Below are 56,019 nucleotides of genomic sequence, written 5' to 3'. Positions count from 1 at the left end.
TCACGAACGGCATCGAGATGAAATAGACCGGAATTTGCGGGGTCAGCTTGTTGACCAGCCCGACCGCCATGTTGACCACCACCGTGTAGACAATGAACGGACTGCACACACGCAAGGCCAGAATGAAGGTTCGGCCCATCTGTTCGGCGAACTGCTCCAGACTGGTCACCGCCGCGAGCGGTTGCCCGGGAAGGATCGCCTCATAGGACGCCACCAGGCCACGCAGGATTTCCCAGTGCTGATTGGTAATGAACACCATCGCGGTCGCCGTCACCGTGAACAAGTTGGCGACCGGCGGCAGGGAATCGGTACCGTCGATGGGCATGCCCGGCATGTTGGAAAGACCGATCGCCATGGAGACCAGTGTCGTCAGCGTCTCCAGGGCAGCCAGAAAGATCCGGCCGAGAAAGCCGATAAACGCCCCCGTCAGCAGTTCCGTGCCGATGAACCAGGCGACCGTGCCCAGACGCTCGTCGGGCAGTGCCGCCTGTATGCCGGACGCGAGCAGCGGTGACAGGGCCAGCGATACGGACACTGCCACGAACAGACGCACGCGCATCGGTATCCGGTTGCTGCCGAAACCGGGAATGATCATCAGGCAGGCGCCGATCCGGCAGAACAGCAGGAACACCGCCAGCAGCATCGAAGCGCCGAAAGTGCCGAGGGAGAGCCCGCCGGAAATCACGAAACACTTCCGAGCGCGACGACATCGACACCTCTGGCGATCTCCAGATGCGACAGCACCGGCAGCGTCGGGAACATCCTTTCCACGATCATGCGCACGTAAGGCCGGGCGTCCGGCGCGGCAACGATGGTGAACCGGCTGCCGTCCTTCATGTGTTTCTTCACCGCATCGGACATCTGCGTGCCGAATTCCTCCACCAGTTGCGGTTCGATATCGAATTCGATCACGTCCCCCTTGCCGTCCCGCTTGAGCGCGTTGTGGAAAGCCAGATCCCAGCGGTTGCCGAGCCGGAGCACATGAAGCGGCCCGCCTTCAGACAGGTCACCGCAGATCTGCTGGGCAATGCGCATGCGCACGTGTTCAACCACCTGCTCCGACCGGCGGACATGGGGCACGATCTCTGCGACAGCTTCCAGGATCAGGTTCAGGTTGCGGATGGACACCCGCTCGGCCAGCAGCAGTTTGAGCACCGCCTGCAGTCCGGAGAAGGACGTGTGCGCCGGGCAGATGTCGTCCAGAAGCTTCTGATACTCCGGATCGAGCCGGTCCAGCAGCTTGCGCATGTCCTTGTAGGAGAGCAGTTGCGGCAGGTTGTTGCGGATCACTTCGCTCAGATGCGTCAGAATGACGGTGATGTTCTCCGCCGGCATCAGGCCGCTGCGCGTCAACTCGTCCTTGTAGGCCTGCGGCACCCAGTAGGCAGGCATGCCGAATGCCGGTTCCCGGGTCTCGTCGGCCGGCACCGGCAGGGGTGCGTCGGAATTCGGAATGACCAGAAGCTCGCCGACCTTCAGCAGTTGCGACGTGATGATGGTTCCGTGGATCCGGATCTGGTAGCTCTTGGGATCGAGGATCAGGCTGTCGGTGACCCGGATGTCCGGGACGACGAAGCCATATTGCTCGGCGAACTTGCGCCGCATCTTGGCGACCCGCCGGGCCAGTTCGCCGGTTCTTGTCATCAGTTCGGCTGACAGCTGCTTGCCGAGCACGAGTTCGACCTCGGCGGATTTCAGCGTTTCCTTGACCGAATCCTTTTCCTCCAGCTTCGCCTGCTCATCTGCGGCCCGCTGTTTTTCCACCGCAACCTTCTTCTGCGCCGCCAACCGCCTGGGAATGGTATAGCCGACGAAGCCCATCAGTCCTGCCAGCAACATGAAGGGCATCAGGGGCAACCCCGGCATCAGCGCGAAAACGGCCATCAGCACCGCGGCCACGAACAGTGCCCTTGGATACCCGCCGAGCTGTCCGAGAACAGCCTTGTCCGTCGAACCTCTCGTCCCCCCCTTGGACACCAGCAAGCCGGCGGCCAGCGACACGATCAGCGCCGGAATCTGGGAGACCAGACCGTCGCCGACGGAAAGCTTGGTGAAGACGTTGGCGGCGCTGGAGACACTCATGTCGTAGCGCGTGACGCCGATGATGATACCGCCGAGGATGTTGACGGCGGTGATGATCAGGCCGGCGATGGCATCGCCGCGCACGAATTTCGACGCCCCGTCCATCGCGCCGAAGAAGGAACTCTCCTCCTCCAGTTCCTTGCGCCGCTGCTGGGCGGCCTTCTCGTCGATGAGACCGGCGGACAGGTCCGCGTCGATGGCCATCTGCTTGCCGGGAATGGAATCCAGGGTGAACCGCGCGCCGACCTCCGCGATGCGGGTCGCACCCTTGGTGATCACCAGGAAGTTTACCGTGATCAAAATCGCGAACACGATCAGTCCGATAACGAAGTCACCGCTCATCACGAATTGCGAGAAGCCGTTGATGACATAGCCGGCCGCATTCAGCCCTTCATGGCCATTGGCCAGAATGACGCGCGTTGTGGCGATGTTGAGGGACAGCCTCAGCATGGTGGCAATCAGGAGGATTGTCGGAAAAGACGAGAAATCCAGCGGTTTCTGGATCCACAACGCCACCATGAGGATCAGGACGGAAAGGGCGATCGACATGGCAAGGCCAATGTCGATCAGAAATGCCGGTATCGGCAGGAACAGGACCGCGAGAATGACAATGATACCGAGAGCGAAGGCAATGTCCCGGCGGCTGTCCGGAACGCCGTCCGCACCCGGCGAAATGGAAGTGTCTGTCATGCCGTCCCTCTGCTGCGTGTCTGCTGACAGGCAACCTCGCGCCTGAAGCTTGCGCGAGGCTTTTTGGACGTCGGAAAATCACGGAAGCGAATGAAAAAACGGCCCGGGTCGGGCTCCGTGGAACTCCTGCAGAGCTCCGCGTATCAAGCGCGATGCAGGCCTGCCGCGACCTGCGGCGCCGCAAAAGCTGATCGCTCTTGCGGTGCTGGACATCGCCCTCTCATACAAGCGAAAGCTTGTCTAGAAACCGGTCTCGATACGGCTGTAGATCAGGGTGGTCAGGGTATAGATCTGGCCGCCGATGAACGGACCCGCGACAACGATCATGACCAGAATGGCCACGATCTTCGGAATGAAGGTCAGCGTCACTTCCTGGACCTGGGTCAGGGCCTGCATCAGCGCGATGCCGATACCGACGATCATCGCCGGCACGATCGCGGGAGCGGACCCGACCAGGATCGTCCAGATGGCGGTCCTGACCAGGTCCAGTGCGTCAATTTCGTTCATGTTGCGCTGTCCGCTCAGGAGATGGTGACACCTGGCCCAAGCAGAATGCCTTCGCCATTGTCCAGACCCAGAACCGTGCCGTCCGAATAGACCTCGACACGCTCGACAACGCCCGTCGTGCCATTGGGGTCGGTAACGGTGCGGCCGATCAGGTCGTCGACCTGGCCGAACGACATGTTGGTCAACAGGGTTTCCAGCTTGGCATTGGTCTGGATGGACTGTTCCACCTGACTGAAGCTTGCCAGCTGCGACAGCTGCTCGGACGCATCCATTGGATCCGTCGGATCCTGGTTCTGCATCTGCGCCATCATGAGCTGCAGAAACGCATCGTAATCGACCGTCAGGCTTTCCTGGGCAGCCGACGCTGTTCCCGCGGTCTGGGTTGCCGAAACACCTTCTACGCTTGTCATCTTGTCACTCCTTAGACTGCGGCCAGTTGCGGACCGCTGTGAAATCGACTGGGGGCCGCGCGGCGCGAAACCGCGCGATCCGCCGGTGTCTCCTTGTTCATTTCGGCAAGCATCAGCCGCGCCTCGACCGGGTAAAGCGCCCGCACCAGCTTCATGGCTTCGAACCAGCGTTCGGATTTTGCAAGGTCTTCGACTTCTTCCAGCCTCCCCAGGATTTCCCGGCTCGTGAAGGCCGACTTCACCGATCCGAGCACCATGTGGAACATGTCCCGGACGGCACTCGCGGAGGCCGGGTCCATGATCATCGTCTGCAGGATGAAATAGAGCTGTCGCAACGGCGTGGTCGCTTCCTCCGGCTGCAGTACATGAGCCTCGAGCAGGAACACCGCGTCGTTCATCAGCTCGATATTGGTTTTGCGTTCGGCGCGGATCACCGCTCCGTTGATGAACAGGCGTTCGCCTGCTTTCAATCCGATTTTCATGAGTTTACCCGTCCAGGCTGTCGCGGATGATGGAATTGATCTGGATGATGTCGGCAAAGTCGTTCTGTTCCCACTGGCGCAGGGACTCGACTTCCTTCAGCACCCAGATTCCGACCGAGATCAGGTTCGCCCGTGTCTCGATGGGCAATTCATTGGCATCATCCGCCAGGTGTTCGAGGAAATAGCTCCACAAGCGCCTGGTGAAGAACAGCGCGTCCACGGCTTCCGAAGACTTGATGCCGTGTTCACTGGCAACGTTCAGCTTGTCGATCACGATCGACATTGCCTCATGCTCATTGAGTCTCTGGTCGGGGCAGAGATCGTCCATAACCTCGGCGTAAGACAGGTTGTACATGGGCCCTCTCAAGGTTGGTATGGCTGCGTGCGGTCAGTCCGACCGTCACAGGTAGTTGAGGATGCTGAGACCCTGCATGCGGGCAGTCACCGCATAGCTGGTTTCAAGCTGGGTCAGCGCGGTGTTCAGCCGAACCGCCGTTTCCTCGGAATTCACGTTTTCAAGATCGTTGATGCGCCGGTTCAGGATGTCGGTCTGGACCTTGAGGCGATCGCTGGCGAGACTGACCTGTTCCTGAACATTGCCGAGTTTGCCCATCTGGCTGGTCACGCCGGCAATCCCCGAGCCGACCTTTTCGATCGCCTTGTCGACCACTGTTTTCCAGGTGCCGGGATCCAGGTTCTCGTTGCCGAGATCCGACATCATGGTGTAGGCCGCCGCAAGGTCCCGGAAGGCCTGCTCATTGGCGCTGACGGAGCTGTTCACCGTCTCGCTTGCCGAAATCCGGCTGACCATGACACTGCTGGAGGCGCTGGACCAGGAAGTGCCCCAGGCCGGATCCGTGAACATGGTTTCGAATGCGCCGTTCAGGTAGGTGTCCATGGCTGCAGGCGTGATCGCGGCGACACCCGGATCGGACTGGGTGATGCCGAATTCCGCGAAGAATGCGAGGTCGGCGGCGATCTTGTTGGCAGACCCGGGATCGGAATAGTCCGCAATCGGCTCCACGTCGGAATTGATGCCGGCAAAGACGAAGCTGCCGTTCAGCTGGCTGTTGAGCCGCGAGGTCAGCAGTTCCATGTTTCCGACGGCATCGGCCTTGACGATATCCGAGCTGCCGTCGTTCTCGCGCAGGGCGACAAGCGTCGACAGAAAGTCATTGGCATCGCTCAGGATGTCGGCCATGGCCGCCTGACTGACATCCAGGCGGGAGGCGGCCAGCGCATTGGTGTCGATGATGCCATCCAGAAAGTTGAATTCGGACCGCAGCGACACCGCTTCGCCCGTCCGGGTCCCGAGATCGAGACCGACGTCGAATTTGCGGCCGGAAGACAATTCCACACCGAGCTTCTGGACGAGGCTGGACTGGTTCTGGATCTGCCTGCGCGAGGCGTCGGCAAGGGAGATCGTCGATATGTAGGTGGTTTTCATGGCTTACCTCGCTGCGGCCAGAAGATCTTCGAGCATGGCATCGACGGCCGAGATCAGGCGGGATGCCGCCGAATAAGACCGTTCGATCTGGAGAAGCAGCGTCATTTCCTCGTCGATGTTGACGCCGGTCTTGTTGTTGAGGTTCTCCGCCGTGCGTCCGAGAATGACGCTCTGCACCTCGACATTGCTGGTCATGGTCTTGCGGCCGCTTTCCAGCCAGCTGACCGAGGACGCCGCATAACCGCTGAGCGAATCCGACGGGTCCAGTTCGGCAGAGCCGTCGAAGACGGTGTCCGCGTCGAAAGCCGAAACCAGCTCCTGCAGGCGGTCGGAATATCCGGCCGCTCCAGAAGGGTTGTAATCGTAGTCGGGATCGAGCGGATCGGAAATGCCGCCATCGCGCAGACGATCGAGATCGCCGCCCTGATCCGGATCGGCATTGGCATTGATGGAGATTTCCGCGGCCAGTCCGGGAACCAGGGTCGCCGCGGCCGGCAGGGCCGGACCGCCGGCCCAGGTGAACAGACCGGCCTGGTCAGGCCCGCCGCCGCCGCTCTGGTCGCTCTCGGCAAAGGCTTCGATGAGACCGCGGGCGATTTCGTCGAGCTGGTTCTGATAGGTCACAGCGACATCGTCGCGCAGTTCGGCAAGGCCATGCAGGCGACCGGACCTGATCTCCATGACGGCTCCCGGACCGGCGACGGGCACACCGTCGACCGTGACAGAATTGCCCGTCGTGGCCGCTCCGTAGACCACGGTCGGCTCAAAGGAGACCTCTCTGGCCGTGGTCTCGAACAGGGTCACGCCGCTGTCGGTATAGACAACGATGTCGCCGTCGCTGCGATTGAGCGTCGTGATGCCGATTTCCTCGGACAGGCTCAACAGCACCTGGTCGCGGCTGTCGAGCGCATCGCTCACGTCCGATCCTGCCTGCGTGCCGCGCACGATGACCGAATTGAGATCCTCAAGCTGCGACAGCAGCGTGTTGATTTCCCGGACCGAGGTCGCCATGTCGGCATCCGCGTCGGCCCGCACGTCCTGAACCAGCGCGGAGTTCGATTGCAGGGTGTCAACCATGGTCTTGGAAGACTGCAGGACGTCCTGCGCCTGGATGGCATTGTTTGGGTCGGAAGCGAAGTTCTGGATCGACAGCTTCAACTCGCCAAGCCGCGCCGCGGCCGACATCTGGTTCTGGGTATCCCCGGTGGTTTCCGCCAGGCGGGTCAATCCAGCGAGCACAGATTCCTGAGACGTTCCGGTCGACGTGGACTGGAGCAGCGAGGAATAGAGCGCGCTGTCGGTGACCCGCCCGATGCCGTCGACCTTGAGGCCCCCGGCCTGGCCGCTGTCGGTATAGGTCTGGCTCAGCAGAACGGACTTTCTGGAATAGCCGGGATCCTGGGCGCCCGAAACATTCCGGGCGATCACGGAGGATTCCGTTTGCCTTGCCGCCAGAGCGGACTGGGCAACCTTGAGGGCGACGGACAAACTCATGGTCTGAACTTTCCAGTTTGTGGTGTGACCGCGTTAGCGGACCAGGTTCACGAGCTGCTCCAGCAGATCGGACCCTGCCTTGAAAACTTGCGAGTTTGCGGTGTAGGTCCGCTGGGATTCGATCATGGAGGTCAGTTCGTTGCCGAGATCGACGTTGGAATCCTCCAACCCACCGACCTTGATCGTGCCCATGCCACCCTCGCCGGCGAAACTGACGCGCACATCGCCTGAATCGAAGGACGTGCTGTAGACATTGCCGGAGGTCGGCGTGAGCCTGTCGGGACTGGGGACGTTGGCAATCGGGATCTGGTAGATCGCCCGGCGGTCGCCGTTTTCGTAGATGGCGTAGAGCGTGCCGTCGTCGTCGAACTCGACGTTCTTGACCGAACTCGGCGCGTTGCCGTTGGCATCCACATTGGTCACGGTGAAGTCGGCATTGAGATAGGTCGACTGGTCGAGATCCAGGTCGAAGGTACCGCCGTTCGGGACCGTGATATTGATGTCCGTCGGGCTGGCACCGGTCAGGTTGCCTGTGGTGACGTTGAAGGTCAGGGTCTGGGTGTTCAGCGCGGGGGCGCCATAGGGAAATCCGCCGCCCGCCGCGGCATCGGCGGCGTCATAGACGGCGACTTCCCAGTCGGAATCCGCGGCTGTTTCCGTCACCTTGGAATAGTAGACGTCGAGCTTCACCTCGTTGCCGAGATTGTCGTAGACGATCATCGAGGTCTTGTGGGAAAAGGTCGATGTCGCGGCGTTCGCCGACGGCAGATCGGCCGCCGGCACGATGGCCGCGTCCTCGCTGACATTGACCCTCAGAAAGGCTTCGCTGGACGGTGTCGCTTCCAGCTGGTTCTGGGTGATGTTGATCCGCTCCAGGCCGCCCAGGCCGTTGGCGACGGTCGTCGGGGCCGTGTTGCCGTCGATCGGGTAGCCCTGCAGGTAGTAGCCGGCGGTGTTCAGAAGAAATCCGTCGCCGTCCGGCACGAAATGGCCAGCGCGTGTCAGGAAGCTTTCCCCCGTTTCATTGCCGACCACGAAGAAGCCGTTGCCGTCGACGGCAAGGTCCAGCTTGGAGGTGGTGAAGCTGATGTTGCCCTGCTTCGTCACCTGATACTGGGTCTGTGCCTCGACACCACCCGAATTGAACGAGCCCGCTCCTTGCGAAACGACCAGGGAAGAAAATTCCGACTGGGCTCTTTTGTAGCCTGTCGTGCTCGAGTTCATGATGTTTTCGGCAACGGTACCGAGCTTGCTCGATTGCGCGTTCATGCCGGAAACGCCGCTGCGCATCACTCCGAAAAGGCCCATCACAGGTCTCCTGTTTCCAAATCAACTGGACACAGTCAAACCGACATAACTTGTGCGAGGCTGTTCAATCGAAATAAGTTATCTTTATATTCAGTTTCTTTTTTGATTAAAATTTTACATATCAGGTAAAACAAAAGCATTGGCATCCGTGAATGCCAATGAAACAGGTGTTTAGACTTCGCAAAAACTCCGGGAGTTCCTGGTCCATTTGCCAAAACCGGAGGCGACCATGTTCCTGATCACCGTGCAGACGTACCGCTTTTGGGCGGGATTGTTGTTCGGGCCTGCATGATAGCGCGCCACGGCCATGGTCCATGAGCCCTGGCGGCGGCGCAGATCCTTGAGGAAACGGGCCGCGTAGCGGACATTCGCGCGCGGTTCCAGCATGTGCTCGACCGAACGGAACTTGTCGCCGTGATAGTGGTGATTGATTTGCATGCAGCCGATATCGATCAGCTTCTTGCCGTGCCGCTGTGCCTGGATCACGTCCAGCTTGGCCGCCTGTCGGCTTGGCGGAAACACGGATTTTCCCTCGATGTTCAGCGCGTAGGGATAAAGCGCGTTGCGCCGCCCTGTTTCCGTAAGGCCGACGGCGTAAAGAACGCCGAGCGGCACCTTGTAGTGCCGTGCGGCGGCAGCCATCTCGCGCTCGCAGACATTCTGCACCTCGGCGGCGACAGGCAGGCTCGCTGCCGTGCTAAAGATAGATGCCGTCAGAAAGGCTGATGCCAGTATTGTCCTCATGTCCCTTTCCTTTCACTGTCTCGGATTGCAGCAACCGGTCCTCATGCGCCTGCGGCTGGCCCTGGCGCTGGCCGTTGTTGCCGCTGCCGCCGTTCTGGGCCTGGCCGTCACTGAATGAACCGGGTCCGGATCCGTTCTGGCCCATCGACGAATTGCCGTTGGCATTCGCGCCGGATTGCACCGTGCCCCGGTCGTCAGCGGCCTGTATCGTGATGGTATCGGCCTTGAACCCGGTCGTCCTGAGCATCTGATCGAGCAACAGCCGGTCCTGTTTCAGAAGATCTGCGGTCTGTGGATTGCTTGTCTGAAGTGTCACCTCGACGCTGTCGCCAACCATCCTGAGGGACACTTTCACGGTGCCCAGTTCATGCGGGTTAAGCTGGATATCCAGCGTTTTGAGAACCGGCCCTTCGGCCTTGTGGGTCAGGCCTGTCTGCACCGGTGCATCGTCCGCCGTTATGGACTTCAATGCGGACGCGAGCTGGTCTCCCACCTGCTGGGCCGGCGACAGACGCATGTTCGGCGCGAAATGGGTCTCCTGCTGAAGGATCTTGACCGTTCCGCTGGCCTCCTCCGGCAAAAGCGATCCGCGACCGCCACCAGTCAGGGGATCGGCGACGGCTTCGGGTTCCACACCGAACTGCGCGAAGAGAGAGGACGTGCCGATGCGCCCTGCCCCGTCGCCGCCGGCCGCTTGCTGAAGTCCACCTTCCGGCGTCCCGCGCAGTGGCGCACCGGGTACGTTGGCCCGGACGAACTGGCCGCCCCCGGTATTCTGCGCTGGCTGCGCGGCAAATATCGCAGCCGACGAGAGGCCGAGAGCCGCTGCGGATGTTTCTCCACCGACCCGGGCGAGCCCTTCTGGCAGGCCTGTTGCCGCCCCCTCATTCAGCTCTCCGGCTGCCGCAAAAGGCGCCAGCACGGTGTGCGAGAAGTCGCGCAGGGCATCGACGAGATTGCTCGTGGAAAAGGCGACCTGAGCTGCGCCCGAGCCACTGCCATTTCCGCCTGCGTTTGCTGTGGCATCGGCCTCGGCCCGGTCAGGAGCATTCCCGGTCTCCGGATTGCCTTGATCGGCTCCGGCCTGAGCAGCATCCTCCTGACGCCTCCGGCCGCCGCCCTCGATCGGCGCATCACCGTCTTTCATGCCTTTCAGAACCGACTGGAAAGCCGCCGCCGCGTCCTTCGACGAGGCCTGCCTGCGATCCGTCGAGGAGGTGTCGGACGGTTTTCCGGGGGACGGCGCGGACTGAACAAGGGCGCTGGTGTTACCGGTCATCATGCTCTCCCAGTTGCAAAAGGGACTTGTCCGTCCGGCGCAAGAGGCCTTCGGCCAGGTCCATGTCCGTTGTGATCCAGTCACGATCTTCCGGTGCGGCGATTTTGCTGGCAACGTTGAACTCGCCGATCACGTTTTCGGGCGGCTCTGGAAAATGCCGGATGGTGTTGAGCACGGTGTAGACCCCGTCGAGCATCGCAAGATCCTGGCCGGTCAGCATTTGTTTATCGATGGACCACAAGAGATCCCGATTGGCGGTGATCATTTCCGGATCGAGCCTCGAGGCCGCCAGATAGATCTTCAGGATCTCGTGTTCCTTGGTTCCTTCGACCGAAAGCTCCAGCGCCTCGGCCGTCGCCTTGCGCGCGACTTCCAGGTGACCGGCCAGAAGGGCCGACCGGGACAGCCTCAGATACAGCCCGCGCCGGGAGTCCGCATCGAATTCGTGCAGCACGGGGTCAAGCAGCGCGAATTTGTCCTCGCTCTGGACAAAACCGAGCGTATCCAGGGCGAGCGCGAACCGGCGGCGGAAATCACCTGCGTAAACGGACTGCCGGAAACGGCGCAGATAACGGATGCTGAGCACGCGGAAGCGTTCGATATCGGCCATCATGCCGGCGACGAAAACCTCCCGGCGCAGCGCGGCTTCCTCCACAAGGGTTCCGGGCATCAGCAGACTGGCGATCTGCAGGAGTTCCATCGCTTTTGCCGGATCGGTGCGGATGTAGGGCGCCGCCTTGACGAGCGCAACATGTCCGCCAATGCTTGCCGGCAGCTCAAGGGGATCGATCTCCTCCAGCAGTTCCAGCATGTCCTCTTCCCGCCCCTCGACATACGCCAGGGACGCTTCCATGAGCCGCCTGTCGATCGCCGGTGCCGGGTCGACCAGCAGAAGACCCCGCATGACCCTGGGATGGCCGCCGCTCAGCAGATGCACCACTGCGGCCCGCGCATTGCGCGGCTCAAGCCAGACTTCCGGCGGCAGATCCGGAAACACCGTGTCCATCTTGCCCAGAAGCCGTCTTTGAGCGAGCATCGCGTGGCTGTTTCCCTGCGAGATCTGCTCCTGAAGCGATTGCAGCGACCGGATCATCTCGTAAGGCTGGGAACCGGCCGGAACACCGGCGGCATTCTGTGCCATGCCGGTTGCGGAGCGCAGAATCAGCACCACCAGAACCAGCGCCAGGAGAAGCCCCGTCCTTCCCGGTTTGAACATGAAGGCCATGCCGGTCATCCTGCTGTCTCCAGAAGATAGATTTCAACCCGCCGGTTGCCGGCGGCATAAGGATCGGTGGCAATTTTCAGATGACGGTCCGCGGCCCCCTCGATGCGATCGAAGCGGTCTTTGGCAACGCCGCCGCGCGCGAGCATGTAAAGCGCCATGTGAGCCCTTGCGGAGGACAGGCGCCAGTTGTCATAGGCCGCGCTCCGGAACGGCCGGGCATCCGTATGTCCCTTGATCACGATCCGGCCCGGCGTGTCGGCAATGACCGCGCCGATCCGCTCGAGCAATTTGACCAGCTCGGGACGGGGCTCGGCGGAGCCGATGGCGAACATGCCGAAGTTCTGGTCGTCCGTCAGACTGATCAGGGCGCTGTCGCCCTCGCGGGTGACGGTGATCAGGCTGGCGGTTTCCTCAAGGACCGTTCCGTCCGTCTCCTCAAGAACTTCAGAAAGACGGGAGACCACGGTGCCGATGGACGTTGCCGGGGCGCCTGCCTCGAAATCCTCGAAATATTCCCCGGCCGATTCCCAGCCGTCCTGCGGCGCGATTCCTGTTTCCGGCGCCTGCTGCTGATCCTGGCCGGTGACGTGCGCGATCATCGCCTCGGCGCCGTCACCTGTCTCGGCCTGCGGCCCGGTTCCACTGTGCTCGAAGAGGCTGGATCCCGCGTGTGCCAACGGTGCGAAGCCGTCCAACGGATCTTCCAGTGTCCCGTCCGCGCGCCGTCGCGGCTGAAGAGTGGGGCCGTCTTGTGTGGCTTCGCTGTCGCCTGGACGCGACCCGGGGGTGGCCAGATCCGCCTCGGTGTGGGCACCGTCGACACCGCGACCGGGACGGAATTGCCAGAACAGCGGATCGAACGGATCGCGGTACGCCTGACCGCCCTGCGCTCCCTCCTGCTGCTCCAGGCCCGTGCCGATACCGTTCGGGTTGTCCTCCAGAGTCTCGGCAACCCGGATCTCGTCGGCCAGTGTGTCCAGGACCGCGTATGGATCGGAGAACAGGATCGATTCAGCGTGTCTTTGGGTGAACTGGCCGGCAGCGGGAACGCCACCTTGTTCGGACACAATCTCAATGTCCTCCGGTTTGTGACCGGACCGGATGCCGGTACCGAAATTCGCATCCTGGTCGACCGGTTTCTCGGAGCCGCCCAGCATGCCCTTGAACATCTTGGTGCCACTCTGATTGGTTTCGCCGTCGACATCCGGATCGTTCAGACCCTTCCGGTTCGGTGCGGTCGACGCCAGCTTGACCGGGTTGAAATACTGGGCAACGCCGCGGCGCACGCTGTCATCCGTAACGTTGATCAGCCACATCACCAGGAAGAACGCCATCAGCGCGGTCATGAAATCCGCATATGCGATCTTCCAGACGCCATGCGGCAAATGCTCTTCATCCCAGCTGTTCTTGCGTCGGACAATGACAATTTCGTTCGGGACGCCGTCCAGCATCAGTCTGCCTCCCCTTGAAGCTCATCCACTTGGGCAAGCCATTGCCCAAGCCGGGTCTCGATCGTGGTTTCATCAAATATCGCAACAAGTTCCACCTGATCGGCGAATTGCGCATCGATCCGCTCGCGCAGATCGGGCAACAGCTCGAGAACCCGGGAAACCAGGCTTTCGGGACCGCGCAAACGAATGCACTTGTCCTCGTCGTTTTCGGTCAGCTGCCGCAGGTTGGTGCCGAAGGCGGCAACAAGCTCGTCGACGATGCGGTCCTTGAGAAAGGGCTGCAGCAGCCTGGCCACGGAGTACGACAGGCGCTGTTCCGCGATGTCGACAAAGCCTTCGATCGCCGCGCTGACATTGGCCGCCTCCCGCATGTCGAAACGGATGCGCTCTTCTTCGAGAAGTTTCGCGTGGTCGGCCCGTTCCTGCTCCAGGATCGCTTCATAATGCGCGCGTGTCCGGTCGGCACCCTCGCCTACACCCCGTTCGAATTCGGCCAGAAGCCGGTCCTCGATGGCCGGTTCGGGCATCCGGTCGTTGCTTGGTACCAGAACTTCGACCAGAGACGATTCACATGCGCCGAACGACTTGAATGTGGGAACCGACAGGACGGGAATATGGGAGGCAATGGAAGTCGACATCAGACGCGCTCCGAATCATAGAGCCACTGGCGCAGGATCGCCGCGGACTGTTCCTCGTTGAATTCCAGCAGGGACTCCAGCTTCCTGAGAGCAGACTTGTTGCGCTTGCTGTTGAGATCCTGCAGCAGGTCGGAATGGTCGGGCGGCATCAGGAAGGTCTGTTCACCTTCCATGTCCTCGGCGACGCTTTCCGAACCGTCCGGCAACATGCCCAGTTCGGCCATTTCGACCTGGGGCGCGGACACCTGCGGCACGAGCGCGGCCACGGCCGGACGCAGACCGAACCAGATCACAAGCATCGAGACGGTCAGGATGGCGAGCGCGTTGATGATGTTGCCCGACTGACGCAACAGGTATTCCGTGATGCTGACCGGAGGGATGGGTTCCAGCGCCCGGCCGCTATCGACAAAGTCGACAACAGAGACCTTCACATGATCGCCGCGGGTGCTTTCCACACCGGCGGACGATGCGACCAGTGCCTCGATTTCGGTCAGCTGTTCCTGAAGTTGGGCCTGTGTCGGTTCGCCGCCGAGAGACTGTTGGAGCCGCAGCTTGTCCACGAGCACTGCGATGGACAAACGGTCGACACGATACCCGTCCTGTAAGGTTTCGACCCGCTTTGAGGATATTTCATAGTTGACGGTTTCCTCGCGGCGCTCGTTTTCCTCACTCGAGCGTTCACCGTTCTCGGCGGAAACGTCTTCTTCGGGAAGGTTCTGCTCCACGGTCGTCGGAGCGGTAGAGCTCGAATTCTGAGCGTTCTCGTTTTCCCGTATCGTGCGGACAGAGCGCTCGGTCCGAGAATCGGGATCGAAGATCGTTTCCGCTATGGTTTTCCGGTCGGTGTTGAGTTCGGCCGCGACGCTGACCTGGAAATTTTCCAGACCGAGATAGGGCGTCAGTGTCTTTCTGATGTTTTCCTGGATCCGCTTGGCGACCGCGGTTTCAAGGCTCGCCAGCTGTCCGGCGGAGGCTTTTGTCGGGTCCTCGCCTGCGGCCAGAATGCCACCGGATGTGTCCAGAACGGTCACCTTGCCGGCTTCCATGCCGGGAACACCCGCGGCCACCAGATGCCGAATGGCATCGGCGGTGCGCACGTCGTCTGGAACATCGGAGCGGATCACCACCGAGGCGGACGGCGGCTGCTGATCGCGGCGAAAAGACCCTTTTTCCGGCAGAACAATGTGAACCCGGGCCGCACGTATGCCCTGCATCAGCTGAATGGTCCGGGCCAGTTCCCCTTCCAGGGCACGCACCCTGGTGACTTCCTGCATGAAGGAGGTCAGGCCGAGGGACCCGAGTTCGTCAAACAGCTCGTAGCCGGAATTTGCACCGCGCGGCAGACCCTTTTCGGCCAGCAGCATGCGGGCCTTCGCCGTTTGCGCGTGGCTGACCAGAACCGCGCTGCCATCCGCGTTGATGTCGAAGGGAATACCGGCATCGCGGAGCGCGGACCCGATCCGGGTGACATCCTCCCCGTCCAGGCCGGTGTAGAGGATGGTCTGTTCCGGACGGCTCAGGTAAAACGCTCCCGCGCCTACGGTCGCGATTGTAGCGAGCCCGATAAGGGCGAGCGCGATCAATCTGCGCGCGCCCAGTTCCATCAGATTTGCCCAGAGTTTCTCGGCGTGTTCACGGCCCGGCATGCGTAACCCCTTCATGCGCGTAACATTTTGTTCGGGCCACTATTCGGGTTGGAGCTTGCGCGAGCCTGTCATGCCGTCCTGCCGGCGCCCTGAAGGGCGGACCGGACAAAAAAAGACCGCGCCCCGGAGGGCGCGGTCCTCATTTCCAGAAATCCGTTGCGGATTAACGGAACAGGGACAGGATGTTCTGGCTGCCCTGGTTCGCGATCGACAGCGCCTGGATGCCGAGCTGCTGCTGTGTCTGCAGAGCCTGGAGACGGGTCGATTCCTTGTTCATGTCAGCGTCAACGAGCTGGCCGACACCACGGTCGATGGCGTCACGCAGAGCGGACACGAAGTCCATCTGCAGATCGACGCGGCTCTTGACGGAACCCAGGGTCGTTGCGGCGTCGGTGATGTCGCCAAGAGCGGCATCAATACCGGAGATCACAGTGTCCAGACCAGCAAGGTCAGCATCGGTCACAGCGGAAATGTCGAGATCCGCGATACCGTCGCCGGTGACGTTGGTAAGAGCTGCGAAACCGCGGTCCTGATCGAGGATACCGGACTGATCGGCATCATCGTAGAGTTCCGTACCTGTGGTGTCGATCGTGATGGTCTCGATGGAGATGGCACCACCGGCCCGGGAGAACGAAGCCACGATGTCCTTGGCGGCAGCGTAACCTGCTGCACCCGAGTCGACCGAGAGCCAGTTTTCGCCGTTGAAGACAGCCGAGTCAGCCGTGGAACGCAGCTGGTTCTGCAGTTCGGAGATGTCGGCCTGGATCTTGCCGCGATCGACACCCGGTGTCTTGGCGGCAACAGCCTTGGCTTTGATCTCGTTCATGACATCAACAGTGCTGTCCATTGCAGTGTACATGACGTCGACGGTCGCAGCACCCAGACCCAGGGAGTCTTCAACGGCACCGAGAGCCATGTTGTCGGAACGCATGGTGGTTGCGATGGACCAGTAGGCTGCGTTGTCTTCCGCGCCGCCAACTCGGTAGCCGGTGGAGATGCGGTTCTGCGTCTCTGCCAGGTTGGAGTTGGTGCTCCGCAGGGTCTGCAGAGCGGTCATTGCGGAAGCGTTGGTCATCAAGCTAGACATGATATGTCCCTTTCAATGTTTCAGTTTGTACTGGTATTGGTGGGACATGCCGGATTTCCACCGGCACAGCAGGAGCAGCTTCATGCTTTTGAACCCTGGTAGGTGGCGGCTCAACCTGCTGTAGATAAGACCCTAGTGGCCGGACCTTGCGTGAAGCTTACCAGGGTGGTGGCAATTTGATCTTTCTGCCTGGAACCGGTGACCTTCAAGTCGAAAACATCTCTTGCGGGCGTTTCACGGGCCGGGCTGCCGGCACGGCCGTTCCCGAACCGTCGTCCTCGCGGCCGGGCAACATGCGCCCCGGAACCTGGCATCCGAAACCCGCAGAGCTGCAGGCTTCGGTTATCGTATTTTTTTTGAAAATTTGTCCGGCTTATCGATCCCGGATCCACGCTTCGCAGCGTTCGCGATGACGGCATCAAAACCTGCTACAGCCCAGCAGACGATAATATCGGAAGCGATTGAATCTTGCGGCGGAATATCGATTGCCCTGAACGGCGTGAGTGCACGTTCAGGGCTAAATAAATGACCGGATCAGGCTTCCGACCAGAAGGTTCCAGCCGTCGATCAGAACAAAGAACAAGGCCTTGAAAGGCAGGGAAATCACCGTCGGCGGCAACATCATCATGCCCATCGACATGGTGATCGTCGCCACGATCATATCAATCACGAGAAATGGCAGCGCGATCAGAAATCCGATCTCGAAACCCCGACGCAATTCGGAAATCATGAAAGCCGGGATCAGAACACGGAGCTCGACTTCTTCCGCGGACGCAGCTTCGTTTTCCGTAATCCGGCCGGCAGCCAGATCGTCAAACAGCACCAGGTCCTCTTCGCGCACCTGGCTCAGCATGAATTCCCGGAACGGAGTGGTGATGCGAACATAAGCGACTTCCTCGGAAATCTCGTTGTTCATCAGCGGCTGTATGCCGTCTTCCCACGCCTTGTCGAAGGTTGGCGCCATCACGTAGAACGTCATGAACAGCGCCAGCGAGATAAGGATGAGGTTTCCGGGTGTTGTCTGGAGGCCGATACCCGACCTGAGAAAGGAAAAAGCGATCACGAACCGGGTGAAGCTTGTCACCATGATCAGGATCCCCGGCGCCAGCGACAGCACCGTCATCAGCGCGATCACCTGGACGATACGTCCGCTCGCGCTGCCCTCGCCCGCCGGCAGCAAGGACGACAGATCGGGCACCTGCGCGACGGCCGCGCCCGTCATCAGGAGCAACGCTGCTCCTGCAATGAAAAAACGGATCATTGAATTACCACCGACTCCAGAATGACTTCGTGGATCTGTCCCTTTGTCCGGGTCCGGGCCCGTTCGGTGAGGTCTTCCCTGAGATGCTGAAGACCGACACCCCCTTCCAGATGCGACAATGTCAGCGTCCGCAGGTAGCTCAGAAAGTCATCCTCGACCTTCTTCTTCATGACGGAGACATCGCCTTCGGTGTCCTTGTCCAAAAGCACCGAAGCCTGAAGCCTGATCCATGCCTCGCTCGGAGACGCGAGATTGGTCACCAGCGGTTCAAGCACCTGAAGCCGGGTTGAGGGTGAAAACGGCATGGTTTCCGTGAAGCTCTGCTGCTGGCGGATCCGGCCGTGAACTTCCTGTTCCGTATAGTCGGAAACATATTTGGCCAGACCGGCTCCGGCCCCACCCGCGACGAGGGTCAATAGGAACAGCGCCGCGAAATACCCGGACTTGCGGGAGGACTGGCCGGCCCGTTCGGACGGCCCCTCGATGAGATTTGTCATGTCGGTCTTTCCGCTGCTTGCCAGGATCAGAACGGCGTTACGATGTCGTAGATCTGCTGGCCCCAGCCAGGCTGCTGCACTTCGGAAATTCGGCCGCGTCCGCCATAGGAAACCCGTGCCTCCGCGATCTTGTCGTAGGGAATGGTGTTGGTGGCCTGAATGTCCCGCGGTCGCACGATCCCGGCGATCTGCAGGATGCGCATCTCGTAGTTCACACGGACCTCCTGCGACCCGGCGATCACGAGATTGCCGTTGGGAAGCCGTTCGGTGACCACAGCGGCAACGGAGAGATTGATTTCCTCCGACCTGTCGATGGAGCCCGACCCAGCGGATCCGGATCCGGAATCCACACCCATGTTAGCTTCACCGTTCGTCGTGTTGCCGTCCCAGGTCGCGCCAAGCGCCCCGCCGATGCCCAGATCGGACACCCGGCGCCGGTCGGAGCTGTTGTCGAGATTGGCGCGGTCATTGATCTGGATGGTCACCGTCAGAACATCACCGACCTTTTTCGCCCTCGGATCGGCGAAGAAATTGTCACGACCGCTGGCCCACAGGGAGTTGTAGTCTTTCACCCTGCCCTTGCCGAACGTGCTGGCCGGATACATCGTTGTAGGCTGCGCGGCGAGGCCGTAGCCGACCGGTGACATTTCGGGCGCTCTGCCCACGTCTTCCAGCTGGCCGGCACACCCGCTCAGCACAAGAGCTCCAAAAGGTATCAAAAGGACGCGCATCAGAAACTCCGTTGTGGTTCCGGCTTGGTGAGGCCCATCATCGACTGGGTAAGTTGCGCGGCCCGGGACGGCTCCATCTCATCGAGAATGCTGCTGGCAACCCGGGCCTTGAGTTTCAGGAGAACGCCCACGGCCGCCTCTTCATCCGTCGTGGACAATTGCGCCGCCGCCGCGTCCGGACGCATCCGCCCGATGATTGACACCACCTGGTCCTCGACCTCGTTGAGAAGGTCCTCGCGGCGCTTGACCCATTTCTCGAAGTCCTTTTCCGTGCGCTGCAATTCGCTGATCCGGTCCCGGAGACGTGCCTCCAGGCTGATCAGTTTCCAGGTCTGCCACTGGATGCGGGCATCAGACGCCGCCTCGGCAATGTTCTTGCAATAAAGTTCGCTGTCTCCAGGAGGCAGGACGGTCTCCACGTCGATCTCGACTGTCGGCTTCTGGCGCGGAGATTGTGCCGTGGCACCCGTCCCGCTGACGACAAGCGGAATTGCTGCAAGTGCCAGCAAGCCGATGGCCCGGAAACTGGTAAAATCTGATGGCATTGCACTTTCCCTTGTGCTGGACCCGGTTGAGCGCACTGTCGGGTATCGGGCTTGCGCGGAGCTGACGGAGAAACAAAAGACGCCGCTCAATGAGCGGCGCTGTACCCTCAGCATCGTGCTGACGTGACGAGAACTGCGAAAATCGATGGATTTTATGAGGAAACGGGCATTGCACCGTATTCGGCGCCATCCCGGCCGTGTCCCGGAGCCTCGTCCTAGCCATGCACGCCAGGTCCAGGTCCCATCTGTCCCGGCTCAAGGCCGGGACAGCAACGGTTCAAGCCAGCCTACTGCACCACCAGCTCCGCCTGGAGCGCACCTGCGGTCTTGATGGCCTGCAGGATCGCGATGATACCGGTCGGCCGCAGTCCGATGCGGTTGAGGCCGCGCACAAGTGTCGGCAGGTCCGTACCGCCGACCACAGCCAGCTGACCGCCACTCTCCTGGGCATCGACATAGGTCCGCGGCACGACAACGGTCTCGCCGTTCGGTGAGAACGGTGACGGTTGAGACACTTCGGGCGCTTCGGAAATCCGGACGGTCAGATTGCCGTGGGTGATCGCGACCGTGGATATCTGCACTTCCTTGCCGATCACCACGGTCCCCGTGCGTTCGTCGATAACGACTTTCGCCGTCTGGTCGGGATTGACCCGGATGGCTTCGATCTCGGCGATGAACCTTGTAATGCTCAGATCCTTGGGCGGCGTCAGAACCACGGACCGGTAGTCACGTTCCTTAGCCACACGCAAGCCGTAGCGTTCCCTGGAGAACCGGTTGATGGCATCCGTGATCCGGACGGCGGTTCTGAAATCCGGGTTGGAAAGTTCCAGCACCAGGGCCGGTATCTGGGAGAACCTGGCCGGCAGGTCCCGCTCGATCAGTCCTCCATTTGGAACCCGACCGACCGTCGGAATCCCCTGCGTCAGGCTTTCCGCCTGCCCTGCTTCCGCAAAACCGGATACGGCCACCGGCCCTTGAGCGACGGCGTAGATCTGACCATCCGCCCCGAGCAGCGGTGTCGCCACCAGGGTTCCACCGGCGAGCGACGTCGCATCGCCCAGCGAAGACACCGAGACATCGATGCTCGCGCCCTGGCCGATGAAGGACGGCATTTCAGCGGTGACGACGACAGCCGCGACGTTTCGCGTGCGCAGCCTTGCGTCGCGCACATTCACCCCGAGGCTGTCCAGCATCGATTGCAGGGACTGCTCGGTGAACGGCGAGTTCCGAAGCGTGTCGCCGGACCCCTTGAGGCCGATCACCAGCCCGTACCCGACGAGCTGGTTGTCTCGCACGCCCTGGAGACTGGCTATGTCCTTGATCCGGACCATGGCGGAAGCCGGTGCGGAGACCGGAAGGGCCATGACCAGCACCAGAACGAAAATGAGTATCCGGGTCATCTATCAGTTCTCCACGCGGATCGTGCCGTCTTCCTGGACCCGTCCGGACACAATCAGTCCGCTATCGATGTTGCGGACCCGCACGAAATTGCCGGCGCCGCCGTTCTGCAGGGATTCAACCTGCATGATGATGACCAGCCCCTGTTCGCGGAACTCCAGCCGGGCGGGCTCGCCGCGCCGGACCAGCATCGGTTTTTCAACCGACTTGACCGGGATGGGCTGACCGGGCAGCAGGGTACGCCGCGCAACCATCCCGACAAGCTGGGCCCGGTGGGTGCTCACGGCGAACTGCTGGGCTGTCCGGCCGGGAAACTTGCGTTCGATCAGGTGCTGGTGGGAAATTTCCGTACCGGGCGCGATGGTCTGCCGCGGGACGGGAAGTTCGATGCCTGCCGCGATTGCACCGGTTCCGGTCAGGCAAGCGGCAAGGACGAAAAGAAGGGTTCGGATCAGCATGACCTCGGGCCTGTTCTAGCGGATGCCATTGGTCACGGTATTGGCCATTTCGTCGGCCGCCTTCATGACTTTGGAATTCATCTCGTAGCCGCGCTGGGCATTGATCAATGCGGTGATTTCCTTCACCGGGTCGACATTCGAGCTTTCAAGATAACCCTGGCGAACCACGCCGAACCCCGGATCGCCCGGCACCCCGGCAACAGGCACGCCGGAGGCCTCGGTCTCGCGGAAGAGATTGCCGCCGACCGGTTCCAGACCGACGTCATTGGCGAAGTTGGCGAGCGTCAGCTGGCCAAGTTCGCGCGGTGCGATCTCGCCGTCGACCTTGGCGTAGACCTCGCCGGATTCGTTGATGACCACTTCGATGGTATCTTCCGGCACGAGGATCGCCGGTTCGACCGCATAGCCATCGATGGTCACCAGGCGCCCCTCGGCGTTCTTGTTGAACGAACCGGCCCTTGAATAGAGCGTCTCGTCGTCCGGTCCGGTGATTTCGAACCAACCGCGGCCGTCCAGGGCAACGTCGAACTGGTTGCCGGTGTTGTTCAGCGACCCCTGGACGTGAAGCTTGCGGATCCCGGCCGCCCGGACACCGAGGCCGAGCTGGGCGCCTTCGGGGACGGGATCCTCGCCGCCGCGGTTCGGCACGCCCTGAAGGCGTTCGGCCTGATAGAGAAGATCGGAAAACTCCGCCTGCGACCGCTTGAAGGAAGTCGTGTTCATATTGGCGATGTTGTTGGCGACCACTTCAACATTAAGCTGTTGCGCGCTCATGCCGGTCGCGGCGATTGCTAGGGCTTTCATGGTTCGTCTCCATTGGTTACGCAGGTTCCGGACCCCGGTCGAACGACCGGGTCAGATCGACATGCGGCTGATTTCCTGATAGGCGTGGACCACCTTGTCGCGGATGGCGATGGCGGTCTGCAGAGTGGATTCCGCGGCCATCACGGCCTCGACGACCTGCTGGACGGACGCCTGTCCGTCGACGCCGGCAATGGCCGTCGCTTCTCCCTGTTTGACCTTGTCGATCGCGTCCTGGGACACTTGCGCCATGGCCTCCGAAAAGTTGGTGTCGGCCACCGACCCGGCGCCTCCAAGATCCGGCGTCCCCGCGGTGTAGCGGCTGGTGGTCGCCGTCTTGAGAACACCGTCCGTCGACGACGTCAGCGCTGAGATTTCATTGATCATGATCAGTTCCTCAACAGGTCGATGTGGCGCATGACCATTTCGCGCGCCTGGGTCATGACCTTCAGATTGGCTTCATAGGAGCGGTTGGTTTCCCGCATGTCGGCAAGCTCGAGCAGCGTGTTGACGTTGGGCATCTTCACGTAGCCGTCCACGTCCGCCGCCGGGTGACCGGGAGCGTATTCGACCGTGAAAGGCGCCTTGTCCGAACCGACGCCCTTCACCGAAACCAGATTGGCCTGGTGAACGCGGTTGAACTCGCTTTCGAACGTGATGGTCTTGCGCCGGTAGGGATCATCTCCGGCGGCCTCCCCCGTCGAACGGGCATTGGCCAGGTTTTCAGAGACGACACGCAGGCGTTCGGATTGCGCCCGCAGGCCGGAACCGGAAATCTGGAGAGTTGCGGAGAGCGGATCGGACATGTCGGTTTCCTCAGGATTTCACGGCTGCGAGATACATGCGGTGGAAGGACTTCGCGATACTGGCGTTCAGGGAATGATCGCGCGCGACCTCCCCCGCCTTCACCAGTTCCTGCTCGATGCTGACGGAGTTGCCCGAATGACTGACGGACCAGCTGTCCGCCTTTTCCACTTCGGCGGCGCGCGCGGCCTCGGTGGCCTGACCGAGATGGCTGCCATGGGTCGCCGACATCGCCAGTTGCGTCTTGCTGATCATCGATGTGAAAGGCTCGAGATCCTGGGCGCGGAATCCCGGCGTGTTTGCATTGGCGATGTTTTCCGCGATCGTTGCCTGGCGCACGGACAGCCAGTCATTGCTGTTTGAAACAAGTTTGTTCAGGAACACAGGCTCCATCGGAGACCTCCTTCAAGCTCGGATTGCCTCAAGTCCTAAAAGATCAAGCTTGTCCGAGGCTGGCCCGCACGTGCGTTTTCGGTGAGCCGGCGCAAGCTTCGCGCAATCTTCGGAGTGCATGCATTAACGGCGCGGTGGCCTGTCTCCCGTGCGCCCATGCGGGCCTTGAAACCGGGAGAAACGGATGATCAGGCGAAACCCGTCCCTCAACGCAGCCACATCAAGTCAGCCCCTGGAGCTGGTATCAGACGCCTCCTTTTCCGGGATGCCGGGGTCTTCGGTCCGTGCGGGCCGGTTCACGCGCGCCGTTCTGCTGGCGTCGGTCCTTGCAATGCCGGCACCGCTCCACGCCCAGGCTGTCGATTGCGACAGTTATGCCAGGGCCTATGCCAATGCCCATACATCCAGCGACCCGACAGATCTCGATATCATCGACGGTGCCATGGAGGGGGCCGTCGCCGGTGGTGCCTGGCGGGGCCGCAGCGGAGCCCGCCGCGGTGCTGCGGCAGGCGGCGCACTCGCCGTTCTCGACAGCCTCGGCAACGACCCTGCGGGGTGGCGCGGGCTCTATGACATGGCTTATCGGACCTGCCGCAACAGCCGGTCGCCCGTGACCCATCGCCCGTCGACCCTCGGAGACCCGAGTTACCGCCCGGCGCGGCGTCCCGACCAGGCGCTTGAACCGCCGATGCCGGCTGTCCCAAGGGCTCCCAGAAAACCAGATCGTTAAGGCAGCGCCATGTTTTCCTTCCTCAACGCGAAAAGCAGCTCCCTCGTCGAGGCGATCCAGCGGCGCCTATACCCGCGCCAACGCACACGCCTGCGGCCGGCCAAGCTGGCGAGCCTGGACAACCAGTTCATCTGCGACTGCACAATCAGGGACATCTCCAAAGGGGGTATCCGGCTTGTGCTGAACGAAGATCTTGATTTGCCGAATGAATTTTATGTTTTCGACGCTGTGCCGAAAACCGTCGCCGAGGTTCAGCTCAGGTGGCGCAACGGCCTCGCGGCGGGGGTCATCTATCTTGTGCCTCCTGCAAGTATCCGCCATTTCAAGAACACCGGCGTGATCAGACTTGCGCAGCGGCTCTATGCCGTCGACGGCTAGTCCGTCGACACCATCCAGCCGGGTCTGCGCGAAGCGAGCCTGGACCAAGAGGCCACGACTTGCCTCACGAGGACGGCGATCGGTCCACGCGGCGCGCGTTTCTCCAGGTCACGGTCTCATGCAGTCGAATTCAGTTTCCGGTTTTCCAACCGTAACGGCTGTCAGACTGTCCGGCACCGACCGGCAGCCGTCCCGGCCATTGACGTTTTAGCACGATCAGGAACCGGTTCACCCAAGCAAGGGCTTGCGGATTTCGGAAAACGGGTCAGCATGGGTCCGCGAACCGCAGGGTACGCAGCCTTGCGTCTTTTTCTGAACGAAGTGTTCTGCGCGAGCAACAGCGCGCACAACCGCAACCGAAACAGGACCCGAGATGGGCTTTTATTCCGCTTTGGAACTTGAAACCGGAACGTTTCTCGGTCGCGTCTGGCGTCCGGACGTCATGGGACCGGCCGTTGTGACCATTCGGAACGGCCATGTTGTCGACATCACGTCAAAGGCGGCCCCGACCGTTCGGGACATCTGCGAAATGGAAGATCCCGCAGGTTTTGTCCGGGCCGCCGACGGACAGTCCGTCGGCACACTTGAATCGATATCTGCCTCTCCCGCCGGAGATCCCGGGGAAGTCCATTTCCTCGCGCCTTGCGACCTTCAGGCCGTCAAGGCCTGCGGCGTCACCTTCGCCGGGTCCATGGTGGAACGGGTGATCGAGGAACTCGCCGCAGGAGACGCGCAAAAAGCCGAAGCGATCCGCGTACGTGTCGGCCAGGCCATCGGCGACAGTCTGCGGAATATCAAGGCGGGGTCCGAAGACGCGGCGCGGGTCAAGCAGACCCTAATCGCCGAGGGCCTCTGGAGCCCCTATCTCGAGGTAGGCATCGGTCCGGACGCCGAAGTGTTCTCCAAGGCGCAGGTGCTCTCGTCTGTCGGCCATGGCGCGCAGGTCGGTCTTCATCCGATTTCCAACTGGAACAATCCGGAGCCGGAGGTCGTCCTGACGGTCTCGTCGACCGGATCGATTGTCGGGGCAACACTGGGCAACAACGTCAATCTGCGCGACATCGAAGGGCGCTCGGCCCTGCTCCTGTCGAAGGCCAAGGACAACAATGCGTCCTGCTCGATCGGTCCGATGATCCGGCTGTTCGACGCGTCCTACACGCTCGATGACGTCCGCAGCGCGGAACTGGACCTGACCGTGGAGGGACAGGACGGATTTGTCCTCAACGGGCAGTCGTCCATGAAGGAAATCAGCCGGGATCCGGCAGATCTGGTTCAGCAGACAATCGGACGCCACCACCAGTATCCGGACGGTCTCATGCTGTTCCTGGGAACCCTGTTCGCCCCGACACAGGACAGGGACGTCGCCGGAGAAGGTTTCACTCACAAACTCGGCGATACCGTCACGATCACATCCGCCGGCCTGGGACAGCTCACAAACACGGTGCAGCTTTCAACCGAATGCCCGGAATGGACCTTCGGCATCCGGCAGTTGATGCGCAACCTTGCCCAGCGCGGTTTGCTTTGAAATTGACCAGCGGGCGGCTCGCTGCCGCCCGCACGATATCAGCCGGATGAAACAGCAGCAGATCCATTCTCAGAGGGACGGGCTCAAAGGGACGGGTGGATCATTTTCGACGGATCCACCACCCGGTCGAATTCGGCTTCATCGACATACCCCAGCTCCAGGCAGGCCTGTTTCAGGGTCAGGTCCCTTTCGAAAGCATGATGGGCTGCGTGGCTGGCCTTGTCGTACCCGATCAGCGGGCTGAGCGCGGTGACCAGCATCAGGGACTGATCGAGGTACTCCTGGATCCTTTTTCTGTTCGGCTCCATGCCGTCGACTAGGAACCTGGCGAAGTTGCCGCATCCGTCTCCCATGATCAGCACCGACTGCAGGATCGCGTTGATCATGAGCGGTTTGTAGACATTCATCTCCAGATAGCCACTCGCCCCGCCGATCCCGACGGCAACGTCATTGGCCATCACCTGGGCCGCGATCATCGCCAGGGCCTCGCACTGGGTCGGATTGACCTTGCCGGGCATGATCGATGAGCCGGGCTCGTTGGACGGGATCTTGAGTTCGTAGAACCCGCAACGCGGCCCGCAGGAGAGCAGTCGGATGTCATTGGCGATCTTGAACAGGGACACGGCCAGTGTGCGCAGGGCCCCGCTGAGCATCACGAGCGCGTCGTGACTTCCCTGCACGGCGAACTTGTTCGCAGCACTGACAAAGGGAAGTCCGGTCAGTTCCGCGATCCAGGCGGCTGATTTGCGGGCGAAATCCGGATGGGCGTTGATCCCGGTTCCCACCGCGGTCCCGCCCAGCGCGAGCCCGTAAACATCGTTCAGCGCATGTTTGATCCGGTTCATGTCCTGATGCAGAAGCTCCGCATAACCGGAAAATTCCTGTCCCAGCGTCAGCGGGGTCGCATCCTGCATGTGGGTCCGGCCGATCTTTATGATATCCGCCCATTCATCCGACTTGGCCTTGAGGCTTTCATGAAGGGTTTCCACCCCCGGCAGCAGCCTGTGGGTCGTCTGAATGGCCGCGGCCATGTGCATGGCAGCGGGAAACGAGTCGTTCGACGACTGGCTCATGTTGACGTGATCGTTCGGATGGACCGGATCCTTGGTCCCCAACACGCCACCCGCCAGGGCAATGGCCCGGTTGGAGATGACTTCGTTGACGTTCATGTTGGATTGGGTCCCGCTCCCGGTCATCCACACATGCAGCGGGAAATGCGCATCCAGTTGGCCGTCCGCCACCTCTTCCGCTGCCCGCACGATCAGATCCGTCAGATCCTCCTGCAACAGGCCCAGATCGCGATTTGTCAGAGCGGCGGCTTTCTTCAGTATCCCGTAAGCATGAATGAGCTCCATCGGGATCAGATCGTTGCCGATCGAAAAATACTCCAGGGACCGCTGCGTTTGGGCACCCCAGTACTTGTCCTCGGGAACCTCGATCTCCCCGAGACTGTCACTTTCCGTACGCATGGTCGTCTCCTGTATGGTTCAGCCTCATGAAGCCAGCAATGTGCTTGTCAGCGTGCTCTCGGAATTCTTCAGCCCGTCGATGACATCAAAATGATGCCGCTCCGGGTCCTCACGATAGCTTGCGGTCGGCCAGGCATCCGCCAGCAGACGGGCCTGCCGCAGAAATTCGGGGCGTTCGGCACCGCCGACCCAGGCAATCACGGGACAGTCGGTGGCGGGTTTCTGCAAGGCCGGGCTCTCGGCCATGGCCTCCTCCTCGCTCAACCGGAACGACGCGTTCATTGCGGTGTTTCGAAGCGGGCGCAAATCATGCAGGCCACTGATCGATACCACCCGCTCGATCCGCTCAAGAACATCCGTCGGCAAGGGGCTGTCCTCACAGATCATGCGCGTCACGAGATGCCCCCCGGCCGAATGCCCCGTCAACCGGATGGGGCCGCCGACCCGTCGGGCGGCTGCCGTAATCGCAGCGGCAATTTCACGGGTGATATCGGCAATGCCAACGGCCGGGGCCAGATCGTAGGACGGCATGCAGGTGGTCCAGCCTCCGGCGAGCGCTCCACCGGAAAAATGCGACCAGAATGTCTTGTCGAAGCGCAACCAGTAGCCGCCATGGACGAAGACGACGAGGCCTTTCGAAGCCCGCTCGGGACGGAACATGTCGAATCGCTGACGGGCGCCCTCCCCGTAAACGATGTCGAGATCCTTCTCCATCCAGGACTTTCGGAATTCGGCGGCATCTTCCGCCCAGCGCTCGATATACGCTTCCGCACCGGGTATGTGCGCTGCATTCGCGTAAGCGTCGTCCCAGTCCGTGATCATCGTTTCAGTCATTCATCAACCTCGGCAAAGTCCCTCGACCCGTGGGCGCGCATCCTGCACGATTTGGAGCGAAAGCGAAATGATCCGGCTCTTGCGACACAGCTTGTCAAACCGTCCCTCGCCGACCTAACGTTTCTCCAACAACAAACGAACAAACAAACGCGGGAGATAAACGCGGATGGTGGCGCGCTGTTCCAACCGGGTGGTCAACCTGGCGCAATTCCTGTCGAAAAATGCGGCCCGCTGGCCCGACAGACCGGCCATCATACAGGATCAGCACAGCTGGAGCTGGGCGGACCTCGATACGCGTGTCAGCGCACTCGCGCATGCCCTTGCAACCGAGTTCGGCGTGTCCAAAGGGGACAGCCTGCTGGTGCAGGCCCGCAACTCGAATCAGATGACCGAGATCATGCTCGCCGCCTTCCGGCTCGGTGCGCTCTGGGTGCCCTGCAATTTCCGGCAGGCTCCCGGCGAAACCGCCTATGCCGCGGAGAAGGCCCGGGCCAAGGTCTTTCTGTGCGACGCCGACTTTGGCGCGCAGGCAGCCGCAGTCGGAACCGCCTGTCCGGACCTTGCGGGCTGCATCAGTATCGGTGCGAGCGATTTCGGCCAGGACTACGAGGATCTCGTCGCCAGTCATACGGGAAGCACGGTCGCGAACGCCGCTGTCGACTATACCACGCCCTGCTGGCTGTTTTTCACCTCGGGCTCGACCGGACGGCCCAAGGCCGTGGTGCTCAGCCACGGCCAGATCGGCTTTGTCTGCGTCAACTACATGGCCGACCTGTTGCCGGGCACCACCGAAGAGGACGCCTCCCTGGTGATCGCTCCCCTGTCCCATGGGGCCGGTCTGCACCAGATCGCGCAGCTTCCCACCGGCGCGGCCCATGTGCTGATGCCCGCAGGCGGCTTTTCCCCGGCTGTTGCCTTTGAACTGATCGAGAAACACCGGGTCAGCAATCTCTTCACCGTCCCGACCATCGTCAAGCGGCTGGTCGAGGACCCGGCGGTGGGCCGGTTCGACCATTCCAGTCTGCGCTACGTCATCTATGCCGGTGCGCCGATGTACCGCGAGGATCAGAAAAAGGCGCTTGAGAAACTCGGCAAGGTTCTGGTGCAATACTACGGTCTTGGCGAAGTGACCGGCAATATCACGGTGCTGCGCCCCCAGGACCATTGTCTGGAAGACGGCCCGCAGGCGCGTACAGGCACCTGTGGCACCGAAAGGACCGGGATCGAGATTTCCATCCAGGACGAGACCGGCACCATCCTGCCGCCACACCGGACCGGGGAGGTCTGCGTCATCGGCGCGGCTGTCTGTGCCGGTTATCTGGACGACGCCGCCGCCAATGCAGCCTCCTTCCGCAACGGCTGGTTCCGCACGGGCGATATCGGCCACATGGACGCGCAGCGGTTTCTGTATCTGACCGGCCGGGCGTCGGACATGTATATTTCCGGCGGTTCCAACGTCTACCCCAAGGAAGTGGAAGAGGTCCTGCTCGCCCATCCGGCGATTTCGGAAGTGGCCATACTCGGTATTCCAGACCCGCAATGGGGCGAAGTCGGCCTGGCGGTATGCGTGACGGCGGATGGCGCCTCTCCGGATCCCCAGCACCTCACTGCGTTCCTGCAGGACCGTGTCGCCCGATACAAACTGCCCGCCCGCTATCTCTTCATCGCGCAGATGCCGACCAGCGCCTATGGCAAGGTCACGAAGAAACTGGTGCGCGACCATCTGGACGAGAAGGGTCTGCTGTGAGACGGCCTGCCCCGGACAGCCTCGCGGACATCCGGCATCCCGGACCCGCAGCCACGGACCGCAGCCCCGGCATGACCTGCCGCGCGGACCCGGTCTCGCTTGAGCTTGACGGCGGCGCGCCCCTGATCGACGCGCTGGGCAGCTTCGCCGACCAGAAGGGGTGCGGCTCCGCGGTGCTCGACCTCGGTGGACTGGCGCTGGCGCCTTTCGATTATGTCATGCCGGACCGGGCCATCGACGACCGTCACGCCGCCTGGTACAGCGACACGAGAACCTCCGGCGGCGCCGTTCTGGACGAAGCCGTGGCCATCCTCGGCTGGAAGGACGGCCAATGGTTTGCCCATATCCACGCATGCTGGCACGAAGGCGGCACCGGCCATCTCGGCCACTTGCTGCCGCAAACGCTGGCAACGGCCGAGGCCGCGCGGATCACGGGCTACGGCATAAAGGGCGCCAAATTCGAAGCCGCGGAGGATCCGGAGACCGAATTCACCCTGTTTCGGGTCAGACCGGACGAACCGCGGGCCTCGACCAGGCCTCACAATGCCCTGATCGCCACCCTCGCGCCGTTCGCTGACCTGCATGACAGTGTGACAGCACTCGCCGCGGCTCTGGCGGAACCGGACTTTGAGGTTTTCGGCCTCGGTAGTCTCGCCGGCGCGGCGTTCCGGGAAACATCCCCGATGACCGGCCTGATATCGGAAATCCTTGTGCGGTCCGGCGCGGGAAAAACCGGCGACACGCCGCTCAGGCTTCCCATACGTGGCGTCGATCTGGAGGGAGCCCTTCACCAGGGCACCGTGCGCCCCGGAACCGCACCGACACTTGTTACCTGCGAGCTCCTGATCAGGGGCACCGCAGTGCCGGAGTGACCCCTAGGGCGGGCGAACGTGCCGCCACGACCGGCGCGCAGGTTGATCAGGAACAGTAAGAGAACATTTACCCTTGCAGAACACAATGGGAACAGGTACCATGTTCTTGATTTGTACCAGCCTATTTCGCGGCCAGGGGATACCGACATGTTGACGCGCAAGCAGTATGAACTGCTCATGTTCATTCACGAAAGACTGAAGGAAACCGGTGTTCCGCCGTCTTTCGACGAAATGAAGGACGCGCTGGATCTCAGGTCCAAATCCGGCATTCACCGCCTTATTACCGCCCTGGAGGAACGTGGCTTCATCCGGCGCCTGCCGAACAGGGCCCGGGCCATGGAAGTGGTCCGCCTGCCCGACTCGATCGCCCCGGGTCTGGGCGCGCCGCGCGCACGCGGCAGTTTCTCTCCCGAAGTGATCGAAGGCTCGCTTGGCAAACCGGAATTCACCAAACAGGTGGAAGAACCGGTGTCCGCCGGTACGGAAATCCCGGTCATGGGCCGCATTGCCGCCGGTGTTCCCATCGAGGCCATCCAGACCCACAGTCATTCGATCACCGTGCCGCAGGAATTGCTCGGCAAGGGGGAACACTATGCTCTTGAAGTGCGGGGCGATTCCATGATCGAGGCCGGCATCCTCGACGGCGACACCGTGCTGATCCGCCGGACGGACAATGCGGACAGCGGAGATATCGTCGTCGCGCTGGTGGATGACGAGGAGGCAACGCTGAAGCGGCTGCGCAAGAAGGGAGCCTCCATTGCGCTGGAGGCTGCCAACCCGGCCTATGAAACGCGTATCTTCGGCCCTGGCCGGGTCCGCGTTCAGGGACGGCTGGTCGCTCTTTTCCGCCAATATTGAGCGGCAACGCCAGATAACGCCCCGGCAATGCCGCCGGTCATTCCGTATCGGCACGCGCGGCGCGGCGCAGATATGCGCGCGTCACCGTTCCCTGCCTGTGCCATGGTCTCGGCGGATCCGGAATTGCGTAGATCACTCTGCTGATCACGGGAGCCCGGCCGTTTCGGTTTTGATCGATCGGAAGCGGTGGCGTTGGTGCCTCTGCTTTTCCATTTTCTTTGTCTTTTTCTTTTCCTTGCTGACCGGAGATGCTCGCGCGTGGTTCCTCCGCTGACAGCCAGATGGAAACAGCGCCCCTGGAGGTTCTGATTTCCGGGCCAACAACCAGTCGCGCACGGCAGTCTTCCCGCACGATCTGATCGCTCACGATAATATCCGCATACCGGCAATCGTCATCCGAAGCCTCCAGGGATTTCGGCAAGGCGATGGCAACAGACCTTTCCTTTGTCCCGGCGCGCTCACCGGCAACCGAATAAGCGTGCACAACACATCCGAGCGGGTCGCAGTGCCTTTGCTCCGAATTCATCTTGCGCGATCCAATCGCGTCCGGAGGAACCCCTTCGTACTGGAACCAGAGTTCCGTCAGGAAGGCGGACTTTCGACCGGAAAACCGCAGCAGACCGCCGTCATCACGCGCCGCGACACGACCGCCGGAGGCGGCGATCTGAATGTCCGGCGGACGCGAGCCGACGGCGATGAGGATTCCGGCCGCCAGCGGCAGCGCCGCGCACAGACGTGTGCGCCCGGGCAGCAGCAGCCCGGTGAACAGGGCGCACAGCAACAGCAGCGCCGCCGCGCCGTCCAGCCTGCCTGTTACCCCGTCGCCCGCATCGAGCCCGGCGGTGAATTCGGCAATCTTCAGGAGTACGGATACGCCGAACGACATGACGGCCAGAGGCAGTCCCGCCAGACCGAATGGCATCAGCACGAGGGCAAGCACCCCCATGGGCATGACCAGAAGCGAGAACACCGGCATTCCCAGCATGTTGCCGATCAGCCCGTAAGGGGCGACCCGTCCAAAATGATGCGCGCCGACGATCCCGGTCGCCAGACCGGCCACAAGCGCGGTGATGAACAGCCCCGCGCTCCATTTTGCCAGATGCGACATCAGCAGCTTCAGGCCTTCCGGTCGTGCGGCCCGGGCCGTTAGTTCCCGGTCGCGCCGGCGCCAGAGATCATACACCGCGACCAGGCAGATCACTGCGGCAAAGGACATCTGAAATCCGGGAAAAAACAGGCGCTCGGGCGCAATCAGCAGCAACACCAGACCCGCGATCGCGACACTGCGCAGAGTAACGCCGCGCCGGCCGACCAGGATACCCAGGAAGACAATCGCAATCATCAGGAACGACCGCTGCGTCGCCACGGCCGCACCCGAGAGCACCAGATAGACCACAGCGGCGGCCAGCGCGGCGAGAGCCGCCCACTTGTGGATCGGCCAGCGAAGGGTCAGTGCCGGGATGCTCGCCAGCAACAGCAGAACGGCGCCATAGGCGCCACCGGCAAACAGAGCCATGTGCAATCCGGAAATTGCCAGGATATGCGCCAGCCCTGCGGCGCGCAAAACCGCTTCCTGCTCCTCGGTGATGCCGGAGCGGTCTCCCACAAGCAGCGCGACGATCAGCGCGGTTTCGGGCCTGTCTGACAACAGCGAGCGTATGCGCCCGGCCAGCCCCTCGCGCAGTTGCGCGACGCGCGCCGATGCCGCCATCCGGACCGATCCGGGGTCCGTGCCGGTCACGCTTGCAGGACCGTAGCTGAAGCCGGTTGCTCCGATACCGGTGAAATAAGCGCGGAAGGAAAAGTCGTATCCGCCGGGATAGACCGGCCCCATGGGCGGAAACAGGCGCGCCCGCACGCGGATGGTTTCCCCGACCCTGCCTGCGCTTGCCGACGGCACCCGCACCCGGACCTTTTCGGGAAAATCAAGGCCGCTGGACGGGCGCTCGTTGACCGTTGCGACTGCGATCACAAGGCGCGCTCCCGAGGAACCGGCGCGGCGTTCCAGGACCTGGCCGGTCAGGGAAACATTCATCGGTTCGGATATCCGGGGGGCATCGACGGCCGCCGTCCGAAGCGAACCTGTTGTCACTCCGCAGAAAAAAGCCAGCAGCAAAAGCACACGCCACCCCGGTGCGGACCGCCGGGCTGCGACGTAAAGGGCAGCAAGTCCGGCACCTCCCAGGGCCGCTGCCAGAACGATTGGTGACGGTTCCTCCGGAAGCAGCGCATAAATGGCGATGCCGGACGCGAATGCAAAGGCGTTCCACAAGAGCCCTTGCTCGTCGCGGAAACGATCCGGACCGGCCCGCCGGGCGGCAGAGCTCCGGCCTGGCCCGTGGCGGCTGATCTCGTCGCCGGCGGAAGCGGTGGAGCCGGCAGGTTTGGCTTTCGGCCGGAGTATTACCGGTTTGCGCAAGTCGGGGGGCGCCGCCTCGACGCTGCTGTTCCAGCCATTGTCCGGAAGGCCACCGGACGCCACCGCTCCTCCTTCTGCCGGGCTCAAGAAACAGCCGACTTTCTGTTTTGCCGCGTCAAAGCCTGTGCTAAGACCGCGCCACCAAGCAGGCGCGCCCTGCACCGACATTCTGACAGAGACCTTCATAAAGCACCATGGCCCAAGATATTGTCACGCGTTTCGCCCCGTCCCCGACCGGTTTCCTGCATATCGGCGGTGCTCGTACCGCCCTGTTCAACTGGTTGTTCGCCAAACATGCCGGCGGCCGGATGCTGCTGCGTATCGAGGACACGGACCGGGCACGTTCGACGCAGGAAGCCGTCGACGCCCTGATCGACGGGCTCACCTGGCTGGGTCTTGACTGGGACGGAGACCCGATCTCGCAGTTTTCGCGGGTCGATCGGCATCGGGAAGTTGTCGAACAAATGCTTGCCGACGGGACAGCCTATCGCTGTTACTCGACCCCGGAGGAACTTGACGCCATGCGCGAGAAAGCCCGCGCGGAAGGCCGGCCGCCACGCTATGACGGCACATGGCGGGACCGGGACGCTTCCGAGGCGCCGGCAGGGGCAGCTGCCGTCATCCGCATCAAGGCCCCCCGGGAGGGAGACACCGTGGTCGATGACATGGTTCAGGGCCGCGTCGTGATCCCGAACAAGGATCTCGACGACTTCGTCCTGATGCGGTCGGACGGCACGCCCACCTACATGCATGCGGTGGTGGTCGACGATCACGACATGGGCATCACGCACATCATCCGCGGCGTCGACCATCTCACCAACGCCGCCCGCCAGACGCTGATCTTCAAGGCGCTCGGCTGGGACGTCCCGGCAATGGCGCACATTCCGCTCATCCACGGTCCGGACGGCGCCAAACTGTCCAAGCGCCACGGGGCGACCGGTGCTGAAGCCTATCGCGCGATGGGCTACCTGCCACAGGCCATGCGCAACTATCTCGCCCGGCTCGGCTGGAGCCATGGCGACGACGAAATCATGGCCCTCGACGACATGATCAGGTGGTTCGGACTGGACGCCGTCGGCCAGTCTGCGGCACGTTTCGACTTCAAGAAGCTGGAGAATCTCAACGGCCACTATATGAGAAGCACCCCGGATCCGGAACTTCTGGATCACTGGAAAGTCTATCTCGGCCATGCCGAGAATGGAGACGCCGTCCTGTCCTGGCTGGCCGCGGGCGACCATGAAAAAGTCGCCCTCGCCGCTTTGCCCGGCCTGAAGGAACGCGCCAAGACCCTGGTCGAACTGACCGAAAGTGCATCGTATCTGTGGCGCCAGCGGCCGCTGGACACGGACGAGAAGGCAAAGAAGATCCTGGATGCCGACGCCGGCTCCATTTTGAGAGACCTGCACGGCGTGTTGTCCGCAGTGAACGACTGGGCGGCCGAGCCGCTGGAGGCCGCTGTGAAAGGCTACGCCGAAGACAAGGAACTCAAGCTCGGCAAGGTGGCGCAGCCGCTGCGCGCCGCCCTCACTGGCCGCGGCACCTCTCCGGGGATCTACGACGTTCTGACGGCGCTCGGACGGGAGGAATCCCTGGCCCGCATTCAGGACCAGGCGGCCTGAACCGCCCGGGCACCGGCAGTTTTCTGGCAGAAGTCCGCGCATCCTGCGGACTGGCCGGGGCTAGAAACCGGTCTTTGACCAAAGCCTTATGCCGGCCAGCTTGCGGCAGTGCGGTAAATGGGCTACGCAAGACGCGAAAATGTCTCCAGTGGCGTCCGGTAACCGGAAACGGGACCTCTCTCCCGAGAGGTCAGACACCTGGACCGCACACCCGTTTAACGCAGAGGGGTTTCTGAATGGCCGACAACAACGCCAAGCTCAACGTCGGTGGCAATGCCCACGATTTCGACGTTCTTGACGGATCCATCGGACCGTCGGTTATGAACATCTCGTCCTTGTACAAGGACACGGGCATGTTCACCTACGACCCAGGCTTCACCTCGACCGCATCGTGCGAATCCAAGATCACCTATATCGATGGTGACGAGGGCACCCTGCTCTATCGCGGCTATCCGATCGAGCAGCTTGCGGATCATGGCGACTTTCTGGAGTCCTGCTACCTGTTGCTCTACGGCGAACTGCCGACCAAGACGCAAAAGGAAGACTTCGTCAATCGCGTGACCTATCACACGATGATCCACGAGCAGATGAACCGGTTCTTCTCCGGCTTCCGCCGCGATGCCCACCCCATGGCCATCATGGTCGGCACAGTCGGCGCGCTTTCCGCCTTCTATCACGACTCCACCGATATCGCGGACCCGCATCAGCGCATGGTGGCGTCCTTGCGCATGATCGCCAAAATGCCGACCCTCGCTGCCATGGCGTACAAGTACCACATCGGCCAGCCGTTCGTGTATCCGCGTAACGATCTGGGTTATGCGGCCAACTTCCTGCACATGTGCTTTGCCGTTCCCTGCGAGGACTACACGGCCAACCCGGTGCTGGCCCGTGCCATGGACCGTATCTTCATCCTGCATGCGGACCACGAGCAGAACGCGTCGACGTCGACGGTGCGCCTCGCCGGCTCGTCCGGAGCAAACCCGTTCGCCTGTATCGCAGCCGGCATTGCCTGCCTGTGGGGACCTGCCCACGGCGGTGCCAACGAGGCAGCGCTCAACATGCTGGCGGAAATCGGTTCTGTCGACCGGATCCCGGAATTCGTGGCCCGCGCCAAGGACAAGAACGATCCATTCCGACTGATGGGCTTCGGTCACCGCGTCTACAAAAACTACGATCCGCGCGCGCGCATCATGCAGAAGACCACGCATGAAGTTCTCGGGGAACTGGGCATCAAGGACGATCCGCTGCTGGACGTCGCGATGGAACTCGAGAAGATCGCGCTCAACGACGAATATTTCGTCGACAAGAAGCTCTACCCGAACATCGACTTCTATTCGGGCATCACCTTGCGTGCGCTCGGCTTCCCGACCACCATGTTCACCGTTCTGTTCGCTCTTGCCCGCACCGTCGGCTGGATCGCCCAGTGGAAGGAAATGGTCGAAGATCCGTCCCAGCGCATCGGACGCCCGCGCCAGCTTTATACCGGCGCCCCCAAGCGCGACTACACGCCGATCGATCAGCGCCGCTGACACGGCCCCCTTCGGCCAGCCGGTTCACGGCTCGTTAAATTCAGGCACGCCCGGACCTTCCGGGCGTGCTTTTTTTTGCCAGACAGACCCAGCCTGAAAAGCAGCGCGCCGGACAGAGCCGTGCGCCCGGCCCGCAAGAACCGTCCCCCGGAATACATCACGGGTCTCCGCCGGCCCAGGGCCGGCACGGACGCACATGTCAGAGGAGGTCGAGGTATCAGGCTGAAAAGCGAGCCTGCTTCACGTCTTCATGGCAGCCAGAACCACCTGTGCGGCGGCACCGCTCTGACTGTGTCCGTCCGGGAGCCGCATCACTTCGTCGAGACGGGAAAGCTCTGAAATCTGCCGGTCCCGTTCCGGGCCGCCAGACAGAAGCGCCACCAGATGACCGGCCAGAACGTCCGGCCGAACCTCTTCGTCGAGAAACTCCGGAATGGCGTTGGTACCGAGAATGATGTTGGGCAGCACAAAGGAGTCGACGCTGGAAAACCGGAAGATGCGGTTGAGATCCTTCATGCGCCGGAAAAACCAGTCGACCTTGTATGCGACCACCATGGGCACACCGGCAAGCGCCAGTTCCAGCGACACGGTGCCGGACGCGGCCAGCGCCGCATGCGCACTCCGGAAGGCCGCTTTCTTGGCCTCCAGACCGGTCACGATATCCGGTTCAACCGACCAGGTGGCGACGCCTTCACGAATCGAGTTCTCCAGATGAGCCACCGCCGGCAGCACAATTTTCACATCCGGCAATGCCAGCCGCACCCTGTCCACCGTCTTGCCGAAATCCGGCAGCAAGCGGTCGATTTCACTGCGCCGGCTGCCCGGAAGCACCAGAAGAACGGGAGCGCCGCTGCCCAGAGGCACCCGTTCGCCATCGGTTGGTCTCAGGTCGGCGGCATTTTCGCTGAGCGGATGACCGACATAATGCGTCCTCGGGCCACCGAGCCGCTTGTGAACGTCCGGCTCAAAAGGCAGCAGTGCCAGCAGCTCGTCGACATAAGCACTCATTTTACGGGCACGGCCCGGCCGCCAGGCCCAGACCGACGGCGAGACATAGCCGACGATCGGAATATGCGGGGCGCGCTTGCGCACGCGCCTGGCAACATTGTGGGTGAATTCGGGACTGTCGATGATGACAAGCACGTCCGGATTTGCGGCGACGACACCGTTCACGGACTGGTAGACCCGGCGGACGATCAGCGGCAGCCGCGCAAGAACCGCTGTCAGGCCCATGACGGAGACGTTGGCCATGTCGAAAAAGCTCGTCAGACCAAGCGACGTCATCCGTTCACCGCCGACGCCGCAATAACGCACGCCTTCGCCGAGCCGCCCATTCAACGCCTTCATCAACTCCGACCCAAGCTGGTCTCCCGACTCCTCGCCTGCGACGATACATATGGTCGGCTGACGGCCGGTCATGCCGAACGGAGCCCCTTGAATTCGGAGTGATCGATCCCGACCAGGAAAATCCTGCTCTCGTCGGCCTTGCGAATGGTTTCTTCGCGCTCCGCGATCAGGGCGCCCTCCGCCTCGACTGCGATACCGGCAAGTCCCGCTGCGACGGCCAGCTCGATCGTTCTGGGCCCGACAGCCGGAAGATCGACCCTGAGGTCCTGATTGGGTTTCGCGGTCTTGACCAGGGCGCCGGCACGGCCCTTCGCCCGGACCCGCCCGATGCGCCGCAGATCTGCGCAACGTTCGAGCATCGCGTCGGTGCCCTCTGCCCCTTCAAGCGCAACCACGCGCCCGCCGACGGCAACGGCGGCCTGGCCTATGTCCAGTTCACCAAGTCTTTCGGTCGCACCAAGCGCCAGTTCGATGTCGCGCCAGTCATCCGGCTTGGGCTGAACGCCGCCAAGAACACCGCAGGCGGCCAGCAGTTGAGGCGCCACATCCTTGATACCCACAACCCGATACCCCTCGTCTTCGAACAGGCGGATAACCTTGGTCAGCAGACTGTCATCGCCCCCGGTCAGGGCCCGGAAAATCGCCGGCAGGCGCTTCAGGGTCCCGAAATCGCCAAAGATGGACGTAAAGTCCGGCCGCTTCGAGACACCGCCGATGAGCAGGACTTCCCGGCAGCCGGTCTTGTCGAGAAATCCGTAAAGACGGCCGATTTCGCCCCAGCCGAGCTGAACATCGGCTCGTGCGCAGGTGACCGGATCGGCTTCACCCTTGATGGCGATAATCCTGAAATCCCGGCCCGCGCTTTCGAGCGCTCCGGCAAGTTGCCCCGGCAGGCTGCCATTGCCTGCGATCAGGGCCAGTCGCGGCTGCAGTCTTTGAACCACCGCGGACATGGGCCTAGTTTTCGCTGCGCGGTGTGCAGAAGCGCCGGTCTTCCTTTTCCAGGATAAAGTCCGTGACCGTTTTGACGAGAGGTTGAATGTTCTCGTCGGCCGCGATGGATTCAGCCCGGCTGCGCAGCGTTCCCTCTTCGGATTCGAAGAGGGCCCGATAGGCGGCCCGGAGCGCGTGTATCTGCTCGCGCGGAAGGCCCTTGCGCTTCAAGCCGATCAGATTGAGGCCGGCAAGACGTGCCCTGTCGCCGATCACGGACCCATAGGGAATGACATCGAATTCCACGCCGGTCATGCCGCCCACGATCGCGCCGGTGCCGATCCGGGACCACTGACGCACCGCGCTGAGGCCGCCGAGAATGACGAAGTCGGCCAGTTCCACATGCCCGGCCAGGGTCGCGTTGTTGGCGAGGATCGCATGATGGCCGACCCGGCAGTCATGCCCGACATGAGCACCGACCATGAACAGACAGTTGTCGCCGACACGGGTCAGCCCGCCGCCGCCTTCCGTTCCCGGGTTCATGGTGACATGTTCGCGGATCTGGTTGTTGGCGCCAATCACCAGTTCGGTGACTTCGCCGGCGAACTTCAGGTCCTGGGGCTTGTGGCCGATACTGGCGAACGGAAAAATATGCGTACCCGCACCGATGCTGGTATGGCCCGCGACGACGACATGCGCCTCCAGAACCACGCCATCGGCGAGTTTGACGTTCGGTCCGACAGTCGAATAGGGACCGACGCGAACGTTCTCGCCGATAACAGCCCCGTCTTCGACGATGGCTGTTGAATGTATGTCAGTCATGGTTCCTCACGCATCTACCAGCATGGCGCTGACTTCCGCTTCCGCAACCTTGGTTCCGTCCACCATCGCAACAGCGTCGAATTTCCAGATATTGGAGCGTTGCTTTATTTTTTTGACATGAAAATGGACCTGGTCACCCGGTTCGACGGGCTTGCGGAACTTGGCCCGGTCGATCGTCATGAAATAGACCAGCTGCGGCGGCGCGTCGTCGCCGCGCGCGTGAACGCAGAGCGCGCCCGCAGTCTGGGCCATGGCTTCGATCAACAGGACACCGGGAAACACGGGCCGCTCCGGAAAGTGGCCGGAAAAGTGAGGCTCGTTGATGGTGACATTCTTGATGCCGATACAGCTGTTGTCGTCATCCATTTCGATAATCCTGTCGATCAACAGGAATGGATAGCGATGTGGCAGCAACTTCATGACTCTCATGATGTCTGCACTGGCAAGAGTCTTGTTTTTGTCGTCTTCCATGAAATACCCCTTGGCGCAGTCCCCGCCGCAAAGCCGATGCTTGAATTAACTACCGTTTACGATCCGCCGCCACGCTCTGCAAGTTTTCTCACGGCCGCGACTTCACGAAACCACTGTTTCACCGGTTTTGCCGGTGTTCCGCCATAACGTCCACCCGCCGGCAGGTCGTCACTGACGACGCTGACCGCCGCAACCTGCGCGCCCATTCCGATGGTCACATGGCCGCGCACACCCGTCTGACCGCCGATGGCGACAAAGTCCTCGAGTGTGCAGCTTCCGGACAAACCGACCTGGGAGACCAGCACGCAATGGCGTCCGACCACGACATTGTGGCCGATCTGAACCTGATTATCGATCTTGGTACCTTCGCCGATGATCGTGTCCCGGTTGGCGCCGCGGTCGATGGAAGTGTTGGCACCGACCTCGACATCGTCCTGGATGATCACGCGGCCCACCTGTGGCACCTTGAGGTGGCCTTGCGGACCCATCGCGTACCCGAAGCCGTCCTGCCCGCAGGACACGCCTGGATGCAGAAAGACACGGTTCCCCAGCACAGAGTGCTGCACGGTGCAGTTCGAACCGACGACACAATCGCGTCCGATTCTGACACCGCGCCCGATGACCGCATTCGCACGAATGACCGTACCGGCGCCGATTTCCACGCCGGCACCGACAACCGCCCCCGGTTCCACGCTCACGTTGTCTTCAATGACGGCACCGGGATCGACAATCGCCCGCTCCGAAACACCCGCGACACCCGGGTCACGGGGCTGCATCGCCTCGGGATAGAGCCTGGCGAGCACCAATGCCCAGGAGCGGTACGCGTCCGCGCACACAAGCACGGCGACACCCTCGGGAACCTTGTCCTTGTGCCTCTTGCCGACAAGACAGGCAGCCGCCGTGGTTCCCTCAAGCTGCTTCAGATAGATCGTGTTGTCGAAGAAGACCAGCATCCCGGCACCGGCGTCCTCGAGCGGAGCCACGCCGGCAATCTCAAGCGAAGGATCGCCCCGCAGGATTTCCGCGCCCGCCCAGGAAGCAATCTCGCCCAGGGGCACCGGATCCGGTGTCTTGAAAAAATTCGGCTCGGACATGCTGTTATCCTAGGGTCAGTGTACCATTGGGTTTCGGTTGCCGTGCAGGACCGGTCCGCCGGAGCGCGCTGCCGCTCCTGCGCGGCGCGCGCCACCATAAGGGTTTTCCGGCGCCTTCGCGACCGGTGGCCGCCGCAACCTCGAGAATTCTGCCGCCCACCCCGGCATCACGATGTCCTGAAAAGAGCCGTCCTCTTTCACGACCTCGAGCCCTGAGCCGCCCGAACCGCATCCCCCGACCCGTTCCGATTGCCCGCAAACGATGGAGCCCGGCAACAAAAACGGCCGCCGATCAGACCGGCGGCCGTTCTCTATCTCGGTTGACCGCAGTCTAGAAGCGCGTACCGCCGCTCAGCCGGAAGACCTGGGTCTTGTCGGCGTCTTCCTTGACGATCGGGTAGGCGAAATCGGCGCGCAGCGGCCCGAAGGGCGAGTCCCAGCGAATGCCTGCACCGACCGAGGCGCGGACCGAAAGGTCGTTGGAGTCGATCCGGCCGCCATTGTTTTCCACGAGACTGACAAGGTCGCTGTCCGCGTCCCAGAGAGAACCGGCATCGGCGAACACGGCGCCGCTCAGGCCGAATTCCTTCGGAATGATCGGGAACGGGAACCGGCTCTCTGCCGATGCGGCGAAGTAGAACCGGCCGCCGATGGCATCTTCGGTGGTCGCATCACGCGGACCGATGCCCTGGTTTTCGAAACCACGAACAAGATTGCCGCCCAGCATGAACTGCTCGGAGACGCGCAACCGCTCGTCACCCAGAGCCATGATGTTGCCGCCACGGACGGAAACACTGCCGACAAGACCGTAGTCCGCAAGGATTTCCTTGTAGGCACGCGCCTGCGCTTCGGTCTTGACGTAGAAGCTGTCGCCACCGACCCCGGCGAACTCCTGGCCGAAGGACGCATACACACCGTCGGAGGGGTTCAGGTTCTGATCAAGGGTGCTGTAGCGCAGCTCATATCCAACCAGCGAGGTCAGATAAGTGCCGAAGGAGTCACAGATCGCAAGAGAGAGATTAGAGGTGTCGCAATTGTTGATGTTCGTCGACTTGTTGTCCGGATCGGAGTTCTCTTCCTGGAAGATATTGTAGAACAGACGCAGGGTCAGTTCTTCTTCGCGAAGAGGCAACGTGAAGCCGAAGCCGGCACCGGTCTTCTGCTGATCATAGGACCGGTAGTCGTTCTCGTTTTCAACCTGACGGTAGACATCCAGATCGAGTGCCACGCGGCGTCCCATGAAGAACGGTTCGACGAAGCGGAATTCGTAGGTCTGGGTATCGGCACCACCGCCGACAGCGACCTTCACGAACTGGCCGCGGCCAAGGAAGTTTTTCTCCGTGACGGAGATGTCGCCGATGACACCATCGACCGTAGAGAAGCCGACACCGAAGGAGATTTCACCGGTCGCTTTTTCTTCCACACGCACATTGACGATCACGCGATCAGGCGAACTGCCCTGCTGGGTCGTCACGGAAACCCTCTCGAAGAAACCGAGGTTCCTCAGACGGCGCTCCGCCTTGTCGACCAGCGCCCGGTTGAACGCGTCGCCCTCGGCAATGTCGAATTCCCGGCGGATGACATATTCACGGGTCCGGTCGTTGCCGATCACATTGATCCGCTCGACATAGGCGCGCGGGCCTTCCTCGATATAGTAGATCAGCGAGATCTTGTTGTTTTCATAGTCGCGCGCCCCCCGGGGACGGACACGAGCAAACGCATAGCCCTCTTCAGAGACCCGCAGCGTGATGTCCTCGACCGTCTGCTCGACACGCAGGGAGTTGAAGGTGCGTCCGCTCTTGGTACGGATCAGCTTGCGCAGCTCTTCCGGATCGACATCGGCAATGGTGGAAACGATCTCGACATCGCCGATTTCGTATTTCTCGCCTTCGTCGACCGTGAAGGTCACGTAGAAGATATTCTGTTCGCGATCCAGGTCAGCGCTCACCGAGACGATTCGGAAGTCGGCGTAACCCTTCTTGTTGTAATACTGGCGCAGCAGCTCCTCGTCCGCGGCAAGGCGGTCGGGATCATAGGTATCGGTGCTGCGCAACCAGCTCAGCAGACCGCTTTCCCGGGTCCGGATCACATCACGCAAACGACCATCGCTGAAGGACGTGTTGCCGATGAAGCTGATCCGCTCCACACCCGTCTTGTCGCCTTCATTGATCTCGAACACGAGATCGACGCGACCCTGCCCACGCTCGATGATCTGCGGATCGACTGACGCACCATAGCGTCCGGACCGGCGGTAAGCCTCGAGAATGTTCTGGACGTCTGCCTGAACCTTGGCCCGCGAAAGCATCGAACGGGCCTGCGAGCGCACCGCTGTTTCCAGCGCGCCGTCCTTGATCTTCTTGTTTCCCTCGAAGGAAACACGATTGATGATCGGATTTTCAGTGACGGTGACGGTCACCGTGCTGCCGCGCGGGGTGATGTCCACCGTCGCAAACAGACCGGTCGCATACAGCGCCTTCAGCGACTCATCAACGTCGAAAGCGCTGTAGGAGCGCCCGGGAACGATGGTCATGTAACTGACGACGGTTTCGTCCTCGACACGGCTGTTGCCACGCACCTGGATGCTTCTGGCAACCGCTGCCTGCGCCTCCGAAACCAGAGAAGCGGGCCCGAAAGCCTGCGGCATGATTGAACCGGCGGAAAAGATGGCTGCCGCCAGCAAAACGGCCCGTGTAACTATCTGCAATCGCTGCATTATTGCGCTATGCCTTTGTTTATAAACACCCCTCCCGGGAATCCGCTTTCACCCCAGCAGATTCTCAGGACCGAGGAGTGTTTTATAGGTTTTTACCGATAACGCAACCGCCGTACCGGGCCGAAAGCGATTTAGTCAGAAGACGTTGCGTCAATGTCACGGCGCTCACGAACTTGTTCCCACAAGCCGCATTATGTCCTTCCATGTGACGAACACCATCAACATGAGAACGAGCCCGAGACCGATGCGGAACCCGACATCCTGAACCCGCTCGCTCAGGGGTTTTCCACGCAACGCCTCGGCGGCGAAGAAAACAAGATGACCGCCGTCGAGAATCGGAACCGGCGCCAGGTTGATCAGGCCGATGCTGACCGACAGGACCGCGGTCAGGGAAATCAGCGGCAGGATACCGAGATCGGCGACCTGACCCGAAATCTGCGCCACGCGGATCGGACCGCCCAGCTGGTCCGCCGACTGGCGCTGCGTGATGACACCCCAGATGTAGCTGACCGTGCCCTCCATGATCCGCCAGGTCTCCAGGACGCCCTCACCCACGGCCTCGACCGGAGTGTATTTGATCAGCACGAGATTCGCCGGGTCGGCCGAACCGCGCAGGCCGATATCGCCCGCCATCTGGCGCTCGCCCAGGAAGACTTCCTTTTCCTTGGCGTCGGGCGTGACGGTCAAGGCGACCGGCGTGCCGCCCCGATCCACCTCGAACAGCAGCGGCATGTTGGCGTTCATCAGAACGACCTGCCTCAACTCGCCGAAGGTCTGGATCTTCCGGCCGTCGATTTCCGTAACCACGTCGCCGGCCTGGATGCCGCCACGCTGCGCGGCGCCTCCAGCGAACACTTCCTCGACCACCGGCCGCAGCCCCTGCTTGCCGCTTGCGACGAACAGGGCCGCGAAAATGACGATGGCGAGCAGGAAATTGGCCAACGGCCCGGCGGCGACAACCGCCGCCCTTTGCCAGACGGGTTTGGCGATGAACGCGGTCTTGCGGTCTTCCTCGCTCATTTGCGCGATCAGTTCACGGCTCGGTACGCTGGCGGCGTTCTCGTCACCCGCGAATTTGACGTAGCCGCCGAGAGGGATCAGGCACAGCTTCCAGCGGGTCCCCTTTTTGTCGGTGCGCCCGAACAGCTCCCGTCCGAATCCGACCGAGAACGCATCGACCTTGACATTGCACCAGCGGGCGACTGCGAAATGCCCCAGCTCATGAAAGAACACGACAATTGTCAGCACAAACAGAAAGGGAACGATGGTGCCGATGAGGAGAGAGTAAACGGAGAGAAGAAAGTCCATGAAGGGGTTCCGATCCAGCGCAGCCAGGATTGTTCTTTGGCACACTACTAAAAGGAGAATTACGGCGTGTTAATGGTGAGTCGTTTTTTGCAGGTGCGGCACAGTCACCCAAACCTGGTTCTGATCCAGTTCCCGGTTCGTTTCCGGGCGGTTGCATCCAGTGCCAGCACGTCTTCCACGCTGCCGGGAGAAGCCAGGCAGCCGTCTGCCTCCAGCTCTTCCAGGACAGCCTCGATCGCCGCCGGAATGTCCGGAAACCCGATTTTTCCCGTCAGAAATGCCGCGACCGCGATTTCATCCGCAGCGTTGAGCACCGCGGGCGCGCCACCACCGGCCTTCATGGCCTCCAGAGCCAGCCGGAGAGCGGGAAAACGGTCCAGGTCCGGCGCCTCGAACGTCAAGGTCGCGATTTCGGCAAGGTCCAGCTTCTTCACGGGCACCGCCATCCGGTCCGGATAGGCAAGGCAATGGGCGATCGGGGTGCGCATGTCCGGGCTGCCGAGTTGCGCCAGCAGCGACCCGTCCGTGTATTGCACCAGTCCATGGACCACCGACTGCGGATGGACAAGCACGCCCAGCTGTTCATGCGAGACAGGAAACAGGTACGAGGCTTCGATGACTTCAAAGCCCTTGTTCATCATGGTCGCGCTGTCGATCGTGATCCTGGCGCCCATGTCCCAGTTCGGGTGCCTGAGTGCCTGCTCCGGCGTCACCGCAGCCATCTTGTCCGCGGAAAACGTCCTGAAGGGACCGCCGGACGCGGTCAGGATGACTTTTTCCACCTGATCGGCCGTGGCTGTCTCGAATACCTGGAAAATCGCATTGTGCTCGCTGTCGACCGGGAGAAGCTCGGCGCCGGTCTCACGGATTTTGGCCATGAAGAGGTCACCGGCACAGACCAGACACTCCTTGTTGGCAAGGGCGATGCGCCGTCCGGGCCTGATGGCCCGCATCGTGGGAGCGAGCCCCGCGGCGCCGACAATGGCCCCCACTACGATATCCGTGTCCCGGTCCATGGCGTCCAGCACGGCGGCGGCGCCGGCCGCCGCTGAAATGCCGGTCCCGGCCAGCCGGTCGGCAAGGTCCCGGTAAAGGCTTTCGTCGGCCAGCACGGCCACCTTGGCGTTCAGCCGCCCGGCCATCTCCGCCAGAAGAGCGGCATTCCGGTTGGCCACCAGCGCGACCACCTCGAACCGGTCCGGATTGCGCGCGATCAGGTCCGCCAGACTTTGGCCGATCGAGCCGGTTGCGCCCAGCACGGTGATCCGGACGGGATCGCCGGCGTCGCTTGTCGCGGATGTGGCCGCCATCGGAGTTACTCCAAACTCAATTCAGGCCCAGCCCCGAAACGGGATCGGACAGAGAGCCGCCGGCAATCAGACCGATGAGGACCGCGAAGATCGCGGCCGCCACCAGTCCGTCGATCCGGTCCATGATGCCGCCATGGCCGGGAATGAGCTGGCTCGAATCCTTGACCTTGAAACGGCGCTTGATGGCGGATTCCAGAAGGTCGCCGGCCTGGGACACGATCGACAGCCCCGCTGCCAGCAGAGCCCAGAGCGCAAGCTGCACCTCACCCGCCACATAGGCGACACCGGTTCCGAAGAGGGTCGCCAGAACCAGTCCGCCAAGCGCGCCGGACCAGGTCTTCTTGGGAGAGACCCGCGCCCAGAGCTTCGGCCCGCCGAGGGCGCGTCCGGTGAAATAGGCGAATACGTCGGTCGCCCAGACCACGAACAGAACAAAGAAGATGACCAGCAGCCCCTTGGTTCCATCCCTAAGGGCCAGCAGTGCATAAAGGGCAAGACCGCTGTAAAGCACGCCTTCCAGCCCCCATCGGCCCGCCTTGCTGAATCCACCGATTGCGTAGGTCGCAACAGCGCCCAGAAGCACCGCGCCAAGGCCGATTTCAGGCAGTCCGGCCAGGTGCAGACCGGTCACGGCGACAAGAGTGCCCTGCCCGGTCAACGATGTCGCGGAAACTGTCTGCGTTCCGGTCATGGAGAACCATTCCCAGAGAAAAAGCACGGCTGCGACCAGTGCGAGCAGGATGAAGAGGACGCCTCCCAGATAGGCGATCAGCAACACACTCGGCCCGAGCACCACGGCCGAGGCCAGCCTCAACTTGAGATCGGACAGTTTTTTGGGGGGATTTTCTGATTGCGCCATCTGGGTGCCGGACGTCAGTACGTCTTGGCGCTGAGACCGCCATACCGGCGCTCCCGCGCGCAGAAACAGTCAAGGGCCGCGTCGAAGGCGGCCTCGTCGAAATCCGGCCAGAGAAGGTCGCAGAAATAGAACTCGGAATAGGCGGCCTGCCACAGCAGAAAGTTCGACAGCCGCATTTCTCCGCTTGTGCGGATGATCAGATCGGGATCCGGCAGTCCGCCGGTGTCGAGCGCGGCGGTCAGGGCCGATTCGGTGATGTCCTCGGGCCGGATAACACCGGCGGCGACTTGCTCGGCCAGCTTGCGCGCGGCCCGGGTAATCTCCGCCCGCGACCCGTAATTGAAGGCGACAACCAGGTCGAGCCCGGAATTGTCCCGGGTCAGGTCTTCGGCTTCCTGCAGAAGTTTCAGGATCCCCGGTTCCAGATCCAGCCGCCCGCCGATGATGCGGATGCGGATATTGGCTTCGTGAAGCTCGCTCAGGTCCCGCTGGACGAAGCGCCGCAGAAGACCCATCAGAAACGAGACTTCCGTTTCCGGCCGGCTCCAGTTCTCGGAGGAAAAACTGTAGATCGTGATGACGTCGACGCCGATCTTGGCGGCGTGGCGGATCACCTTGCGAAGAGCCACCAGCCCCTGCCGGTGTCCTTCCGTCCTGGGCAGACCGCGCGCGGCCGCCCACCGTCCGTTGCCGTCCATGATCAGGGCAACGTGACGCGGCGATTTGCTGGCACCGGCCTCCGCCGAAGGCGCTTGCAGGTCACGGTCCGGGCTGACGCTCATATGCTCCCCCCAGTCTCAGGGTCAGATCTCAATGCATCAGACCTGTGAGATTTCCGTCTCTTTTTTCTCCAGCATGGTGTCCACTTCACCGATCATCTGGTCGGTCAGTTTCTGGATCTCATCGGAGGCGACACGGCTGTCATCCTGGGAAATCGAGCCGTCTTTTTCGGCCTTCTTGGCGGTATCCATGCCATCGCGGCGCACGTGCCGGATCGACACCTTGGCGCTTTCCGCATATTTGTGCGCGACCTTGATCAGTTCCTGGCGGCGTTCCTGGTTCAACTCCGGGATCGGCAGACGCAGCAACTGACCGTCGACGACCGGATTGAGACCGAGATTCGATTCCCGGATCGATCGCTCGACTGCTGCAACCATGGTCTTGTCCCAGACCTGAACCGCGACCATGCGCGGCTCGGGAACGGAGATGGTGGCCACCTGGCTGATCGGCATGGACTGTCCGTAGGCCTGGACATTGACCGGCTCCAGCATGGACGCGGAAGCGCGGCCGGTCCGCAGGCCGGCAAATTCGGTCTTCAGCACCGACAGTGCTCCCTGCATACGGCGCTTCAGATCATCCAGGTCCACACCTTCTACCGACATTTTGTCCTCACTGTAATTTTCTAATTGGCGATTTAAGATCGCTTGAGAGCCCGATTGCGGCCGCTGCGCCATGATCGTACAGGGCGCGGCCTAAACCGGGTTTTCAACAGACCCGAGAGTCCCGGCGCGCGCCAACATGGCATAAACACGCCGAAACACAAGAGCTTGCACCGGGATTGCGCCTAAAACTTTCAGTCACCCACGACGGTGTAAGTGCCTGTTTCCTGGAGCACGCTCACAAGCGCTCCGGGAGAGTGGATCGAGAACACGATAACGGGAATGGAGTTGTCACGCGCCAGCGCGATGGCAGTCGTGTCCATGACCTTCAGGTTCCGGGTAATGATTTCCTCGTAGCCGAGGGTTTCATACCGCTCCGCATCCGGATTGATCTTCGGATCTTCCGAATAGACGCCGTCAACCTGGGTGCCTTTCAGGAAGGCATCGCATTTCATTTCGGCGGCGCGCAGGGCGGCGCCGCTGTCGGTGGTGAAAAACGGGTTGCCGGTCCCGCCGGCAAAAACGATCACGTCACCGTCTTCCATGTAGCGGTCGGCGACCCTTTGGGAAAAGGTCTCGCAGATGGACGGCACGGCGACCGCGGACAGGACACGGGCATTGACCTTCAGCCGGCGCAGGGCGTCGGCCAGTGTCAGACTGTTCATGATGGTCGCCAGCATGCCCATGTGGTCGCCGGTGACCCGGTTGCCGCCCTTGGCCGCAACGGCCACGCCGCGAAAGATGTTGCCACCGCCCACAACGACCCCGACCTGGGCACCGAGTGCCACGGCGTCGGCAATTTCCTTGGCAATCCTCTGCACGATGGCCGGGTCGATCCCGAACGCCTGCGAGCCCATCAGCGCTTCGCCGGAGAGTTTCAGGAGTATCCGTTTCCAGCGCAGGGAAGTCGTCATGGGAGCACCTTTTGAAAATTGTCTTTCTAAAAAAAAAGCGCCGGACTTGCCGGCGCTTTTCGAAGAGCTTACTGCCCGGTGGCTGCCGCCACCTCGGCGGCGAAGTCCTGCGTCTCCTTCTCGATCCCCTCGCCCAGGGCGAAACGGACGAAGCCGGAAAGCTTCACTTCTGTACCGAGTTCTTTTGCCAGCGCCTCGACTGCCTTTTCAACCGTCAGATCCGGGTTGATGACAAATGCCTGCTTCTCGAGGGTAACTTCCTCGTAGAATTTGCGCAAACGGCCTTCCACCATTTTCTCAATGATGTTTTCCGGCTTGCCGGACTCGCGTGCCTGCTCGGAGAACACGGCTTTTTCACGCTCGACCACGGCCGGGTCAAGTTCGCCGGTGTTCAGCGCCAGCGGGCTGGTCGCGGCCACGTGCATGGCGATCTGACGGCCAAGGGCGTTCAGCTTGTCCTTGTCACCTGAAGAATTCAGGGCGACCAGAACGCCGATCTTGCCCAGACCGTCGGCAACCTGGCCATGAACGTAGGTTGCCACGACCCCTTCGCTGACCGACAGAACGGCGGAGCGACGGAGCGTCATGTTCTCGCCGATCGTGCCGATCGCTTCGGTGATCGTGTCGGCCACGGACTTGCCGCCAAGATCGGCGGCAGCCACGGCCTCGACGGACCCGTCGGTGCTGTTGGCGACACCGGCAACCTTGGAGACGAGTTCCTGAAAGCCTTCGTTGCGAGCAACAAAGTCGGTTTCGGAGTTGAGCTCGATCACGGCAGCCTTGTTGCCGGCGGCAGCAACGCCGACCAGACCTTCAGCAGCCACACGGCCGGCCTTCTTGGCCGCCTTGGCCAGACCCTTGGTGCGCAACCAGTCGACGGCTGCTTCCATGTCACCGCCGGTTTCTTTCAGGGCGGTCTTGCAGTCCATCATGCCAGCGCCGGATTTCTCGCGGAGCTCTTTTACCATCGCAGCGGTAATGCTCATCGATTGCCTCGTGCATGGGGGGTTTCAGATGAGACACGGTTTAGCCGATGGCTTCCCGCGTCCTTATGACGGGACTGCAACAAAGTGCAGTCCGCCTTGCGAAATCAACATGTTTCCGCCGCGCCGGAACGCGGCGGAACTTGTCTCAGGCTTAAACCGCAGCCGGTTCAGCTTCAGCGGCAGCCGGTGCGGCTTCAGCTTCAGCCGGTGCGGCCTCGACCGGTGCAGCCTCGGCTTCGGCCGGAGCGGCCTCCGCAGGTGCTTCCACGACGGGTTCGGCAGCTTCCACGAGGGCTTCCTCGACCGGAGCTTCGTCCGCTTCGCCGAGATCCATGCCGGATGCGCCCTGGGCACGGGAAATACCGTCGATGGCGGCGCGGGCGATCAGGTCGCAATAAAGCGACAGCGCGCGGCCGGCGTCATCGTTGCCCGGCACCGGATAGGTGATCCCGTCCGGATTGCAGTTCGAATCGAGGATCGCCGCGACCGGAATGCCCAGACGGCGGGCTTCCTGAATGGCGATGGCTTCCCGGTTGGTGTCGATCACGAAGATCAGGTCCGGGATACCGCCCATGTCCTTGATGCCGCCCAGGTTCCGCTCGAGCTTTTCGCGCTCGCGGTCCATGAACAGGCGTTCTTTTTTCGTCAGCGAATTGGCCGCGTCCGAGGACAGGGTCTCTTCCAGCTTGCGCAGGCGCTGAATGGACTGGGAGATGGTCTTCCAGTTGGTCAGCATGCCGCCGAGCCAGCGGGCGTTGACAAAATACTGCGCCGAGTTGCGCGCGGATGCGGCAACGGCTTCCTGTGCCTGACGCTTGGTGCCGACGATCAGCACGCGGCCACCGCCGGCGACAGTGTCGGACACGGCTTTCAGCGCCTGATGCAGCAGCGGAACGGTCTGGGACAGATCCATGATGTGAACGTCGTTGCGCACACCAAAGATGTACTGACCCATACGCGGGTTCCAGCGGTGTTTCTGGTGACCAAAGTGCACGCCTGCTTCCAGAAGCTGACGCATGGTGAAATCGGGCAAAGACATGGCCCTTATCTCCTGAGTTTTCCGGTTTGACCTCCGCAAGAGGATGTGGGCCGGAGGAAATGTCCCTTCGACCACCGGATGGACCCCGATAAAGCTCAGGTTCCGCCCCTTGCGTGTGGAATGCGCGCCTTATAGTTGGGACGCAGTTTTATTTCAAGGGCTAAAGACGGGAATTGTTGAAGGGAACCGGGTGACGCCCTGTTCCACGGCTGCCATCCGGACCTGCCAGGTCGAGCCGATATCCTGAAGTATCCCCGCCAGGACAATGCCCGAGGACAGCTTCAAGAGCGCCCTCCGAACAAAACGGACCCTGCATCGATCCCTGAAAACTCTCTGCGCTGAAGGCTGTAGACGCGGACAAGTCGCGTCGGTCGCGGCACTGCGGCTCGATGTGAGGCCTGCACTGAACGACGCCAGGCACCACCCGCGACGTTTGACCTGAATCAAGGCTGAAGTCGTCACCTACTATATATTCATTAATACGAATATATGAATGGAGGCGAAAATGACGCTTGACTGGAAAATTGGTGGGCTGGCTCTCGGGCTGGTCTTTTTCCTGGCTGTCCTGCTGGTCAAACCCATCGGGGTGTCGACGCAGTTCGTGATTCTGGACGGGGTCCTGTGGGATGCGGTCAATCCCGCCGTTGTGACCCAGACGACGGACGGCTTTGCATCGACCAACGCCTATCTGGACAAGTCCGGCGGCAAATACGCCAAGGCCGTTTCGAACCCGCTGAACTACAGTTTCGTGTTCGTTCTGGCGATGGTCATCGGCGGCGCCCTCTCGGCGTGGACACGCGGTGGTGTTGGCACGGCGGAGCGCAGGAACCCCGCACTCTGGCAGGCGAATTTCGGTGACAGTCCGGTCAAGCGCTATGCCGCGGCCTTCGTTGGCGGCTTCATCGTTCTTTACGGTGCCCGGCTGGCGGGCGGCTGCACGTCCGGCCACATGATGTCCGGCATGATGCAGACGGCGGTGTCGGGCTATCTGTTCGCAGCCGGCGCCTTTGCCGCGGCGGTGCCCACGGCCCTGATGCTCTATAAAGAGGAGGCGTAAGTCATGGAAATCCTGCTGGCTCTCGTGATTGGCGGTGCCTTCGGCGCGGTGCTCGACCGGGTCGGGGCGTCCAACCCGAATGTGATCGGGCGCATGCTCGCGCTCACCAACCTGAATCTGATGAAGGCCATCCTGCTGGCGATCGGCACCGGATCGGTGCTGATGTTCGCCGGGCAGATGCTGGGGATCGTCGATGTCGGCCACATGTCGGTCAAGGCGGCCTACCTGGGCGTGCTCGTCGGCGGTCTGCTGCTGGGCTTCGGCTGGGCGCTGGCCGGCTATTGTCCGGGAACCGGCCTTGTTGCCGCCGGCGCGGGCCGCCGCGACGCCTTCGCCTTCATCGCGGGCGGTCTTCTGGGCGCGGCCGCCTATATGGCGACCTACCCGGCCGTCAAGGCCATAGGCCTGCTGGACTCGATCCTCGGCGGAAAGGTGACGCTTGGCACGGTTCCCGGCGCCGACTACGCCGCCCTGACCGGCTTGCCCGGAGATGTCCTCGGGATCGTTCTGGGTCTGGTCTTCGTCGTGGTGGCCTTCATGCTGCCGGAACGGGTCGTGCGCAGGGACACCCGCCTGCCCGCCGAATGATCCGCTGAAGACACGGTTTTCGGTGCGCGCCCGGCGCGCACCGAAAACCGGCCGTCCGCCCTGAAACACCTCAAAATGGAACCTTGCGCCCTTCCGGCGGTTGTTCTGGTGCCACCGGAACAAGACGAAAGGCCCAAGATCCATGCTCCACAGAAGCCGGAACCGACGCCGGACAATGCTCCGGAAAGCCTTCTCCGCCAGGGGACCGGCGTGATGCTGTTCGACAACCTTGCGATCGACACCATCGCGCGGGCCGCGATCCTGTCCACCATCGCGGTCATCTGGGTGATGCTGGTCGTGCGCGTGATCGGACTGCGGGCCTTCTCCAAGATGACCTCATTCGACTTTGTGGTGACGGTTGCGACCGGCTCCCTGCTGGCGGGCGCGAGCCAGGCCTCGACCTGGTCCGCCTTCGTGCAGAGCTGCCTGGCCATCGCGACCCTGCTGGGCGTGCAATTTGTCATGGCGCGCTGCCGCAGGGCCTCCGGCAGATTTCAGGACCTAACCCAGAACACGCCGGTGCTGCTCATGGAAAACGGTGCGTTTCTGCCCGCTGCCTTGCAGAAGACCCGCGTGACCCGGGACGATGTCTACGCCAAATTGCGGGAATCGAATGTCCTGGCGCTCAGCGACGTGCGCGCTGTTGTTCTGGAAACCACCGGTGACATATCCGTCCTGCACGGCGACGCGTTGCAGGAAGACCTGCTGAACGGTGTTCGCCAGCGCATTTGAAGGCCCGCGCCTCGGCGCGAGGCGCGCAAGCGTCCCCTGCACGCCCCGCCTCGCAAGGCCCGCTGGCCCGCCGCCCGAGCGGCACCGCCATCCGCACCCGGGCGATGCCCCATTTCAAGCAGCGATCAGCGGGAATACCAGACGCCGATCTGGGATCCGATGTTGGTGACATTGCCGCCGGCGCCGCTGCTGCTTGTCGCCGTTGCCGGCCGCTGCGGATAGTGGTTGCCGTCGGCGTCCATGAAGATGAGCTGTTTGCCGGGCAGGTTCTCATAGATGACGACGAAGGACGAACCACCGTAGTTGAACATGCCCATTTCCTGCCCCTTGCTGACCGGGGCGTTGTCATACATTTTCTCGTCGAACGTAATCGTCGAGACCTCGCTCATGCCCAGCGGAATACAGCACACACGGCCATAGTCCTCGGTTTCGAAGACGATCAGACCGCGCGCGTTGACCTCCGCCAGATACGGCAGGGAGGCCGTGGTTGCCCCGCCGAAGTCCGGCAGCACCAGCTTGTTGAAATAGGCGCCCGGAATCCGCATCGGATTGAACATGATCCGGCCATTCACCGGCACCCACCATCTGTGGAAATTATAGGGGTTCAGATAGGTCTGGAAAACATAGCCGCCGGTGAACATGTCGACGAGCCCGAATTCGTCAATCACCCCCTGCTGGTCCGGATCGGGTGAACTCAGGATGTTGCGCAGGGAATAGTTCATGTCCTTGAACCAGAAGGTATCGTCCGCCGCCACGTTCCAGTCCCAGCGGAACACGGACCCGTCATTGGGGCAGATCACGGTCTGGTTCGAGCCCGGGTCGGCAATCGGACGGACGGCGTCCCGGTCCTTGAACTGACGGGTGAAGAAGGAATTCCAGGAATTCCAGTACGGCAGCGTGCTGTTGTCTTTTTCCCACAGGTCGAAATCGTAGGATTTCTTGGCCTTTGGCGACAGCCACTGTTCCCCTTCGACCGCAAAGCCGCCGGCCGACGCCTTGGTTCCAAGGAATGCGTGCCACTTGTTCAGCACCGCGCCCATTCTCTCGTTGAATTGCGGCAGCCCCAGAAGTTGCGACCCGGGCAGCGTGGGATCGATGCCGACGGTGAA

The 56,019-nt window shown here is 61.9% G+C and carries 55 protein-coding genes (2 of these 55 only partly in view); 11 read left to right on the top strand and 44 right to left on the bottom strand.

Features of this window, described 5'->3' with window-relative positions; all coding sequences use genetic code 11:
• The 26 genes from fliR to flgB form a co-directional block, all read right to left on the bottom strand.
• On the bottom strand, positions 1-685 hold the 5' portion of the coding sequence (gene fliR, locus AC0VX3_RS14145) for a flagellar biosynthesis protein FliR (RefSeq protein ID WP_475521061.1). Its footprint begins 92 nt before the window's first position; the window shows 685 of its 777 coding nt (coding positions 1-685); it begins with the start codon at positions 683-685; its stop codon lies off the left edge, out of view.
• Positions 682-2,772, bottom strand: a complete 2,091-nt coding sequence (gene flhA, locus AC0VX3_RS14140) for a flagellar biosynthesis protein FlhA (RefSeq protein ID WP_475521060.1) — start codon at positions 2,770-2,772, stop codon at positions 682-684. The genes fliR and flhA overlap by 4 nt, the downstream gene beginning before the upstream one ends.
• Positions 2,773-3,012: 240 nt before the next feature.
• A complete protein-coding gene (locus tag AC0VX3_RS14135; protein WP_342895074.1) occupies positions 3,013-3,279 on the bottom strand; it encodes a flagellar biosynthetic protein FliQ in 267 nt (88 codons plus the stop codon).
• Between the two features lie 14 nt (positions 3,280-3,293).
• Positions 3,294-3,689 (bottom strand): flagellar hook assembly protein FlgD, encoded by a 396-nt coding sequence (gene flgD / locus AC0VX3_RS14130; RefSeq protein ID WP_475521059.1) that lies wholly within the window; start codon positions 3,687-3,689, stop codon positions 3,294-3,296.
• Between the two features lie 11 nt (positions 3,690-3,700).
• Positions 3,701-4,171, bottom strand: a complete 471-nt coding sequence (gene flbT, locus AC0VX3_RS14125) for a flagellar biosynthesis repressor FlbT (RefSeq protein WP_475521058.1) — start codon at positions 4,169-4,171, stop codon at positions 3,701-3,703.
• Positions 4,172-4,175: 4 nt separating this feature from the next.
• Positions 4,176-4,526, bottom strand: coding sequence for a flagellar biosynthesis regulator FlaF (gene flaF, locus AC0VX3_RS14120; RefSeq protein WP_475521057.1), 351 nt, complete (start codon positions 4,524-4,526; stop codon positions 4,176-4,178).
• Between the two features lie 45 nt (positions 4,527-4,571).
• A complete protein-coding gene (locus tag AC0VX3_RS14115; RefSeq protein WP_475521056.1) occupies positions 4,572-5,618 on the bottom strand; it encodes a flagellar hook-associated family protein in 1,047 nt (348 codons plus the stop codon).
• Positions 5,619-5,621: 3 nt separating this feature from the next.
• Positions 5,622-7,112 (bottom strand): flagellar hook-associated protein FlgK, encoded by a 1,491-nt coding sequence (flgK, locus tag AC0VX3_RS14110; protein WP_475521055.1) that lies wholly within the window; start codon positions 7,110-7,112, stop codon positions 5,622-5,624.
• A 33-nt stretch (positions 7,113-7,145) separates the two neighbouring features.
• Positions 7,146-8,420, bottom strand: coding sequence for a flagellar hook protein FlgE (locus AC0VX3_RS14105; RefSeq protein WP_475521054.1), 1,275 nt, complete (start codon positions 8,418-8,420; stop codon positions 7,146-7,148).
• Between the two features lie 171 nt (positions 8,421-8,591).
• Positions 8,592-9,152 (bottom strand): transglycosylase SLT domain-containing protein, encoded by a 561-nt coding sequence (locus AC0VX3_RS14100; RefSeq protein ID WP_475525177.1) that lies wholly within the window; start codon positions 9,150-9,152, stop codon positions 8,592-8,594.
• Positions 9,118-10,443 (bottom strand): flagellar hook-length control protein FliK, encoded by a 1,326-nt coding sequence (locus AC0VX3_RS14095; protein WP_475521053.1) that lies wholly within the window; start codon positions 10,441-10,443, stop codon positions 9,118-9,120. The genes AC0VX3_RS14100 and AC0VX3_RS14095 overlap by 35 nt, the downstream gene beginning before the upstream one ends.
• On the bottom strand, positions 10,433-11,677 hold the full coding sequence (locus AC0VX3_RS14090; protein WP_475521052.1) for a chemotaxis protein: 1,245 nt from the start codon (positions 11,675-11,677) through the stop codon (positions 10,433-10,435). The genes AC0VX3_RS14095 and AC0VX3_RS14090 overlap by 11 nt, the downstream gene beginning before the upstream one ends.
• On the bottom strand, positions 11,674-13,119 hold the full coding sequence (locus tag AC0VX3_RS14085) for a MotB family protein (protein ID WP_475521051.1): 1,446 nt from the start codon (positions 13,117-13,119) through the stop codon (positions 11,674-11,676). Before AC0VX3_RS14085 ends, AC0VX3_RS14090 begins: the two co-directional genes overlap by 4 nt.
• Positions 13,119-13,757, bottom strand: a complete 639-nt coding sequence (locus AC0VX3_RS14080; protein WP_475521050.1) for a hypothetical protein — start codon at positions 13,755-13,757, stop codon at positions 13,119-13,121. Before AC0VX3_RS14080 ends, AC0VX3_RS14085 begins: the two co-directional genes overlap by 1 nt.
• Entirely contained in the window at positions 13,757-15,403 is a 1,647-nt protein-coding gene (gene fliF, locus AC0VX3_RS14075; protein ID WP_475521049.1) for a flagellar basal-body MS-ring/collar protein FliF, read from the bottom strand. Before fliF ends, AC0VX3_RS14080 begins: the two co-directional genes overlap by 1 nt.
• A 163-nt stretch (positions 15,404-15,566) precedes the next feature.
• Positions 15,567-16,490, bottom strand: coding sequence for a flagellin N-terminal helical domain-containing protein (locus tag AC0VX3_RS14070; RefSeq protein WP_475521048.1), 924 nt, complete (start codon positions 16,488-16,490; stop codon positions 15,567-15,569).
• Positions 16,491-17,007: 517 nt separating this feature from the next.
• On the bottom strand, positions 17,008-17,751 hold the full coding sequence (gene fliP, locus AC0VX3_RS14065) for a flagellar type III secretion system pore protein FliP (protein ID WP_475521047.1): 744 nt from the start codon (positions 17,749-17,751) through the stop codon (positions 17,008-17,010).
• Positions 17,748-18,248 (bottom strand): flagellar basal body-associated FliL family protein, encoded by a 501-nt coding sequence (locus tag AC0VX3_RS14060; RefSeq protein ID WP_342895058.1) that lies wholly within the window; start codon positions 18,246-18,248, stop codon positions 17,748-17,750. The genes fliP and AC0VX3_RS14060 overlap by 4 nt, the downstream gene beginning before the upstream one ends.
• Positions 18,249-18,274: 26 nt before the next feature.
• Positions 18,275-18,979, bottom strand: a complete 705-nt coding sequence (gene flgH / locus AC0VX3_RS14055) for a flagellar basal body L-ring protein FlgH (protein WP_475521046.1) — start codon at positions 18,977-18,979, stop codon at positions 18,275-18,277.
• On the bottom strand, positions 18,979-19,524 hold the full coding sequence (locus AC0VX3_RS14050; protein ID WP_475521045.1) for a MotE family protein: 546 nt from the start codon (positions 19,522-19,524) through the stop codon (positions 18,979-18,981). Before AC0VX3_RS14050 ends, flgH begins: the two co-directional genes overlap by 1 nt.
• A gap of 287 nt (positions 19,525-19,811) precedes the next feature.
• Complete coding sequence (flgI, locus tag AC0VX3_RS14045) at positions 19,812-20,924, bottom strand: flagellar basal body P-ring protein FlgI (RefSeq protein WP_348147000.1); 1,113 nt, start codon at positions 20,922-20,924, stop codon at positions 19,812-19,814.
• 3 nt (positions 20,925-20,927) lie between these two features.
• Positions 20,928-21,380, bottom strand: a complete 453-nt coding sequence (gene flgA / locus AC0VX3_RS14040; RefSeq protein ID WP_342895054.1) for a flagellar basal body P-ring formation chaperone FlgA — start codon at positions 21,378-21,380, stop codon at positions 20,928-20,930.
• A gap of 15 nt (positions 21,381-21,395) precedes the next feature.
• Positions 21,396-22,184, bottom strand: coding sequence for a flagellar basal-body rod protein FlgG (gene flgG, locus AC0VX3_RS14035; protein ID WP_342895053.1), 789 nt, complete (start codon positions 22,182-22,184; stop codon positions 21,396-21,398).
• A gap of 51 nt (positions 22,185-22,235) precedes the next feature.
• Complete coding sequence (gene fliE, locus AC0VX3_RS14030; RefSeq protein ID WP_342895052.1) at positions 22,236-22,568, bottom strand: flagellar hook-basal body complex protein FliE; 333 nt, start codon at positions 22,566-22,568, stop codon at positions 22,236-22,238.
• A gap of 2 nt (positions 22,569-22,570) precedes the next feature.
• Positions 22,571-22,987, bottom strand: coding sequence for a flagellar basal body rod protein FlgC (gene flgC / locus AC0VX3_RS14025; RefSeq protein WP_342895051.1), 417 nt, complete (start codon positions 22,985-22,987; stop codon positions 22,571-22,573).
• Positions 22,988-22,997: 10 nt separating this feature from the next.
• Complete coding sequence (flgB, locus tag AC0VX3_RS14020; protein ID WP_348146992.1) at positions 22,998-23,378, bottom strand: flagellar basal body rod protein FlgB; 381 nt, start codon at positions 23,376-23,378, stop codon at positions 22,998-23,000.
• Positions 23,379-23,562: 184 nt separating this feature from the next.
• Between flgB and AC0VX3_RS14015 the strand changes: the two genes are divergently transcribed.
• The 3 genes from AC0VX3_RS14015 (at position 23,563) to AC0VX3_RS14005 (ending at position 26,011) form a co-directional block, all read left to right on the top strand.
• Positions 23,563-24,108: a hypothetical protein gene (locus AC0VX3_RS14015; RefSeq protein WP_475521044.1), complete on the top strand. Its 546-nt coding sequence runs from the start codon at positions 23,563-23,565 to the stop codon at positions 24,106-24,108.
• Between the two features lie 9 nt (positions 24,109-24,117).
• Positions 24,118-24,486: a PilZ domain-containing protein gene (locus tag AC0VX3_RS14010; RefSeq protein ID WP_348146986.1), complete on the top strand. Its 369-nt coding sequence runs from the start codon at positions 24,118-24,120 to the stop codon at positions 24,484-24,486.
• Positions 24,487-24,859: 373 nt separating this feature from the next.
• Positions 24,860-26,011 carry a fumarylacetoacetate hydrolase family protein gene (locus tag AC0VX3_RS14005; protein WP_475521043.1) on the top strand — a complete coding sequence of 384 codons (1,152 nt, stop codon included), beginning with the start codon at positions 24,860-24,862 and terminating at the stop codon, positions 26,009-26,011.
• An 83-nt stretch (positions 26,012-26,094) separates the two neighbouring features.
• Here AC0VX3_RS14005 and fumC read toward each other — a convergent pair whose 3' ends face one another.
• Positions 26,095-27,480 carry a class II fumarate hydratase gene (gene fumC, locus AC0VX3_RS14000; protein ID WP_475521042.1) on the bottom strand — a complete coding sequence of 462 codons (1,386 nt, stop codon included), beginning with the start codon at positions 27,478-27,480 and terminating at the stop codon, positions 26,095-26,097.
• A 24-nt stretch (positions 27,481-27,504) separates the two neighbouring features.
• Entirely contained in the window at positions 27,505-28,314 is an 810-nt protein-coding gene (locus AC0VX3_RS13995) for an alpha/beta hydrolase (RefSeq protein ID WP_475521041.1), read from the bottom strand.
• A 166-nt stretch (positions 28,315-28,480) separates the two neighbouring features.
• Between AC0VX3_RS13995 and AC0VX3_RS13990 the strand changes: the two genes are divergently transcribed.
• The 3 genes from AC0VX3_RS13990 to lexA all read left to right on the top strand — a co-directional run bounded on the left by AC0VX3_RS13990 (position 28,481) and on the right by lexA (position 31,791).
• The gene (locus AC0VX3_RS13990; protein WP_475521040.1) at positions 28,481-30,061 is read left to right on the top strand and encodes an acyl-CoA synthetase; all 1,581 of its coding nucleotides are present in this window, start codon (positions 28,481-28,483) and stop codon (positions 30,059-30,061) included.
• The gene (locus AC0VX3_RS13985; RefSeq protein WP_475521039.1) at positions 30,058-30,933 is read left to right on the top strand and encodes a PPC domain-containing DNA-binding protein; all 876 of its coding nucleotides are present in this window, start codon (positions 30,058-30,060) and stop codon (positions 30,931-30,933) included. The genes AC0VX3_RS13990 and AC0VX3_RS13985 overlap by 4 nt, the downstream gene beginning before the upstream one ends.
• A 147-nt stretch (positions 30,934-31,080) precedes the next feature.
• Positions 31,081-31,791, top strand: a complete 711-nt coding sequence (lexA, locus tag AC0VX3_RS13980; protein ID WP_348146968.1) for a transcriptional repressor LexA — start codon at positions 31,081-31,083, stop codon at positions 31,789-31,791.
• A 37-nt stretch (positions 31,792-31,828) separates the two neighbouring features.
• Here the strand turns inward: lexA and AC0VX3_RS13975 are convergent, their stop codons facing one another.
• Positions 31,829-34,273 carry a ComEC/Rec2 family competence protein gene (locus tag AC0VX3_RS13975; RefSeq protein ID WP_475521038.1) on the bottom strand — a complete coding sequence of 815 codons (2,445 nt, stop codon included), beginning with the start codon at positions 34,271-34,273 and terminating at the stop codon, positions 31,829-31,831.
• 131 nt (positions 34,274-34,404) lie between these two features.
• On the opposite strand from AC0VX3_RS13975, the gene gltX reads away from it, so the two are divergent.
• Positions 34,405-35,829, top strand: a complete 1,425-nt coding sequence (gene gltX / locus AC0VX3_RS13970) for a glutamate--tRNA ligase (protein ID WP_475521037.1) — start codon at positions 34,405-34,407, stop codon at positions 35,827-35,829.
• A gap of 236 nt (positions 35,830-36,065) precedes the next feature.
• Positions 36,066-37,358, top strand: coding sequence for a citrate synthase (gene gltA, locus AC0VX3_RS13965; RefSeq protein WP_342895039.1), 1,293 nt, complete (start codon positions 36,066-36,068; stop codon positions 37,356-37,358).
• A 240-nt stretch (positions 37,359-37,598) separates the two neighbouring features.
• Here the strand turns inward: gltA and lpxB are convergent, their stop codons facing one another.
• The 14 genes from lpxB to rpsB form a co-directional block, all read right to left on the bottom strand.
• Complete coding sequence (lpxB, locus tag AC0VX3_RS13960) at positions 37,599-38,777, bottom strand: lipid-A-disaccharide synthase (RefSeq protein WP_475521036.1); 1,179 nt, start codon at positions 38,775-38,777, stop codon at positions 37,599-37,601.
• Positions 38,774-39,658 (bottom strand): LpxI family protein, encoded by an 885-nt coding sequence (locus tag AC0VX3_RS13955; RefSeq protein ID WP_475521035.1) that lies wholly within the window; start codon positions 39,656-39,658, stop codon positions 38,774-38,776. The genes lpxB and AC0VX3_RS13955 overlap by 4 nt, the downstream gene beginning before the upstream one ends.
• Positions 39,659-39,662: 4 nt before the next feature.
• Positions 39,663-40,460 carry an acyl-ACP--UDP-N-acetylglucosamine O-acyltransferase gene (lpxA, locus tag AC0VX3_RS13950; RefSeq protein ID WP_475521034.1) on the bottom strand — a complete coding sequence of 266 codons (798 nt, stop codon included), beginning with the start codon at positions 40,458-40,460 and terminating at the stop codon, positions 39,663-39,665.
• Between the two features lie 6 nt (positions 40,461-40,466).
• The gene (gene fabZ / locus AC0VX3_RS13945; RefSeq protein WP_342895035.1) at positions 40,467-40,931 is read right to left on the bottom strand and encodes a 3-hydroxyacyl-ACP dehydratase FabZ; all 465 of its coding nucleotides are present in this window, start codon (positions 40,929-40,931) and stop codon (positions 40,467-40,469) included.
• A 56-nt stretch (positions 40,932-40,987) separates the two neighbouring features.
• Positions 40,988-42,025, bottom strand: a complete 1,038-nt coding sequence (gene lpxD / locus AC0VX3_RS13940) for a UDP-3-O-(3-hydroxymyristoyl)glucosamine N-acyltransferase (RefSeq protein ID WP_475521033.1) — start codon at positions 42,023-42,025, stop codon at positions 40,988-40,990.
• Between the two features lie 331 nt (positions 42,026-42,356).
• On the bottom strand, positions 42,357-44,669 hold the full coding sequence (gene bamA, locus AC0VX3_RS13935) for an outer membrane protein assembly factor BamA (protein ID WP_475521032.1): 2,313 nt from the start codon (positions 44,667-44,669) through the stop codon (positions 42,357-42,359).
• Positions 44,670-44,903: 234 nt separating this feature from the next.
• On the bottom strand, positions 44,904-46,046 hold the full coding sequence (rseP, locus tag AC0VX3_RS13930) for an RIP metalloprotease RseP (protein WP_348146944.1): 1,143 nt from the start codon (positions 46,044-46,046) through the stop codon (positions 44,904-44,906).
• 104 nt (positions 46,047-46,150) lie between these two features.
• Positions 46,151-47,356: a 1-deoxy-D-xylulose-5-phosphate reductoisomerase gene (locus AC0VX3_RS13925; protein WP_475521031.1), complete on the bottom strand. Its 1,206-nt coding sequence runs from the start codon at positions 47,354-47,356 to the stop codon at positions 46,151-46,153.
• A 16-nt stretch (positions 47,357-47,372) separates the two neighbouring features.
• On the bottom strand, positions 47,373-48,215 hold the full coding sequence (locus AC0VX3_RS13920) for a phosphatidate cytidylyltransferase (RefSeq protein WP_475521030.1): 843 nt from the start codon (positions 48,213-48,215) through the stop codon (positions 47,373-47,375).
• 14 nt (positions 48,216-48,229) lie between these two features.
• Entirely contained in the window at positions 48,230-48,997 is a 768-nt protein-coding gene (locus AC0VX3_RS13915) for an isoprenyl transferase (RefSeq protein ID WP_475521029.1), read from the bottom strand.
• 36 nt (positions 48,998-49,033) lie between these two features.
• On the bottom strand, positions 49,034-49,597 hold the full coding sequence (gene frr / locus AC0VX3_RS13910) for a ribosome recycling factor (protein ID WP_342895028.1): 564 nt from the start codon (positions 49,595-49,597) through the stop codon (positions 49,034-49,036).
• A gap of 191 nt (positions 49,598-49,788) precedes the next feature.
• Entirely contained in the window at positions 49,789-50,508 is a 720-nt protein-coding gene (gene pyrH / locus AC0VX3_RS13905) for a UMP kinase (protein WP_342895027.1), read from the bottom strand.
• 68 nt (positions 50,509-50,576) lie between these two features.
• A complete protein-coding gene (tsf, locus tag AC0VX3_RS13900) occupies positions 50,577-51,494 on the bottom strand; it encodes a translation elongation factor Ts (RefSeq protein ID WP_475521028.1) in 918 nt (305 codons plus the stop codon).
• A 151-nt stretch (positions 51,495-51,645) separates the two neighbouring features.
• Positions 51,646-52,533 carry a 30S ribosomal protein S2 gene (rpsB, locus tag AC0VX3_RS13895; protein WP_342895025.1) on the bottom strand — a complete coding sequence of 296 codons (888 nt, stop codon included), beginning with the start codon at positions 52,531-52,533 and terminating at the stop codon, positions 51,646-51,648.
• A gap of 505 nt (positions 52,534-53,038) precedes the next feature.
• Between rpsB and AC0VX3_RS13890 the strand changes: the two genes are divergently transcribed.
• The 3 genes from AC0VX3_RS13890 to AC0VX3_RS13880 all read left to right on the top strand — a co-directional run bounded on the left by AC0VX3_RS13890 (position 53,039) and on the right by AC0VX3_RS13880 (position 54,910).
• A complete protein-coding gene (locus tag AC0VX3_RS13890) occupies positions 53,039-53,590 on the top strand; it encodes a YeeE/YedE thiosulfate transporter family protein (protein WP_475521027.1) in 552 nt (183 codons plus the stop codon).
• A gap of 3 nt (positions 53,591-53,593) precedes the next feature.
• Complete coding sequence (locus tag AC0VX3_RS13885; protein WP_475521026.1) at positions 53,594-54,178, top strand: YeeE/YedE thiosulfate transporter family protein; 585 nt, start codon at positions 53,594-53,596, stop codon at positions 54,176-54,178.
• 108 nt (positions 54,179-54,286) lie between these two features.
• Positions 54,287-54,910 (top strand): DUF421 domain-containing protein, encoded by a 624-nt coding sequence (locus AC0VX3_RS13880; RefSeq protein ID WP_475521025.1) that lies wholly within the window; start codon positions 54,287-54,289, stop codon positions 54,908-54,910.
• 125 nt (positions 54,911-55,035) lie between these two features.
• On the opposite strand, the gene AC0VX3_RS13875 is transcribed toward AC0VX3_RS13880, so the two are convergent.
• A protein-coding gene (locus AC0VX3_RS13875; RefSeq protein WP_475521024.1) for a phophatidylserine decarboxylase associated domain-containing protein crosses the window boundary here: on the bottom strand, positions 55,036-56,019 show its 3' portion. The gene runs 381 nt beyond the window's last position; only the last 984 of its 1,365 coding nucleotides appear in the window; its start codon lies beyond the right edge, outside the window; it ends in the stop codon at positions 55,036-55,038.

The organism is Roseibium sp. QJM3NY_11 (assembly GCF_056173175.1).
Note: the sequence above shows the minus strand (reverse complement) of the source record. Positions and strands in the feature narration are given on the sequence as shown.

Coding starts and splice junctions, on each gene's coding strand:
- flhA (WP_475521060.1), bottom strand. CDS start 2,772: ATGACAGACACTTCCATTTCGCCGGGTGCGGACGGCGTTCCGGACAGC.
- AC0VX3_RS14135 (WP_342895074.1), bottom strand. CDS start 3,279: ATGAACGAAATTGACGCACTGGACCTGGTCAGGACCGCCATCTGGACG.
- flgD (WP_475521059.1), bottom strand. CDS start 3,689: ATGACAAGCGTAGAAGGTGTTTCGGCAACCCAGACCGCGGGAACAGCG.
- flbT (WP_475521058.1), bottom strand. CDS start 4,171: ATGAAAATCGGATTGAAAGCAGGCGAACGCCTGTTCATCAACGGAGCG.
- flaF (WP_475521057.1), bottom strand. CDS start 4,526: ATGTACAACCTGTCTTACGCCGAGGTTATGGACGATCTCTGCCCCGAC.
- AC0VX3_RS14115 (WP_475521056.1), bottom strand. CDS start 5,618: ATGAAAACCACCTACATATCGACGATCTCCCTTGCCGACGCCTCGCGC.
- flgK (WP_475521055.1), bottom strand. CDS start 7,112: ATGAGTTTGTCCGTCGCCCTCAAGGTTGCCCAGTCCGCTCTGGCGGCA.
- AC0VX3_RS14105 (WP_475521054.1), bottom strand. CDS start 8,420: ATGGGCCTTTTCGGAGTGATGCGCAGCGGCGTTTCCGGCATGAACGCG.
- AC0VX3_RS14095 (WP_475521053.1), bottom strand. CDS start 10,443: ATGACCGGTAACACCAGCGCCCTTGTTCAGTCCGCGCCGTCCCCCGGA.
- AC0VX3_RS14090 (WP_475521052.1), bottom strand. CDS start 11,677: ATGACCGGCATGGCCTTCATGTTCAAACCGGGAAGGACGGGGCTTCTC.
- AC0VX3_RS14085 (WP_475521051.1), bottom strand. CDS start 13,119: ATGCTGGACGGCGTCCCGAACGAAATTGTCATTGTCCGACGCAAGAAC.
- AC0VX3_RS14080 (WP_475521050.1), bottom strand. CDS start 13,757: ATGTCGACTTCCATTGCCTCCCATATTCCCGTCCTGTCGGTTCCCACA.
- fliF (WP_475521049.1), bottom strand. CDS start 15,403: ATGCCGGGCCGTGAACACGCCGAGAAACTCTGGGCAAATCTGATGGAA.
- AC0VX3_RS14070 (WP_475521048.1), bottom strand. CDS start 16,490: ATGTCTAGCTTGATGACCAACGCTTCCGCAATGACCGCTCTGCAGACC.
- fliP (WP_475521047.1), bottom strand. CDS start 17,751: ATGATCCGTTTTTTCATTGCAGGAGCAGCGTTGCTCCTGATGACGGGC.
- AC0VX3_RS14060 (WP_342895058.1), bottom strand. CDS start 18,248: ATGACAAATCTCATCGAGGGGCCGTCCGAACGGGCCGGCCAGTCCTCC.
- flgH (WP_475521046.1), bottom strand. CDS start 18,979: ATGCGCGTCCTTTTGATACCTTTTGGAGCTCTTGTGCTGAGCGGGTGT.
- AC0VX3_RS14050 (WP_475521045.1), bottom strand. CDS start 19,524: ATGCCATCAGATTTTACCAGTTTCCGGGCCATCGGCTTGCTGGCACTT.
- flgI (WP_348147000.1), bottom strand. CDS start 20,924: ATGACCCGGATACTCATTTTCGTTCTGGTGCTGGTCATGGCCCTTCCG.
- flgA (WP_342895054.1), bottom strand. CDS start 21,380: ATGCTGATCCGAACCCTTCTTTTCGTCCTTGCCGCTTGCCTGACCGGA.
- flgG (WP_342895053.1), bottom strand. CDS start 22,184: ATGAAAGCCCTAGCAATCGCCGCGACCGGCATGAGCGCGCAACAGCTT.
- fliE (WP_342895052.1), bottom strand. CDS start 22,568: ATGATCAATGAAATCTCAGCGCTGACGTCGTCGACGGACGGTGTTCTC.
- flgC (WP_342895051.1), bottom strand. CDS start 22,987: ATGTCCGATCCGCTCTCCGCAACTCTCCAGATTTCCGGTTCCGGCCTG.
- flgB (WP_348146992.1), bottom strand. CDS start 23,378: ATGGAGCCTGTGTTCCTGAACAAACTTGTTTCAAACAGCAATGACTGG.
- AC0VX3_RS14015 (WP_475521044.1), top strand. CDS start 23,563: ATGATCAGGCGAAACCCGTCCCTCAACGCAGCCACATCAAGTCAGCCC.
- AC0VX3_RS14010 (WP_348146986.1), top strand. CDS start 24,118: ATGTTTTCCTTCCTCAACGCGAAAAGCAGCTCCCTCGTCGAGGCGATC.
- AC0VX3_RS14005 (WP_475521043.1), top strand. CDS start 24,860: ATGGGCTTTTATTCCGCTTTGGAACTTGAAACCGGAACGTTTCTCGGT.
- fumC (WP_475521042.1), bottom strand. CDS start 27,480: ATGCGTACGGAAAGTGACAGTCTCGGGGAGATCGAGGTTCCCGAGGAC.
- AC0VX3_RS13995 (WP_475521041.1), bottom strand. CDS start 28,314: ATGACTGAAACGATGATCACGGACTGGGACGACGCTTACGCGAATGCA.
- AC0VX3_RS13990 (WP_475521040.1), top strand. CDS start 28,481: ATGGTGGCGCGCTGTTCCAACCGGGTGGTCAACCTGGCGCAATTCCTG.
- lexA (WP_348146968.1), top strand. CDS start 31,081: ATGTTGACGCGCAAGCAGTATGAACTGCTCATGTTCATTCACGAAAGA.
- gltX (WP_475521037.1), top strand. CDS start 34,405: ATGGCCCAAGATATTGTCACGCGTTTCGCCCCGTCCCCGACCGGTTTC.
- gltA (WP_342895039.1), top strand. CDS start 36,066: ATGGCCGACAACAACGCCAAGCTCAACGTCGGTGGCAATGCCCACGAT.
- lpxB (WP_475521036.1), bottom strand. CDS start 38,777: ATGACCGGCCGTCAGCCGACCATATGTATCGTCGCAGGCGAGGAGTCG.
- AC0VX3_RS13955 (WP_475521035.1), bottom strand. CDS start 39,658: ATGTCCGCGGTGGTTCAAAGACTGCAGCCGCGACTGGCCCTGATCGCA.
- lpxA (WP_475521034.1), bottom strand. CDS start 40,460: ATGACTGACATACATTCAACAGCCATCGTCGAAGACGGGGCTGTTATC.
- fabZ (WP_342895035.1), bottom strand. CDS start 40,931: ATGGAAGACGACAAAAACAAGACTCTTGCCAGTGCAGACATCATGAGA.
- lpxD (WP_475521033.1), bottom strand. CDS start 42,025: ATGTCCGAGCCGAATTTTTTCAAGACACCGGATCCGGTGCCCCTGGGC.
- bamA (WP_475521032.1), bottom strand. CDS start 44,669: ATGCCGCAGGCTTTCGGGCCCGCTTCTCTGGTTTCGGAGGCGCAGGCA.
- rseP (WP_348146944.1), bottom strand. CDS start 46,046: ATGGACTTTCTTCTCTCCGTTTACTCTCTCCTCATCGGCACCATCGTT.
- AC0VX3_RS13925 (WP_475521031.1), bottom strand. CDS start 47,356: ATGGCGGCCACATCCGCGACAAGCGACGCCGGCGATCCCGTCCGGATC.
- AC0VX3_RS13920 (WP_475521030.1), bottom strand. CDS start 48,215: ATGGCGCAATCAGAAAATCCCCCCAAAAAACTGTCCGATCTCAAGTTG.
- AC0VX3_RS13915 (WP_475521029.1), bottom strand. CDS start 48,997: ATGAGCGTCAGCCCGGACCGTGACCTGCAAGCGCCTTCGGCGGAGGCC.
- frr (WP_342895028.1), bottom strand. CDS start 49,597: ATGTCGGTAGAAGGTGTGGACCTGGATGATCTGAAGCGCCGTATGCAG.
- pyrH (WP_342895027.1), bottom strand. CDS start 50,508: ATGACGACTTCCCTGCGCTGGAAACGGATACTCCTGAAACTCTCCGGC.
- tsf (WP_475521028.1), bottom strand. CDS start 51,494: ATGAGCATTACCGCTGCGATGGTAAAAGAGCTCCGCGAGAAATCCGGC.
- rpsB (WP_342895025.1), bottom strand. CDS start 52,533: ATGTCTTTGCCCGATTTCACCATGCGTCAGCTTCTGGAAGCAGGCGTG.
- AC0VX3_RS13890 (WP_475521027.1), top strand. CDS start 53,039: ATGACGCTTGACTGGAAAATTGGTGGGCTGGCTCTCGGGCTGGTCTTT.
- AC0VX3_RS13885 (WP_475521026.1), top strand. CDS start 53,594: ATGGAAATCCTGCTGGCTCTCGTGATTGGCGGTGCCTTCGGCGCGGTG.